At 66.0% G+C, this 50,609-nt stretch carries 43 protein-coding genes and 2 pseudogenes; 24 read left to right on the top strand and 21 right to left on the bottom strand.

All coding sequences use genetic code 11. The features are described from left to right. The first annotated feature begins 447 nt into the window (after positions 1–447). From AIIKEEIJ_RS17400 to AIIKEEIJ_RS17430, 7 genes are all read left to right on the top strand, one after another. A complete protein-coding gene (locus tag AIIKEEIJ_RS17400; RefSeq protein WP_006947253.1) occupies positions 448–639 on the top strand; it encodes a hypothetical protein in 192 nt (63 codons plus the stop codon). Between the two features lie 26 nt (positions 640–665). Further along, positions 666–881: a hypothetical protein gene (locus AIIKEEIJ_RS17405; protein ID WP_029547350.1), complete on the top strand. Its 216-nt coding sequence runs from the start codon at positions 666–668 to the stop codon at positions 879–881. A gap of 77 nt (positions 882–958) precedes the next feature. Beyond that, positions 959–1,900, top strand: a complete 942-nt coding sequence (locus AIIKEEIJ_RS17410; protein WP_043797410.1) for a DUF3560 domain-containing protein — start codon at positions 959–961, stop codon at positions 1,898–1,900. Between the two features lie 62 nt (positions 1,901–1,962). Next, on the top strand, positions 1,963–2,358 hold the full coding sequence (locus tag AIIKEEIJ_RS17415; protein WP_048774146.1) for a hypothetical protein: 396 nt from the start codon (positions 1,963–1,965) through the stop codon (positions 2,356–2,358). Between the two features lie 483 nt (positions 2,359–2,841). Next, entirely contained in the window at positions 2,842–3,642 is an 801-nt protein-coding gene (locus AIIKEEIJ_RS17420) for a ParA family protein (RefSeq protein ID WP_029547347.1), read from the top strand. Next, positions 3,639–3,980, top strand: a complete 342-nt coding sequence (locus AIIKEEIJ_RS17425) for a hypothetical protein (protein WP_043797407.1) — start codon at positions 3,639–3,641, stop codon at positions 3,978–3,980. The genes AIIKEEIJ_RS17420 and AIIKEEIJ_RS17425 overlap by 4 nt, the downstream gene beginning before the upstream one ends. A gap of 450 nt (positions 3,981–4,430) precedes the next feature. Further along, positions 4,431–5,435 (top strand): DUF4192 family protein, encoded by a 1,005-nt coding sequence (locus AIIKEEIJ_RS17430; protein ID WP_161996230.1) that lies wholly within the window; start codon positions 4,431–4,433, stop codon positions 5,433–5,435. 230 nt (positions 5,436–5,665) lie between these two features. On the opposite strand, the gene AIIKEEIJ_RS17435 is transcribed toward AIIKEEIJ_RS17430, so the two are convergent. The 3 genes from AIIKEEIJ_RS17435 to AIIKEEIJ_RS17445 form a co-directional block, all read right to left on the bottom strand. Next, positions 5,666–5,950, bottom strand: a complete 285-nt coding sequence (locus tag AIIKEEIJ_RS17435) for a hypothetical protein (RefSeq protein WP_161996231.1) — start codon at positions 5,948–5,950, stop codon at positions 5,666–5,668. Then, positions 5,951–6,259, bottom strand: a complete 309-nt coding sequence (locus tag AIIKEEIJ_RS17440) for a hypothetical protein (protein WP_301916389.1) — start codon at positions 6,257–6,259, stop codon at positions 5,951–5,953. A 225-nt stretch (positions 6,260–6,484) separates the two neighbouring features. Then, positions 6,485–6,919: a hypothetical protein gene (locus tag AIIKEEIJ_RS17445; protein ID WP_161996232.1), complete on the bottom strand. Its 435-nt coding sequence runs from the start codon at positions 6,917–6,919 to the stop codon at positions 6,485–6,487. Between the two features lie 249 nt (positions 6,920–7,168). On the opposite strand from AIIKEEIJ_RS17445, the gene mobF reads away from it, so the two are divergent. Then, the gene (gene mobF / locus AIIKEEIJ_RS17450; protein WP_161996243.1) at positions 7,169–11,599 is read left to right on the top strand and encodes a MobF family relaxase; all 4,431 of its coding nucleotides are present in this window, start codon (positions 7,169–7,171) and stop codon (positions 11,597–11,599) included. Between the two features lie 284 nt (positions 11,600–11,883). Here the strand turns inward: mobF and AIIKEEIJ_RS17455 are convergent, their stop codons facing one another. The 3 genes from AIIKEEIJ_RS17455 to AIIKEEIJ_RS17465 all read right to left on the bottom strand — a co-directional run bounded on the left by AIIKEEIJ_RS17455 (position 11,884) and on the right by AIIKEEIJ_RS17465 (position 15,177). Next, positions 11,884–12,879, bottom strand: coding sequence for an ISAs1 family transposase (locus AIIKEEIJ_RS17455; protein ID WP_161996233.1), 996 nt, complete (start codon positions 12,877–12,879; stop codon positions 11,884–11,886). A gap of 181 nt (positions 12,880–13,060) precedes the next feature. Continuing rightward, positions 13,061–14,047, bottom strand: coding sequence for a transglycosylase domain-containing protein (locus tag AIIKEEIJ_RS17460; protein WP_338020972.1), 987 nt, complete (start codon positions 14,045–14,047; stop codon positions 13,061–13,063). A 302-nt stretch (positions 14,048–14,349) separates the two neighbouring features. After that, a complete protein-coding gene (locus tag AIIKEEIJ_RS17465) occupies positions 14,350–15,177 on the bottom strand; it encodes a hypothetical protein (RefSeq protein ID WP_161996235.1) in 828 nt (275 codons plus the stop codon). 323 nt (positions 15,178–15,500) lie between these two features. Between AIIKEEIJ_RS17465 and AIIKEEIJ_RS17470 the strand changes: the two genes are divergently transcribed. The 4 genes and pseudogenes from AIIKEEIJ_RS17470 (at position 15,501) to AIIKEEIJ_RS17485 (ending at position 23,092) form a co-directional block, all read left to right on the top strand. Next, positions 15,501–16,694 carry a cutinase family protein gene (locus AIIKEEIJ_RS17470; protein WP_161996236.1) on the top strand — a complete coding sequence of 398 codons (1,194 nt, stop codon included), beginning with the start codon at positions 15,501–15,503 and terminating at the stop codon, positions 16,692–16,694. 218 nt (positions 16,695–16,912) lie between these two features. After that, positions 16,913–18,484, top strand: a complete 1,572-nt coding sequence (locus tag AIIKEEIJ_RS17475) for an IS1634 family transposase (RefSeq protein WP_029547282.1) — start codon at positions 16,913–16,915, stop codon at positions 18,482–18,484. 117 nt (positions 18,485–18,601) lie between these two features. After that, positions 18,602–19,928, top strand: a pseudogene (locus tag AIIKEEIJ_RS17480) (IS1634 family transposase); the annotation flags it as partial. A gap of 149 nt (positions 19,929–20,077) precedes the next feature. After that, positions 20,078–23,092 carry a Tn3 family transposase gene (locus AIIKEEIJ_RS17485; protein ID WP_039583599.1) on the top strand — a complete coding sequence of 1,005 codons (3,015 nt, stop codon included), beginning with the start codon at positions 20,078–20,080 and terminating at the stop codon, positions 23,090–23,092. Between the two features lie 23 nt (positions 23,093–23,115). On the opposite strand, the gene AIIKEEIJ_RS17490 is transcribed toward AIIKEEIJ_RS17485, so the two are convergent. Beyond that, on the bottom strand, positions 23,116–23,784 hold the full coding sequence (locus AIIKEEIJ_RS17490) for a TetR/AcrR family transcriptional regulator (RefSeq protein WP_006554624.1): 669 nt from the start codon (positions 23,782–23,784) through the stop codon (positions 23,116–23,118). Positions 23,785–23,913: 129 nt separating this feature from the next. Between AIIKEEIJ_RS17490 and AIIKEEIJ_RS17495 the strand changes: the two genes are divergently transcribed. The 5 genes and pseudogenes from AIIKEEIJ_RS17495 to AIIKEEIJ_RS17515 form a co-directional block, all read left to right on the top strand. Further along, positions 23,914–25,485, top strand: a complete 1,572-nt coding sequence (locus AIIKEEIJ_RS17495) for an MFS transporter (RefSeq protein ID WP_039583601.1) — start codon at positions 23,914–23,916, stop codon at positions 25,483–25,485. Between the two features lie 12 nt (positions 25,486–25,497). Further along, positions 25,498–25,947 (top strand): universal stress protein, encoded by a 450-nt coding sequence (locus AIIKEEIJ_RS17500; protein WP_006553198.1) that lies wholly within the window; start codon positions 25,498–25,500, stop codon positions 25,945–25,947. 22 nt (positions 25,948–25,969) lie between these two features. Beyond that, the gene (locus tag AIIKEEIJ_RS17505) at positions 25,970–26,506 is read left to right on the top strand and encodes a PaaI family thioesterase (protein ID WP_006553199.1); all 537 of its coding nucleotides are present in this window, start codon (positions 25,970–25,972) and stop codon (positions 26,504–26,506) included. A 128-nt stretch (positions 26,507–26,634) separates the two neighbouring features. Beyond that, a complete protein-coding gene (locus tag AIIKEEIJ_RS17510; RefSeq protein WP_006553200.1) occupies positions 26,635–27,252 on the top strand; it encodes a recombinase family protein in 618 nt (205 codons plus the stop codon). Positions 27,253–27,497: 245 nt separating this feature from the next. Then, a pseudogene (locus AIIKEEIJ_RS17515) lies at positions 27,498–27,806 on the top strand (IS1634 family transposase); the annotation flags it as partial. A gap of 174 nt (positions 27,807–27,980) precedes the next feature. Here AIIKEEIJ_RS17515 and AIIKEEIJ_RS17520 read toward each other — a convergent pair. From AIIKEEIJ_RS17520 to AIIKEEIJ_RS17585, 14 genes are all read right to left on the bottom strand, one after another. Then, entirely contained in the window at positions 27,981–28,607 is a 627-nt protein-coding gene (locus AIIKEEIJ_RS17520; protein ID WP_161996237.1) for a hypothetical protein, read from the bottom strand. Beyond that, entirely contained in the window at positions 28,604–30,115 is a 1,512-nt protein-coding gene (locus AIIKEEIJ_RS17525; RefSeq protein ID WP_338020973.1) for a type IV secretory system conjugative DNA transfer family protein, read from the bottom strand. Before AIIKEEIJ_RS17525 ends, AIIKEEIJ_RS17520 begins: the two co-directional genes overlap by 4 nt. Before the next feature lie 296 nt (positions 30,116–30,411). Next, positions 30,412–31,833, bottom strand: coding sequence for an ATP/GTP-binding protein (locus AIIKEEIJ_RS17530; protein WP_338020974.1), 1,422 nt, complete (start codon positions 31,831–31,833; stop codon positions 30,412–30,414). 77 nt (positions 31,834–31,910) lie between these two features. Continuing rightward, positions 31,911–33,503, bottom strand: a complete 1,593-nt coding sequence (locus tag AIIKEEIJ_RS17535; RefSeq protein ID WP_161996238.1) for a hypothetical protein — start codon at positions 33,501–33,503, stop codon at positions 31,911–31,913. Beyond that, a complete protein-coding gene (locus AIIKEEIJ_RS17540; protein WP_338020975.1) occupies positions 33,503–35,599 on the bottom strand; it encodes a hypothetical protein in 2,097 nt (698 codons plus the stop codon). Before AIIKEEIJ_RS17540 ends, AIIKEEIJ_RS17535 begins: the two co-directional genes overlap by 1 nt. A gap of 32 nt (positions 35,600–35,631) precedes the next feature. Then, positions 35,632–36,384: a hypothetical protein gene (locus AIIKEEIJ_RS17545; protein WP_161996239.1), complete on the bottom strand. Its 753-nt coding sequence runs from the start codon at positions 36,382–36,384 to the stop codon at positions 35,632–35,634. 33 nt (positions 36,385–36,417) lie between these two features. After that, positions 36,418–36,735, bottom strand: a complete 318-nt coding sequence (locus AIIKEEIJ_RS17550) for a hypothetical protein (protein ID WP_225623901.1) — start codon at positions 36,733–36,735, stop codon at positions 36,418–36,420. A 106-nt stretch (positions 36,736–36,841) separates the two neighbouring features. Continuing rightward, entirely contained in the window at positions 36,842–38,356 is a 1,515-nt protein-coding gene (locus AIIKEEIJ_RS17555) for a nucleotide-binding protein (protein WP_161996240.1), read from the bottom strand. 10 nt (positions 38,357–38,366) lie between these two features. Then, a complete protein-coding gene (locus AIIKEEIJ_RS17560) occupies positions 38,367–38,966 on the bottom strand; it encodes a hypothetical protein (RefSeq protein WP_161996241.1) in 600 nt (199 codons plus the stop codon). Further along, positions 38,963–39,637, bottom strand: a complete 675-nt coding sequence (locus AIIKEEIJ_RS17565) for a hypothetical protein (RefSeq protein WP_202917181.1) — start codon at positions 39,635–39,637, stop codon at positions 38,963–38,965. The genes AIIKEEIJ_RS17560 and AIIKEEIJ_RS17565 overlap by 4 nt, the downstream gene beginning before the upstream one ends. Before the next feature lie 37 nt (positions 39,638–39,674). After that, the gene (locus AIIKEEIJ_RS17570) at positions 39,675–41,279 is read right to left on the bottom strand and encodes a peptidoglycan DD-metalloendopeptidase family protein (protein ID WP_338020976.1); all 1,605 of its coding nucleotides are present in this window, start codon (positions 41,277–41,279) and stop codon (positions 39,675–39,677) included. A 158-nt stretch (positions 41,280–41,437) separates the two neighbouring features. Then, on the bottom strand, positions 41,438–43,414 hold the full coding sequence (locus AIIKEEIJ_RS17575) for a cutinase family protein (protein WP_048774200.1): 1,977 nt from the start codon (positions 43,412–43,414) through the stop codon (positions 41,438–41,440). Positions 43,415–43,420: 6 nt separating this feature from the next. Further along, the gene (locus tag AIIKEEIJ_RS17580; protein ID WP_338020977.1) at positions 43,421–44,038 is read right to left on the bottom strand and encodes a hypothetical protein; all 618 of its coding nucleotides are present in this window, start codon (positions 44,036–44,038) and stop codon (positions 43,421–43,423) included. Between the two features lie 168 nt (positions 44,039–44,206). Then, entirely contained in the window at positions 44,207–45,397 is a 1,191-nt protein-coding gene (locus AIIKEEIJ_RS17585; protein WP_238406450.1) for an insoluble domain protein, read from the bottom strand. Here AIIKEEIJ_RS17585 and AIIKEEIJ_RS17590 point away from each other — a divergent pair. The 7 genes from AIIKEEIJ_RS17590 to AIIKEEIJ_RS17620 all read left to right on the top strand — a co-directional run bounded on the left by AIIKEEIJ_RS17590 (position 45,384) and on the right by AIIKEEIJ_RS17620 (position 50,221). After that, positions 45,384–46,124: a helix-turn-helix domain-containing protein gene (locus AIIKEEIJ_RS17590; RefSeq protein ID WP_235194013.1), complete on the top strand. Its 741-nt coding sequence runs from the start codon at positions 45,384–45,386 to the stop codon at positions 46,122–46,124. The genes AIIKEEIJ_RS17585 and AIIKEEIJ_RS17590 overlap by 14 nt on opposite strands. 141 nt (positions 46,125–46,265) lie before the next feature. Continuing rightward, positions 46,266–46,451, top strand: a complete 186-nt coding sequence (locus AIIKEEIJ_RS17595) for a toxin-antitoxin system HicB family antitoxin (RefSeq protein WP_003939322.1) — start codon at positions 46,266–46,268, stop codon at positions 46,449–46,451. Positions 46,452–46,792: 341 nt separating this feature from the next. Then, the gene (locus AIIKEEIJ_RS17600; protein WP_043797414.1) at positions 46,793–47,794 is read left to right on the top strand and encodes a hypothetical protein; all 1,002 of its coding nucleotides are present in this window, start codon (positions 46,793–46,795) and stop codon (positions 47,792–47,794) included. Positions 47,795–47,878: 84 nt separating this feature from the next. Next, on the top strand, positions 47,879–48,151 hold the full coding sequence (locus AIIKEEIJ_RS17605; RefSeq protein WP_043797413.1) for a ParB family protein: 273 nt from the start codon (positions 47,879–47,881) through the stop codon (positions 48,149–48,151). Continuing rightward, on the top strand, positions 48,148–48,405 hold the full coding sequence (locus AIIKEEIJ_RS17610; RefSeq protein ID WP_043797412.1) for a ParB family protein: 258 nt from the start codon (positions 48,148–48,150) through the stop codon (positions 48,403–48,405). Before AIIKEEIJ_RS17605 ends, AIIKEEIJ_RS17610 begins: the two co-directional genes overlap by 4 nt. A gap of 378 nt (positions 48,406–48,783) precedes the next feature. Further along, positions 48,784–49,056 carry a hypothetical protein gene (locus tag AIIKEEIJ_RS17615; protein WP_043797411.1) on the top strand — a complete coding sequence of 91 codons (273 nt, stop codon included), beginning with the start codon at positions 48,784–48,786 and terminating at the stop codon, positions 49,054–49,056. Between the two features lie 388 nt (positions 49,057–49,444). Then, positions 49,445–50,221 (top strand): DUF2637 domain-containing protein, encoded by a 777-nt coding sequence (locus AIIKEEIJ_RS17620; protein WP_235194012.1) that lies wholly within the window; start codon positions 49,445–49,447, stop codon positions 50,219–50,221. The last annotated feature ends 388 nt before the right edge of the window (positions 50,222–50,609 follow it).

The raw sequence follows: 50,609 nt of genomic DNA on the forward strand, positions 1-50,609 counted from the left end.
GCCTCGTTGGTCTCGGGGCCGGCAAACGTATGCTCCCGCGGCCGGCGGACGGTGCCCCCTCGCCCTGGCTAGGAGTGTGCCCCGGCTCGTCTGCCGTGTGTCGGCTCTACCGATCCCCGGGGGCTCCGCCCCCGGACCCCTGTCCCTCCCTCCCAAGGTTCCCGCTGCTCCGCGTGTACCGCGCCCGGTCGCCACCCACGGCCCTACCGGACCCGCCGACCACCGAGCAAGGGAAAACCCGCCCTTGCCCGGCAGTCACCGCGCCCGGTTCACCAGGGCGCACCGACCGACCGAGGTACCCGCTCCACCACCGCCATCGAACCACCCGTTACACCCGAAAAACCGCAGGTCAGACCCATAAAACGTGTGACCGGCATCACCAGAAAAGCACCGGAAAAGCACCAATGAAACATCGAAAAATCATCAAAACAGATGTAAACTAGAGGCATGGACAAGGAAGAGATCACCGCGAAGCTCCACAACCTCGGCCGCGACATCGATGCCCTGCTCGAGAACATCTCGACCGGCAAGGACATCTCCGTAGTCCTGGCCGAGTCCCGCGACACCAAGGCCGCCGCCCGTGCCGCAGGCATGACCGAGGACGAAATCAGCGCCGCAATCGAATCCGGCCTCAGCTGACCGACCACCCCGGAAGGAAAGACGCGATGACCACTCCCGCCCCCGTCCAGACACTCGAGCTTCCCGACCAGTGGTGCGACTACAACGGCTGCACCACCGAAGCCACCCACACCGACGGCGAGTGGGTCATGTGCCCCCACCACGAGGAACGCGCCTACCGGACCACCACCTACTGGCGGCCGATCCTCCGCTGGACCACCCGCCCCGGTCCCCACTGGCCGGTCTTCATCGCCGAGTACTGATCCACACTCCGCGCCGGTGGGGAGTCACCGCGACTCCCCACCGGCGCGCACTACCGACCCGAACAGGAAACGCGCACATGCTCACCATCACGCACACCCCCACAGCAGGCACGATCATCGACGGCACCAGCAAAGGCGACGGCACCGCCCCGATCCTCAAAACCGCAGGTTGGAAATGGGGACGCAGCATCACCGCCTGGTACATCCCGCACAGCCGCGACCGCGCCCCCCACCTCGCCCGCATCGAACACACCGCCGCCGCCCTGCGCGCCGCCGGATACGACGTCGAAACCGACATCGACACCACCCTCCGCGACGGCACCGACGCCCACCACGACCGCAACGAGCGTCTGACCGACCGCGCCGCCGCCCTCGCAGCCAAGGCCGAACGCAAGGCCACCGCCGCCGACGCCGCCCACGCACGCCACCACCACGCCTGTGCCGCACTGCCCGAAGGCGGAGAACCCATCAAAGTGGGACATCACAGCGAACGACGCCACCGCCGCGCCCTCGACCGCGCCCACACCACCGCCCGCGCCGCGATCGAAGCCGACGACGCCGCCCGCTCAGCCGCCGAATCCGCCCGCATCGCCGCCCGCAGCACCGATCACCGCTACACCCCCGCAGTGATCCACCGCCGCATCGAACGACAGAGCGCCGAACTACGCAGCATCGAACGCCACCTCACCAAGTACCGCGCTGCCGGACACACCGCCGAGACCAGCAACCACATACACCAGCTCGAACTCAACAAAGCCGAACTCGAGCGCGACATCGAATACTGGACCGCAGTACGCGCCGAACAGGACGCCACCGACGGCCCCAAGCTCTACAGCCGCGCCGACCTACGCCCCGGATGCTTCGTCAACTGCTCCGGCACCTGGCACAAGGTGATCCGAGTCAACGCAAAGTCGGTCACCGTCGCCACCGCCTACAGCTGGACCGACCGACTGCCCTACGACAAGATCACCGACGCCCGCGCCGAGGACGCCCACACCCCCATCCGCCCAGGTCAGTAACCCACAATCCGGCGGCCGCGACCCCCTCGCGGCCGCCGGTCCCCACTCGCCGCGAGGACGCCATGACCGCCGAATCCCTGTTCGCCGAGTGCATCATCCCCGGATGCACACAGCCCGTCACCGACGAACTCACCCCCTGCCAGACCTGCCGCACGATCTTCGGACCCATGCTGCAAGAAGCCGACCGACCCCCGAGCTACACCGCCGCCGACCTCGCAGAACGAGACGCAGGCACCGCCGCCGCCTACCGCATGATGCGCGCACTACCCACCGCGGCCCAGCGCAACGACCTGGACACCGAGCGAGAACGCCGCACAGCCGAACATGAGAAAGCCGCAGCACAGGAGCGCGGCGAAGCCGAAAAAGCGAACCAGACCTGCTGGCTCTGCGAAGAACGACGAACCTGCCTTCTCCGTCCCCAAGGGTGGGAATGCCGACAGTGCCGCGAGATCCGCTGACACACGGCCCGAGCCGGACGCCCCTCACGGCCCCGGCTCGGGCCGCCGCCATATCCGCCACACCCCTACGGTCTGCCGCCACCGCGAGGCCGGCCGAAAACCGAACCCGAAGGAGCGGCTGCGCCGCACAGACCCCACCGCCGACCACGAGCCGACGCGAATCCCAGCGGCCCCCTGTGCACGAGCCCCACCGATAGTGTTGGATGTTGGCTAGCGTCACGCACCAGCCGACAGGACTGGAAACCCCGCGAACGCAACCAGATTCAACCCACCACCCCCACCCCCAGTGGCAGCGGTGGCCGACGGCCAGGGCATCGAGCCCTGGCCGTCGCCGTTCCATCCACCACTGACATGAAAACCGCACCTGAACAGATGCAACACCACCCAGTCCGCAACAGTCACGAAACCGCCATCCGATAAGAACCAGAAAAGCACGCTTTATGAATCAGAAGTGATGTATTATTGCATCAGGAAAGGGAGGCCATGAGTTCGAAAGTCATTCTGATCGGCAACGAGAAGGGCGGGGTGGGCAAGACCACCACCGTACTCAACGTCGGTGAAGCCCTCGCCCGTGCCGGCGAAAAGGTGCTCCTGGTCGACCTCGATCCCTCCGGCAACCTCACCCACACCCTCACCAAGTTGCAGCCCGACCTCCGCGCCGCAGCGAAAGTGACCGCCGATCACATCGTCGATATAGACCCCGAGACCCGAAAGCCTGCCGCCGAGGCAATCCTCGATGCAGTACGCCCCGGCGTCGATCTCATCGCCGCCCCCACGAACGCGGCCCACCTCATCGGCGCCGAGAAGAACATCACCAACGATCCCATCGAAGGCCCCCACGTCCTGCGGGAATCACTCGAGCCGATCCGTGACCGCTACGACTACATCCTCATCGACTGCTCCCCCACGCGAAATGCCCTCGAGATGTGCGCGCTCGTAGCCGCTGACCAGCTCATCGTCCTCAACGAAGCGCACGACTTCAGCATCGCGGCCATGCAGGGCGTGACCTCGTACGCCCAGAGCATCAAGAAGCGGCACAACAGCACTCTGTGGGTCCGCGGCACCATCCTCAACAAGGTGCAGTCCGGAACAGTCCTCGCTCGCGCCTGGACCACTCAGTTCACCGAGGCCGGCATCCCCGTTCTCGGCAGCGTCCAATCCGCCGAGGCGATCAAGAGGGCCGTCAACGACGGGGTATCCCTCGCGGACACGAAGGACGGTTGGCGTCACGTCTGGGTCTATGACGACCTGGCCGCCACCATTACTCAAAGGAAGAAGTCATGAGCGACATCCGCAGCATGTTCGACGCCGAAGCTCCCGACGAGAAGGTCCCGGCACGGGCCGCAGCACCGAAGAAGATCGTGCAGCAGCCCACCTTGACCCGGCGCACGTTCACCCTCGCCGAATCCGTCATCGACGCTGCGACCAACGCTCAAAAGGGTCTGCGCGGTGTCTACCCCGGCGCGCACGGCAGTCTCAACAGCTTCATCGAGGCCGCCATCGCCGAGTACACCCACAAGCTCGAAGAGGAATACAACGGCGGCGAGCCCTTCCCCGAGGTGGAGAAGGTGCGCCGGCGCAAAGCCCGAGGCAGCAAGAACGACAGCACCGACGAGGACTGACCGCACCACAGTCCAACCGTTGAAGGCCCCGACCTCCTGGTCGGAGCCTTCGGTCTATGCAGGGTCCCGCCTACGGGCACAGAAACTCCCGGCCCGACCCACATCGCTCTACCGATCCCCGGGGGCTCCGCCCCCGGACCCCTGTCCCTCCCTCCCAAGGTTCCCGCTGCTCCGCGTGCACCGCGCCCGGTCGCCACCCACGGCCCTACCGGACCCGCCGACCACCGAGCAAGGGAAAACCCGCCCTTGCCCGGCAGTCACCGCGCCCGGTTCACCAGGGCGCACCGACCGACCGAGGTACCCGCTCCACCACCGCCACCGAACCACCCCGATACACCCGCAAAACCGCAGGTCAGACCCCAAAAACGTGTGACCAGCATCACCAGAAAAGCACCGGAAAAGCACCAATGAAACATCGAAAAAGCATCAACACAGATGTAAACTAGAGGCATGAACAACAACGAGAACGGCCCCGTTACCCGCCTCAACACCGCCCAGTTCATCGAAGGCATCCCCGCCTTCCTCGGCATGGTCCCGAACGAATCCCTCGTCATCGCCCTGTTCGATCCCCAGGGAACGACCGGCCCCTTCGCCCGCCTCGACCACGACAACGCCACCGCCATTGTCGCTCTCGACAAGCTCATGGCCGCCGCCGAATCCGCCGACTTCAACGCCACCATCGCCGCGCTCGTCAGCATCCACCCCAACGGCGACACCGCAGAGGAAACCCTTCTCGCCGCCACCCGCCACGCCTACACGCTCGGTCTGGCCGTGCCCATCGCCGCCGTCCTGCCCGAGTACACCGCCGGTGAGACCTTCTTCAACTTCCCCAGCGCCGAATCCGGCGAACTCGGCGACATCCTCGCGAGCACCGTTGCTGTCCTCGGAGTCATCGACGGCCGCGCACCCATTGCCCCCAGCCGCGACGCGCTCGCCGCCGAACTCGCACCCGCCGAAGACCTCGGAGTGTTGTTCGAGCGCCAGTGGGACGCGCGCCAGGCCCGCGCCCAGGCTCCCGAAATCACCGACGCCGCGAACCTCGAGACGCTGCGCGACGCGATCGAAGCACCCCGCGAGCTGACCTATCCCGAAGCCGTCGCCGTCGCGATCACCCTCACCGACAACCCCCGCGCCCGCGACGTGGCCCTGTACTTCTCCCGCAACGTCGCCGCCGTCGCCATCCTGACCGACGCCGCCCGCAAGACCTCCGGCTACGCCCGCTTTACGATCCTGTCCGTCCTCGCCGCCGTCGCCTACGCACACGGCTACGGAGTCCGCGCCGCCGTCGCCCTCGACGCCATCGAGAACGGAGTAGCCCACGAGACCCAGATCCCCAAGCTCGCGCTTCTCATCCGCCAAGTCGTCGACCACGGCCTGCACGCCAAAGGAGTGCAAGAAGTCCTCGAGGCCGGTCGAAACGTCCTCCCCGAGTTCGGATTCACCCCCGAGGACTGACAAACACCCCACGAGGCCCCGCACCGACCGGTGCGGGGCCTCGCCCTATCTCCAACTCACCAACGAACCCGCCCGCACCTTCCGCAGCGCGCAGGGCCGAGCTCAGGGCATCGAGCCCCTTCGCCCGACTTCTCCCGCAGCTCGCGCACGGATCCGCGCCACCGCGCCGGGACGACACCCAACCGCAGTGCGACGACCGTGCATCGTCACGGTGCGATTCAGGCGAGCCGTCAGAGAATGTCCGGCTTATCCGAGAAGCAGATGTCGATGCCGCGAGTGCGGGGTACGTCCAACACCGGTATGCCGGCGACCGCCGCATCGAGGGCCAGGTCCGAAATCGGCATCACCTCGAGCACGGCACCGAGCAAGGCCGCTTCCGCTTCACTGCGCTGCATAAGAACCCCTAACGTCTCCGAAACCGCCCCGACTTGCGTGCAACGGCCAACTCTCATCATCGAATATCCACCATGGCCGAACCAACCGCCTCGACACATCAGAAGACGATCGCCTGCCAACTACCACAGCGTTCCTTGCGCCCCGTCGTACAGGGCTGTCTCGATCGCGTGCTGATCCCAGCCATATCGCAAGACCGCCTCGCGCACCGCTCGTGAGCGTCGAGCACGTTCGGCACGGTCGGCGCCGAACCACAACCGCCGGCCCCCGCCGCGACCCTTACGCCCCATGTCCGCCATGTTCTCAGCGGCCGACGCGAGCACCACATGGGCAGCGAAGGCATCACCGTCGCCCGTGTTGACGCACAGCGGGTTGTCACAACGCCGGTGCATCGCCACTTCGTTGTCGTCGAGGCCACGTTCCAGCTCCACAGCGAGCGCGTAACGGTGCGGTCGCACCACGATCTGATGACCGTCTCGAGCTATCCAGAACCGTCCGTAGCCGTCGTCACCGAGTGCACCCACCCAGAGGTGACAGGAATCCAAGTCCGGTCCGTACACCACGCGTTGGAAGAAGCGAGTCCGTTCGATCTCGTCTCCTGGCTCCCACCGCACAGTGGCTCCGTCTCTGACCTCGCGCCGGTGCTTGCAGCCCGATCAGGAGCCGGAAGCAGCTACAGGCACGTCGGGCGTCGGTTCCTTCGCCTCACTGCCGCCCTCGCTCGATCCTTGTACGGGAGGCGTCGAGTCGTTGTTCTCTTCGGCCAGCTTCACCAACCGGCGCACCATCGCCACGTCCAGATCGACGAGTTCGGAGATCGAGGTCGCGGTCTCGCCCCGTCCAGCAACCTGCGCCAGCGACCTGCCCGCCGCGAGTTCGGCCGCAGCCTTCTTCTTCTCGAACTCCTCGTTCGCCTTGGCGATCGCCGCATCACGACGAACAGCGGCCTTGTCCACCTTCTCCAGCGACGCCAACGCGCGCTCGAGGTCGCGCTGGTTGTCACTGATCCGCTTGAGCAATTCAGCGCGCCGTTCCGACAGCTTCGACCGTGCCTGACTGCGTGCCGAGATCACCTTGGTCTCGTTGTGCACCGCATCCCCCGAACCACTCACTGCGACACCCTTCCCTTCTACAACAACTCACGCCGAGTCTAAACCAGCAACCCGACCAACCCCGTCGCTTCGCCGGAGCGGTCTGCGACCGCCAGCTACACCGATCTACATCGCACCGTATTCGGGCACCAGCAACAGAAGAAGGGGGACACACCTCTTGCAGTTTTACTGACATTCGGGATTCCCTCTCTCAACCTGCGCGTTCATACCGCTAAGATCGAGCCCGTGATGACCCTCCACGTCCTGCACGCAGCGGACGGCTACGAGTACCTGACACGTCAGGTCGCCACAGCCGACCGCGAGCGTGAACGTGGAGCAGAACTGACCGACTACTACACCGCGCACGGCACACCGCCCGGCGAATGGTTCGGCTCGGGAGTCGACGGTTTGAACGACCTTCTCGACGACATCCACGTCGAGAACGCCGACCGGACCTCCGTCGGCGATGTCGTCACCGAGGCGCAGATGAAGGCCCTGTTCGGCGAAGGACTTCACCCGAATGCCGACGCCCTGATCGCCGAACTCATCGACCGGGGCGTCCCCTCCGAGGACGCAATCCGGCTCGCCCGACTCGGACGGAAGTTCCCGACCTTCAAAAACAACGTCGAGCTGTTCGACCGACATGCGGCCGAAATTGCCGAGTACACCGACACCCACGGACACGCCCCGAGCCCGGACGAATCCGCTGCGATCCTCGACCGCATCGCCGGAGGAATGTTCCAGGACAAGCACGGCCGGCCGGTGGCGAACGAGGCCGAATTGCGGAACTGGATCGCTCACGAGAAGGGTAAAGTCCGCCACCCGGTAGCCGGCCACGACCTGGTGTTCACACCGCCCAAGAGCGTGTCGAGCCTGTGGGCACTGGCACCGAACGAGACGCGCATCGAGATCGAGCGCATCGTCGATGCCACGGTGAAAGACACCCTCCGGTGGCTCGAAGAGAACGCCTGCTTCACCCGCGTCGGCCGCAACGGCGAGGAGCAGATCGACACCAACGGCTTCGTCGCCACCCTCTACAAGCACTTCGATTCCCGCTGCGGGGACCCCAACCTGCACACCCACGCGGTCGTGTCGATCAAGACCCAAGGTGCCGAAGACGGCAAGTGGCGAGCCGTCGACGGATCGACAATGTTCCGCTTCGCCGTCGCCGCCTCGCAGCGATTCAACGCCGAAGTGATGCAACGCCTGAGCACCGAACTCGGCCTCGAGCTGACCCACCGCGAGATCGAGCAGGGCAAGCAACCCGTCGTCGAACTGGCCGCTATTCCCCGCAACATGCTCGAGATGTTCAGCTCCCGCCGCAGCGCCATCGAGGCCCGCCGCGACGAACTCGTGGCCGAGTACCGCGCCAAGTACCAGCGGATGCCCGCCGCCAAGACGATGTATCAGCTCTATCAGCAGGCCACTCTCGACACCCGAGAAGGCAAGGCCGACGCGAAATCACTCGCGGAGATGCGCGCAGAATGGCGCGAGAAAGCCGCCGAAATCCTCGGCGGAAACGAGGCCGTCGATCAGCTCGTCCGCGACGCCTTGGCTGCCGGTCACGCCCCGATGCCCCAGCGCCGCGGCCTCGACGACGACGCACACGACGTGATTACCAAGCTCGAATCCAAGCGCTCGCGGTGGCAACTGCCGCATATCGCCTCCGCTGTCCAGGCCCACCTCGGCGGCGAGACGTTCCCCGACCTGGATACCTACCGGACGGCAGTCGATCGACTCACCAGCCGGGTCATGGAGTTGTCGGTGACCACCCCACGGGTCGAACTGCCCGCGATCCCGAGGCGTCTGCGCCGACGTAATGGCGACTTCGTTCTGTCCCACCACGGCAGCCACAAGCACAGCTCCCAGCGCATCCTCGACGCCGAAACGATGCTCGTATCGGCCACCAGCGAACCCACCGTCTTCACCGCCCGCACCGCCTCGATCCACGAGGTGTACGAGACGATGCGCGCCGAGACCGGACGCAACCTCAACGCCGGCCAGCGCACCTTGACCGAGCACTTCCTGCAATCCGGGGCACTGCTGGCCGTCGGTGTCGGACCCGCAGGAACCGGCAAGACCACCAGCATGAAAGCCGTCGTGCAGGCATGGCAGAGCGAAGGCCGGGGCGTCATAGCCCTCGCACCCTCCGCGGTCGCCGCCGAAACACTCGGCGAAGAAGTCGGCGTCACCGGCCTGACCCTGGCCTCCCTGACCTACCCCTGGCGCGGTCTCGTCGGCAGTCGCCCCGGCACACTTCCGGCCGGCATCGACATCGCACCGGGCACGATGCTGCTCGTCGACGAAGCATCCCTTGCCTCCACCCTCGACCTCGCCGCCGTCGTCGAGATCGCCAAGGAACGTGGCGCAGTCGTCCGCCTGCTCGGTGACCCGGCCCAACTCGACGCTGTAGAGACCGGCGGAATTCTGCGCTATCTGGCGCAGAACACCGACGCTCCCGAACTCGACACCGTGGTCCGATTCGGCAACGACACCGCCCAAGCCGAAAACTCGATGCTGCTGCGATCCGGTGACTCCACCGGCCTGGACCTGATCTACGAACGCGATCTCGTGCGCGAAGGAACGCGCGAAGAAATGATCGGCCAGGCCGTCGAGAACTACCTCCACGACCTCGCCGACGGCAAAGAATCCATCGTCATGCTGCCCACCCGCGAGGACGTCACGGCAGCCAACATCCAAGTCCAGGCCGTGCGCCGCCACGACGGAACCAGCGACGAATCCACCACCGTCGCCCTCGCCGACGAACTCACCGCCGGCCGCGGCGACATCGTGCTCACCCGCAGCAACCGCCGCGATCTGAACCCCTCCGGCGGAAAGAAAGCCGGAGCGTTCGTGCGAAACGGTGATCTGTGGGAAGTGCTCGATGTCGTGTCCGACCGCGGCGCTCTGACCGTCCGGCACCTCGAACACGGCGGCGTCATCACCCTGCCGGCCGACTACATCAGCAGCCACGTGCAACTCGGCTACGCCTCCACCGTGCACCGCGCCCAGGGCGTCACGGTCGACACCGCCCACGCCATCATCACCCCCGACATGGACCGCTCCGGGCTGTATGTGGCCGTCACCCGCGCCCGGACCGACAACCGGATCTACGTCCCGGTCGACGTGCCCGTGGGTCTCGACACCGAGCGTCCGCACCTGGAAGACAAGAACGTCTCCACCGGCCGGATGATCCTCGAGACCGTCGTCGCCACCGACAACGGCCACCGCACCGCCACCGAAGAACTCGCGGAACAAGCCGCCCACGCCACCGACCCGGAGCGGCTGCGCGAGGCATATCTGGCCGCCCAACGCCGCCTCCGCGACGGCGCACTCGAGATCGAGATGCGCCGCACCCTGCCCGAACACATCGCGGCCACCATCGAAGGCACCGAGGGATGGGCACAGCTTCGCCAGGTCCTCGCCGACGCCCATGACCACGGCCACAGCACCCGCACACTACTCGGACACGCACTCGCCGAAGGCCCCCTCGCCGGAGCGAAGGACATCGGATCGGTCCTCGCCCACCGCACCCGCGCAATTGTCGGCCAGTTCACCGAACACCCGACATTGCCGCCGCTACCGATTCGCGACCCGCTCCACACCGACGCGGAAATGCACGACTTCGCGGTCGAATGCGCCCGCCGCTACACCGAGACCACCGACCGCGCCGCGACCGCAGACACCGGCATCGGCGAAGTCATCCGCCGCTACCGCGACACCTCCGCACTCCTCGAGACGCAGAGAGTTCGCACCCTCGCCACCGCTGCACTCGGAGAAGAACTCGGTGCCCGCATCGCCGAAGAATCCTCCGCACGACTGCTCGCCCGCCAGCTCCACCGCGCCGCCCAAGCCGGCGTCGACCCGATCAACCTGCTCACCTGGCACCACGAACGCCTGGCCGAAAACGGCGTCGACACCACCGCGGCCGCGCTGCGATCCGACATGGCCAAACCCCTGACCGAGCTGATCGCCCGCCGCAACACCGCATGGCTCACCGAACACGAAGAGACCATCGCCGAACACCTGCCCACGCTCGCATTGCAGACCGACGACGAACGCGCCCAGACCATCGCCGGACGCATCGAACATCTCCACCACCTCAGCGGAACGAGCATCGAAGAAGTCGTGGCCGACCTGGCAGAGCGGGCCGGAGCCACCGCCCTAGCGACCACGCTGCTCGCCGAACTCGACCGCATCGCCGCCGACGGCCGAGACCTCACGAACCCCGACGCACCCAAATGGGTCGTCGCACCCGTGTCCGACGCCGACCAAATCGCCCCCGAACTCGCCGCCACGATCCGCGAGGACTACCAGGCCATCGCCGAACTCCACCGCGACTACCGCGACCAGCTCACCGACGACACCGCACCGATCTGGGCGCACTCGAGCCTCGGTGCCTGCCCCAACGATCCCGAGCACGCTGTCCTGTGGCGGGCCACCATCGCGGACGCGGCTGCCTACCGCAGTGCCCACCACGTCACCGACGAGGACACCCTCGCCGGGGGTCGACCGAAGGATCGCCGCGCCGCACTCGACTGGGTCCACGTCGAGCGTGAGCACACGCAGCTGCGTGAACAGCAAGAACGTTCGCAGAACACGCGGTACGTAGGGCGCCGTCGGCAACCCGAACCGCAGGTCGACCTCGGGCACGTCGAACAACGTCCGCGACGGGTGTAGTTGCCAGGTCTGCCAGCGGTTGTGCACCGCTCGCTCTACCGGGATGGTTGTACGGGGCCCAGGGTGCCGTAGTTGTTGACTTCCGCAGCCGTGACCAGCATCTTCAAGCTCTCAAGACCAGGTCGACCGCGCGATGAGGGTTGGCCGCCAGCCGCCGGCAGGCCCGGGCGATGTTCGTATGCCCGGCCCGACGATGCAGACTGACCACCACGTTCCGCAACGTCGCCATCACCTGCGGACCATGACCGGTGCGGACGGTGGACCGGTCCTCATCGAACGTCACATCACGCACGTAATGGAGTTTGTTCTCTATGTGCCAATGCCCGCGGATCCACGATGCCAGCAGCTTCGGAGGTGCCTGCTCGCACGGCAGTGAACAGATCGCGTACACCAACCTCGACCTTCCACACGCCGCCACCGAGTACGCGCCGTCGCCGAGTGATCTGAATTGCCTGCTGCGCGTACGGAAACCGCAAACCCCGGGTCACGGTGACGATCTTGTAGCTGCGGTGCTCCTCCCGGCCGTGACCGCGCTCGACCGGATCCGACCACACCACCGGCACCTGCTCCCACGGCTGGTCCCGAACCCGGGCGAGCAGGCCCGGCTGGTTCGCCTTGACGACCATGACGTACTCGGCCCGGCACTGCTCACGCAGGCACCGGGCGGTCGCCCTCTGCGTGTGCATCGCATCCATGGTCACCACCGCTCCGGCGACATCGAGTCCGCGCACCAGCTGTCGGACCGTGGGGATCTCGTTGCTCTTGTCGGCGGTGCGGCACTGTCCGAGCACGACGGTGTCGCCGTGGGTGACCGCCGACACCAGATGCGGAGCCACCCGGTCCGCGGTGCGGGCGCCGCGGACCGTCTTGCCGTCCACCGCCACGACCACTCTTCCGCCCTCGGTGCCAGCGGTTGCGGCCAGGTGCCGGCCGAGCACTCGGTCCAAAGCGTCACCGTCGATCCGGCCGAACACCTGACGGATCGTGGCCTCACTCGGAACACGGAATCGAATACCGCACCGCTGCAAAACCTTCTGGGGTGCAGCGGCCGCCCAGTCGGCGATGGCGTAGAACGAGCGGGCACCGGCGGCGACCGCGCACAATGCCACGGCGATCAGGGACGGCAACCGGTAGCGGCGACCGCGCCGAGCACGCGGATCGGGCACCTCCTCGAGCGCGACGAGCAATTCCGACATCCGCATGTCGTCGGCGACGACCCGGCTCGACCGGGCCAGCTGGTCAAGACAGGGGTCGATCGGGGACACTGTCCCGGCGGGCATGGGTGACTCCTCGTGGACGATCTGGATGCGTAAGACACACCCATGATCAATCCCTGTCCCCATGCCCGCTCAACCGGCCCGGACAGCACGTCCCATAGACCGAAGCCCCCAGGTCACGGGGCCGGTAGTCAACAACTACGGCGCCCTGGGTTAGGTAATCAGGTCAATTATCAGTTATCGGCTACTCGTACTCGGTGCTCCAACGCGCGCCTTCTGCGGCAAGACGGCGTGCGACACTTTCAGGCATAGTCGAACAACTGTCTTCATGGATGGACGGGTAATTGTCGGACGCCGAATCGGTAATTCCTACTGTGGCGGTCATGTTTTCCCATCCTCCCATATACTCAAAGGAGTATGGAATAACAGCATGGGCCCGCCATATAGTTTCGAGTAAGTCTATATCGACAAAGTTAATATTAGTGTCGATTCCCCCGCCTTGCGCGCGAATTGCGTCTTCACCGGCCGGGAGTAGGCCGGCAATCCACGCCGCAGTTTTAACACTGCCGTCCCATGGAGGTCTATTGAAATAGTACCAGGAAGCCGCGCAGATGCCGTACAAATTAGGACCAAACTGTGCGTAGTTAAGATACAATTCCAGTTGTCGTTTATCGCCAAGGATCAGGTTGAAGGGGTAAGAAAGTACGGCTTCAACGCCTTTCCTTGAAGCTTGGACAAATGTCGAATCGCCGCGGATCATGAAAATATTCTTCACAAGCTGCTGCGGAATGCTCGAGCCATGCGGGTCATTGTCGGGGATATCGTCCAGGAACGCCTCAATCCGTTCTATGAAGTCACCCACGTGAAACGGTCCTACTCGATGCCCTAATTCGGTATCTTCGTGGAATAGAACGCCTGCCACATAGTACCTGCTAATGTATTCCAAAGGGACATATTCATACACCGTTTCTCCGGGTGCCTCGTCAGAGAGCATAAATGTGGTGCGCGGCGGCGCCACATAACGGTAGAAGCCGGCAATAATACTAATTACGATAAAGAATATTAATAGTGCCTTTAGGGCGTAAGTAGCAGCTTTTCTGACTGCTCGCCAAAACTTTCCCTGCCTTGGCAGAGGTAGGCGACTCCGCTGTCCCGTTGGCGGGTATGGGATATCTGGGGTTGACGGGCTCAGTGGTTCACGAGGGGGGTCCTGAACCACTGGTTGAGACATTGGGAGAGGATTCGTTTCTCTGGGAGGAACGACAGCGAACGGGTCGAATTCTCCTCGCTGCGAAGGGGGGATCTCGTTAGATTCTGGAAAATGATTCACAATAGTTCCAATGAGGTCCGGGACCGGTAGCGAACTTGATGGTCAAAAGTTAAAATTTAACGCCCGCTCAACCAGGTGATTAGGTGTGAGCGGAACAATTGTATTCATATATTGCGTGAACGAGAAGAGAGCGAGCCGGCCTCGCTGAGGATGCATCGACCCGCAGCAGCGCAGGTAGTGTCGATTTGAAAGTTTGAAAAAAACTATTCGATTCCGACCGCTTCGGATTTTTTCAATTGGCGCGCACGATTTTCCAATTCATCGATCATATCGTCGATATGATTAGTTTTGTATCTAAATTCTTCATCAGATACGGCCTCGGTCATGGTCATAAATATAGAGGTAAATGCCACTGCGGCAGAGTTCCACTCCTTCTTGCGTCCTGTATGGAATGGATCGGTCATCCGTGCGGGTATATCCAGGTCAGGCGATCGCCCGGCATCTGCATTCTTCGGAAAGTTCGCCCCTCTGATTACTAGCCCCTCCATTGCGGCGGCTCCGGTTGCCGAAAGATATGCATATGGGTGGCGTCCAGATTCGGGGTCGCTTTGGAATTCAGGCAGGATGCGCCTGCCAAGGACTTTCCCTATGGATTCATAGAATGTCGCCAGTGCTGTTAAGTAATCACCCTCAGACTGGGCAATGGCTGATTGTAGATTGGTTTTAACAGGTTCAGGGTACGAAATTGCTGTCGCGGCGAGGGCGAGATAGGTTCTCCAGCGATTATTTTCCTTTAGGTTCTTATAGTTTACTGTGGCCCCCCGGCGGCATACTTCCACCATAACTGCGTACCGCCCTGGCATAGTTTCCAAGATATTAGGGTTTTCGCGCAACTCGTTTTTCAGTGTGTCCAGAGCAACGTCGAGCGTATCTCCATCGAACACGGCAGGGTTTGATGACTGAGACCCTCCAAGCTCATATAGCAACTCATTAAAAAAATCCTCACGATTTGGCCATACCCGATAAACAGCACTCCTTGGTATTCCCGCGCTGAAGGCGATCGAGTCGAGCGAAATGTGTTGAAGGCTCACTGTGAGCCCGTGGGTTCGAACCATCTCGGTTGCAGTGCTCAGCATCTCGTGTCGGACTTGTGCAGAGCTACGCCGCTTGGTGCCACGCGAACTGGGATCCATAGGATTGTTCATCGATACCCCTCGTTGAGACACCGTGTCCGGTGTCCGGTGTTGACCTACTTGGAGACGTCATTTAGTATCTGTAGCCTACGGCAGTAGCCCTTCGCAATAGAACGACCGGCGCAGACGAGTCCTTACTCCTCGGCACCGCAGTTGGCGAACTTCCCTATAGGGACAGTTCATCTAGCCCAGTGATGGCCCTACATAGAGGGGGACTTGAAATGACTGCTGCTCCACAGGCCACGCGGACTGTCGCCTTTGTCCTGATCTCAAGCCTACTGGCGACACTCTTCGTCCTGTTCGGCGTAGGCCCTGCCCAGGCCGAACCAGCCAATCGGTTTCCGATCGATTGGACAGACATCGGCATCCACCCCCGCCAGGCACCGGCGATGTCCGCGGAGCATGCCGGTCCCGCGCTCATGGACGGAACCCTTGTCAGCCACATTTGTGAGGTGGCCGGCGAACCCGTATACAACGGGCAGGAAACGATCGACGTCTGGGCTCTTACCGAATACGGTTGGCTCCCGACCGCGTGGATCAACACCGGTTACGACGGATGGACGCCAAACGTACCCGACTGCGGCGAGATGACGTCAAACGAGGAATCGACCCAACCGGGATGCGTGCCGTACATCGTTGTGGGCGTACCCGGATCCCATCAAGGAGCACTGCAGGAGGAGAACTTGGGCTCTAGCGACGAGCAGTCGCGGCTAGGTCCTGAAGTTCACGCTGTGGTCGAAGCTATGCGGGCCGAGGGCCTGGAGCTCGGTGTTGCGGCCGTCGCCTATCCCGCACTACTCAATACAGTTACCGCCAAGGCTATGTACAACCTCTCGTCCTACAAGGAATCAAAGGACAAGGGATACAGCGCTACCTACGACCTACTGAAGGTTCTCGCTCGGGAATGCCCCAACTCGAAGTTCTTTCTCATCGGATATTCGCAGGGCGCGCACATCGTAGGGGACGTGGCACAGACGATTTACCACGAGGGCGGACCCGTTGACCGTAACCGGATCGCTGGTGTCGTGCTACTCGCTGATCCCGCGTTTAACTCTTCGTCCCCTGGAGCGGAAGAATTTGTCGCTAATGGCTCAGCGCTGTCGTACTCACCGGTGGATTCGCAGGATATAACTGGAAGCCTGGGAACTCGAGCCGCATTTCCGTCGGACGCGCGTGTATTCTCGGTATGCATCCAATCAGATCCTGTGTGCAACCTGAGTGCTCTCAACCTTCCAGCGGAGGGCACGCACGTGTTCATACATGCTCCATTGGATGCGATGCTGGGCGCACAAGGCGAGGGTCCGCCTTCGAATGTCCACGGAATCTACGACGACGCACCGATCCTGGAATGGGGCGTTGAGAGTCTGGCGCAGTTCGCGGGCAGCATGATCGCAAGTACGTACACCGGAAGTTAACGAGCCGGGAACCGCAGGCTCAGATTAGGGCATATCAGATCAAATGTATCCGATATGCCCTAAACTTCTGACTGCGTACCGCTTGCCGATGTCTACCCTGAGTTAGGCCTGAGTTGCACCAGGTTGGCCGATTCTCGGGACGGATCCGGCGTTTGTGCTGGTGACAGCGGTGCGGGTTCGGGAAATGGCACACTAACGGCTCGGTAGACTCCCGCTCTGTGGCTGCCTACATCCGCAAAGTCCGCACCGCGTCGGGCGCGACCGCGGTGCAGATCGCAGCTAAGCAAGGCCGCCGAGACAAGGTGCTCGAGCACCTCGGCTCGGCGCATACCGACAGTGAACTCGCCGCTCTGCTCGAGACCGCCCGCGAGAAACTTCTTGCCGGCCAGCAGCAACTCGATCTCGACCTGGGGGCGGGTACCGGCGGGGCATCGGTGATCACCGGCAAGCGTTCCCGCTGGCTGATCGAGGTCATCGACACCGCGTGGCAGCACCTCGGGTTCGATGTGATCGACAACGAGGCGTTCTTCCAGCTGGTGGCAGCCCGCATCGTCGAAGCGACCTCGGTCAGCGACACGGGTCGCGTGCTCGGCGAGATCGGCATCGTCCCCGCACACCGCAACACGTTCGTGCGGACCCTGCAGCGCTGCACCGAGCATGGCTACCGTGACCGGATCGCGCAGCGCTGCTTCGAACACGCCGCCGCCGCGGGCGACCTGAACCTATTGCTCTACGACGTTACGACCTTGTACTTCGAGGCAGAGAAGGAAGACGAACTGCGCAAGGTCGGGTACTCGAAGGAACGTCGGGTGGACCCGCAGATCGTCGTCGGGCTGCTGGTCGACCGCACCGGATTCCCTTTGGAAATCGGTTGTTTCGAAGGAAACCACGCCGAGACCCGCACGATCGTGCCGATCGTGCGCCAGTTCCAGGCTCGTCACAATATCGAGGGCGTGGAGATGGTCATCGCTGCCGACGCCGGCATGCTGTCCGCCTCGAATCTGAAAGACCTCGATGCTGCCGGACTGAAGTTCATCGTCGGTTCCCGGGTGATGAAAGCACCCTCGGATCTGGCCAGTCATTTCCACTGGAACGGCGACGTGTTCACCGACGGCCAGGTCATCGACACGGTCACCCCGCGACACGCAAAGAGCGTGGTCAACGATGTCAACCGTCGTGCCGAGCCGGTGTGGGACCCCGCCGACACGTCAGCGTGGCGAGCGATCTGGGCGTACTCGGCCAAACGCGCCGTGCGGGACAACCAGACGTTGAACGCTCAGGAAGCTCGGGCGAAGGCCGTCATCGACGGCACCCGAGCTGCACGATCGCCGCGGTTCGTCAAGACCACCGCGAAGGGCAAGACCCTCGATACGGCGGGCATCGCCCGGGCCCGTTCCCTTGTCGGGCTCAAAGGCTACGCCACGAACCTTCCTGCGCACGTGATGAACCCGCATGAGGTGATGGCGAAGTATCACGACCTGTGGCAGGTCGAGCAGTCGTTTCGGATGTCGAAGACCGACCTGCGGGCCCGGCCGATCTTCAGTCACACCCGGGATGCGATCGAGGCGCACCTGACCATCGTGTTCGCTGCGTTGGCGATCTCACGCTATCTGCAGGACGAGACCGGGATGTCCATCCGGAAGATCGTGCGGACCCTGCGTCCACTGCAGGAAATCACAATCTCGATCGCCGGCCACGAGCACACCGCCCTCGATCCACTCACCGCCGACGCCGCGAGCATCCTCGATTCCCTCGAAATCTCGAATCGTCGATCAGGGTTGGCACACTAAACTGGTGCAACTCAGGTTAGGACATTACTGGCGAGTAGAAAGCTCGGCAGGCTCGTCACCTGCGCCTTCGTGATCCCGCGAAAGCCGATCGGGACACTAAGCGGGTAGGTTCGGGCGGTGGCATTCGTGCGGAAAGTGCGCACCGCATCCGGCGCGGTCGCGGTGCAGGTCGTGCGCAAACATCGGGGCCGGCACGAGATCATCGCGCACGTCGGATCCGCGCACACCGACGTCGAGCTGGGCATCCTCCTCGAAAGATCCCGCAACCTCCTGCACGGTGACCAAGGCATGCTCGAGCTCGACGTACCGTCACCGGTCGAGCAGATCACCGACGTCGCCGACTGGCGCACCGGACAGCTATCCGTGTCGCCGCCCACGGCGGGTCGGGAGGTCGCCGGTCCGGGCCGGACCGTGCGCACCACCGCCCGGCTGCTCTACGACGTACTCGCCTCGGTCTACGACCGGCTCGGCTTCGACGTCCTCGACGATGCGGTGTTCAAGGATCTGGTGATCGCACGCATCGTCGAACCGACCTCGAAGATCGACGCCCTGCGTGTCCTCGACGACCTCGGCGCGGACACCGTGTCGTACAAAACGATTCAACGCCATCTCGCGCAGATCCTCACCGGTGACTACCGGGATCGGATCGCCCACCGATGCTTCGAGTACGCCGCCGCCACCGGCGGGTTGGGGTTGTTGCTGTTCGATGTGACGACCTTGTACTTCGAGGCCGAGAAGGAAGACGACCTCCGCAAAGTCGGCTACAGCAAGGAGCGGCGGGTCGATCCACAGATCGTGGTGGGACTGCTCGTCGACCGCACCGGCTTCCCCTTGGAGATCGGTTGTTTCGAGGGCAACAAGGCCGAAACCCACACCCTGATCCCGATCGTGCGCCAGTTCCAGACCCGCCACGGCATCGACGGTGTGGAGATGGTTATCGCCGCCGACGCCGGCATGCTCTCCGCCTCGAACCTGACCGCGCTCGACGAGGCGGGTCTGAAGTTCATCGTCGGATCCCGCGTCACGAAAGCCCCGGGCGATCTGACATCTCATTTCCATTGGCACGGCGGATGTGTTCACCGATGGGCAGATCATCGACACCGTCACACCCCGGCACGCACGCAGTGTCGTCAACACCGTGAAGAGACGAGCCGAACCGGTCTGGGATCCGGTGCGGCACCCCACCTCGTGGCGGGCGATCTGGCAGTACACCCGCAAACGCGCCGTGCGCGACAACCAAACCCTCAATGCGCAGGAAGCGCGGGCGAAGGCGGTCGTCGACGGCACGAAGAAGGCCAAGGCCACTCGGTTCGTCAAGACCACCACGGCCGGTCAGCAACTCGATGATGCCGCCCTGGGCAGGGCCCGGTCCCTCGTCGGCCTGAAGGGATACGTGACCAACATTCCGGTCACGCTGATGGAACCGGGTGAGGTGATCGGCAAGTAGGGGTAGCCGTAGCATCCGCCGGAAATCGGGCGGATTTGGCGTATCCGACTGGTGGGCACGGGGTTTCGAGTTCGGCATGCGCTGTCGACTGGTTGGTGCTTGACTGCCGATGATGATGTTGGTCGGTGCTGGTGGAGGCTGGGGTCGTGGCGACGCGGATGTTCGCGGACGAGGAGTTGGAACGACTGCGGGGATTCCCGGAGATCAGCCGCGAGGAGCTGTTCCGGTACTTCACGCTGACGCCTGCGGATCTGGCGTTCGTGGATCCGGGCCGGGGCCGGGGCCCAGCCGAGCGGCTGGGCTTGGCGATCGCGTTGTGTACGCTGCCGTGGCTGGGATTCGTGCCGGATCGGCTGGTCACGGCTCCGCCGGTGGCGGTGGCTCGTGTCGCCGAGCAGTTGCGGTTGGATCCGGTGGTGATCGGTGCCTACGGCAGGCGAGCCAAGACCCGCACCGAGCATGTGCGCCTGGCCGCGCGGTACCTGGGATGGCGTGCGGTCGGTGCGCTCGAGTTCAAGGAGCTCGATGAGTTCCTGCTCGCGCGGGCGATGGAGCACGATTCCCCGACTCTGCTGTTCCGGCTGGCGTGTGAGTATCTGATCTCGGCGAAGGTGATCCGGCCAGGCCCGGTCACCGTGGTCGAGCGGGTCGCCCACGCCCGCCACCAGGCCCAGACCGAAACCTATGACCGGCTCGCTCACGAGTTCACTGCGGCGCGGTGCGCGGAGTTGGACGGCTTGCTTGTCACCGACGCTTCGCTGGGGATCTCGCGGTTGCGGTGGCTGTCGACCGGGCCGGTGGAGGCCTCGGCGGCCGCGGTCCGCGCCGAGGTCGACAAGCTGGGTTTCCTGCGCGGGTTGGGCGCTGATCGGCTGGATATGTCGGTGCTGCCCGCCGAGCGGCGCCGGTTTTTGGCCACGATGGGCCGGCGCCTGAGTCCGCAAGCGCTGCAACGTCGGGATCCGCAACGCCGGTATCCGATCCTGCTCACGGTGCTGGCCCAGTCCGGCACCGATGTCCTCGATGAGGTCGTGGCGTTGTTCGATCAGGCGATCTCGGTGAAATTCGGTGCTGCCGAACGGAAGATGCAGCAGCGGCTGGCCGAACGAGGGAAGACTGGAGAGGACCGTCAGGCGCTGCTGGACGATCTGTTGGAAATCGTCACCGACCCCGGCGTTCCGGATGAGGAGATCGGTGCGCTGATCCGCGGCGAGAAGATCGGGTGGGAGCGCCTGCGCGCGGCGATCGCCCAGGCCAAGCCCAGGTTGCCGCGTGATCACGGGCATCTGGCGGCGTTGGATTCCTCCTACAACTACCTGCGTCAGTTCACCCCCGCGGTGCTCGAAGCGGTGCGCTTCTGCGGCGGTACCGCCGCGACCGAGTTGCTGATCGCGGTGAACATGCTGCGCGAGTTGAACGCGACCGGGCGGCGCAAGGTCTTCGATGACGCCCCGACCGGGTTCGTGCCGATGAAGTGGCGCGGCTACCTCGACGAGGCCCGCAAATCCGGCAGCGCGACCGCGTATCGGCACTACTGGGAGTTGTGTGTGCTGCTCGGATTGCGTGACGGGTTGCGCAGCGGGGATGTGTTCGTGCCGGGCTCGCGCCGTTACGCCGACCCGGCCGCCTACCTGCTCACCACCGGGCAGTGGGAACCGCAACGCGTTGAGTTCTGCGGCCTGGTCGGGCGATCCGCCGATCCTGGCGTCGCGCTGGCCACCGTGGTCGCCGAACTGCACGACGCTCTCGGTGAGCTGGAGGAGGTGCTGGCCGGCGGGGACGGCCCGGTCCGGCTGGACGAGGGCGGGGATCTGGTGATCTCGCCGCTGAGCGCGGAAGATGTTCCCGCCGAGGCGATCACGCTCAAGGCCGAGCTGACCGAAATGCTGCCGTTCGCGCCGATCGTGTCGCTGCTGATCGAGCTGGACAAACGCACCGGCTACCTGGACTGCTTCACCCACGCCGGCGGTCAGGCCACCCGGACGCCGGAGCTCAAACGCAACCTGATCGCGGTACTGCTGGCGCACTCGACGAACCTGGGGTTGACCCGGATGGCCGAGGCGTGCGGAATCACCTACGACATCCTGGCCTGGACCGACGAGTGGTATGTGCGCGAGGAGACCCTGCGCGCGGCCAACCTGGTACTGGTCGGCTACCACCAGCGGCTGCCGCTGACCGCGGTGTTCGGCGCCGGAACACTGTCGTCGAGCGACGGGCAGCGTTTCCCGACGCGCGGTAAGTCGACCACGGCGCGGCCGTTGAGCCGCTATTTCGCCAGCGAGGGCCTGTCGACCTACACCCATGTCAGCGACACCCACGCCACCTACGGCACCAAGGTCATCGTGGCGACCAAACGCGAAGCCCACTACGTGCTCGATGAGATCCTGGGCAACGCCACCGATCTGCCGATCACCGAGCACGCCACCGACACCCACGGGGTCACCCTGGTCAACTTCGGGTTGTTCGACCTGCTCGGGATGCAGCTCTCGCCACGGATCCGGGATCTGGGGCGGATCACCCTGTACCGGCCGGGCCCGCGCGCCGAGGCCGAGGCCCGGTTCCCGCACGCGGGCCCGCTGATGACCCGCAAGGCCAACCTGGGTTTGATCGCCGAGCACTGGGACGATCTGCTGCGGTTGGCCGGATCGCTGAAGTTCGGGCACGCCACCGCGTCGCTGTTGGTCGGCAAGCTGTCGGCGTCGGGGCGGCAGAACACCCTGGCCGCGGCGCTCAAGGAGTACGGGGCGCTGCGGCGCACCATTTACGCCGCGAGATACCTCTCCGATCCGGACTACCGGCGCAAGATCTCGCGGCAGCTCAACAAGGGCGAGTCGCTGCACGCGCTGCGCCGCGACCTGCTCTATGCCCATGAGGGGATGATCCGGGCGCGCCACCTCGAGGACCAGACCGAGCAGGCCTGGTGCCTGACCTTGACGACCAACGCTGTGATCGCCTGGACCACAGAGTATTACGGGTTCGCTGTCGAGCAGATGCGCCGGACCGGGCAGCGTATCGATGACGAGGTCCTGGCCCACATCAGCCCGGCCCACAGTGCCAACATCAACTTCTTCGGCGCGATCGAGGTCGACATCGACGCCGAGCTGGCCCAGCTGGGCCCGACCGGGTACCGGCCGCTGCGGGTGCGCGACACCTTGTTCTGACCGCGCGGAACCGGGGCCCGTGGTTACGGCGTGGCGATGTCGATAGCGGTGTCTGCTGGCGTGGGTGTTCGGTGGGCGGTGAGGAAGTTGTCGACGAGCCGGGTGCAGTCGTCGTGGTCGATGCTGCGTAATCCGGTGAGACGGGCGAACACGATCGGGCCGAGGAGTTCGATGATGGCGAAGGTGGTGTCGAGCTCGCCGAGCATCGCGCGGGCCTCGGGACTGGTGAGGATCTGGTCGAACGGGTGGCGGTACTGCTCGATGACGCGCGCGCGCAGCGAGGTGACCGCGGCCGGGTCGGGGTGGTCCTCGCCGATGGAACCCATCGCCAGCCAGGCCAGGGTGGTCATCTGCACCGGAGCCTGTTCGATGAGGTCGGCCTGGCTGGCGAGCAGCGCCAGGAGCCGCTCACGCACGGGCCCGGTGCCGGTCGGTGTGTCGACCTGGGGAAGTAGTCGTTCGAAAGTCGCCGCGAGCAGCTGGGTGGTGCTGCCGAAGTGCCGGTAGAGGGTGGCGCGGGCGACCTTCGACACGCGGGTGACCGCCTCGACGGTGACCGCCTCGACACCGCCGGTGGACAGCAGATGGGTGGCCGCGTCGAGCAACCGGTTGCGTGAGCGCGCCAGTCGCGGATCGGCCTGCTCGTCGTCCGCTGCGAGCGGGTCGGTCGCCGCCGGGCCTGGGTCGGTCATGGACGCGCCTTCCTCCGAATTCGTGTCGTTGAACTCTTGATATGGGTGAACTCTATCCCACCCCCCAACCACTATGATACGAATGGTCTCGTACAGATACCGTTGGTCTTCAAAGTCGGGGAGGTGCCGGTGGCCACACCCGGAACGGACACTGTCGAGATCGCCCGCTGGACCAGGGCCCAGTGGTGGATGCTGGCGGTGTCGTGCCTGGCGGTGGCGCTGGTGGTCGCGGCGATGGCGGCGTTGTATTCGGCGTTGCCGCAGATCGCGCTTGCGACCGGGGCCACCCAAGCCCAGCTGACCTGGATCGTCGACGGCTACACGCTGGTGCTGGCGTGTCTGGTGCTGCCCGCCGGCGCCGTCGGTGACCGTTACGGGCGCCGCGTGGTGCTGGTGGTGGGGTTGGTGGTGTTCGCCGCCGCCTCGGCGCTGCCGCTGCTGCTGTCCGACCCGGCCTGGTTGATCGCGACGCGCGCGCTGGCCGGGGCAGGCGCCGCGCTGGTGATGCCCTCGACGCTGTCGATCCTCACTGCAGGGTTCGCCCCCGCTCATCGCGGCCGGGCGGTGGGGATATGGGCCGGGGTCGCCGGATCCGGGGCGATACTGGGGATTCTCGGTGCCGGGGTGCTGCTCGAACGATGGTCGTGGCTATCGGTGTTCGTAGGGTTGACCGTGGCCGGGGCGGTGCTGGCGGGGTTGGCGTGCACCATCGCCGAGTCCCGCCAGCGCGAGCATCCGCAGGTGGACTGGGTGGGCGCGGTGGCGGTGGCGGTCGCTGTCGCGGCGATCGTGTTCGCCGTGATCGAGTTCCCCGCGCGCGGCTGGGCCGACCCGCTCGTCGCCGCCGCCGCCGGGGTCGGCGTGGCCGCGACGGCGGCCTTCGTGGTCGTCGAGCTGCGCTCGGCGGCGCCGCTGCTGGATGTGCGGTTGTTCGCCCGCCGTGGTTTCGGTGCCGGGTCGCTGTCGGTGACCATCCAGTTCCTGGTCACCTTCGGGGTATTCCTGCTGCTTGTGCAGTACCTGCAGCTGGTCTTCGGTTACGGGCCGCTGGCCTCGGCGCTGGCGTTGGCGCCGATGGTGGTGCCGCTGGTCGTGATCTCGGTGATCGCGCCGTGGCTGTCGAGCCTGGTCGGGTTACGGGTGATGACCGTGGCCGGCCTGCTCACCATCGCCGCCGGGCTGGTGCTGGTGAGCCGGCTGACACTCGCCGCGCACTACCTCGACCTGCTGTGGCCGCTGCTGATCATGAGCGCGGGCCTGGGATTGTGCACCGCGCCGGCGACCTATGCCATCGTCGCCGACACCCCCGAGGCCAAACACGGGGTCGCCGCCGCGGTCAACGACGCCGCCCGCGAGATCGGCGCCGCGATCGGGATCGCCGTGGCCGGCAGCGTGCTGGCCGCCGGCTACACCCACCGCATCCAGCCCGCCCTGCCCCAGTTGCCCGAGCCCGCCCGCGGCCCGGTCGCCGATTCCCTGGCCGCGGCGCTGCAGGTCGCCGACCAGGCCGGACCGGTGGCCGCACCGCTGGCCGAGTTCGCCAAGGCCGCGTTCGTGCACGGCAGCGGCCAGGCCGCGCTCGCCCTGGCCGCCCTCACCACCGTCGGGGCGATCGTGCTGGCAGTACTGGCCCCCGGCCGCGCACCACGCCGCCGATACATCTCGACCATTTCCCCCGCAAAACACGCTCCCTTCTCGTGAAAGACGCCCGTCATGACGGCCTATCGCACGATCATCGTCGACACCGACGGATCCGACCGCTCCTACCGTGTGGTCGACCACGCCGCCGAACTCGCCCACGCCACCCACGCCCGGCTCCTGATCATCTGCGCCCGCCACCACATCGACGCACGTGAGCTCGGGGCGGACCTCGACCGGCTCGGACCCGACGCCTACCAGCTACGCGGCACCACTCCCACCGAGGCCATCCTGCGGACCGCCCACCAGCACGCCCTCGCCCACGGCGCCACCGACATCGAAACCCACATCCTGTCCGAACCCGCCCCGCACGCGCTGCTGCACCTGGCCGCCGCCACCGGCGCCGACCTCATTGTCACCGCCGATCCCCACCGGCCACCGCTGCTGGCCCGGCTGCTGACTACCCCACCGATCGAGCTCGCCCGCAAAGCCCACTGCGACATCCTCTTCACCACCGCACGGTAGACACACCCCACAGAAAGCGCCCATGACCGAGAACACACCCAGCACCCATACACCCGAGCCCCGACAGGTCCCGGACTGGATTCCCGCCTTCCCTGTGCTCGCACCCGACTCCGCCGACCTGCCACCCCACCACGACCACTGCCTCGGCTGCGGACCGGCCAACCCCCACGGCCACCAGCTACGCGCCCGCCGCGACGCACACGGCGTCCACGCCCACCACCGCTTCGACTCTCGCCACGTCGGCGCCCCCGCGATCGCCCACGGCGGCGCGGTCGCCACCGTCCTCGACGAACTGTTCGGACTCTTGCTCTACACCGTCGGGGAACCCGCGGTCACCCGCCACCTTGCCATCGACTACCTCGCCCCGATCCTGCTCGACACCCCTTACACCCTCCGCGCCCACATCCACGCCCGCGACGGCCGCAAACTCCACCTGCAAGCCACCATCGAAAACGACCACGCCCACGTGATCACCACCGCCACCGCCCTGTTCCTCACCGTCGACGTCAACCACTTCCTCACCCACAACACACCCCCACACACCGATAACACCCCCTGACCTGTTCCGTAACCGGATCGGCCACCGGAACACCACGCAGAGCCAACGTCGGCCCAGCTCACCGGTGTTCCGTAGAGGTGTTCCGCTGACTGTGCCGGTCAACCCCCGCTATCTGGAACACTTTCGGCATGGGTGAGCCGTTCCGCGTCGGATACTGCCGCTGCTCCACCGACGAACAAGACGTCGAGATCCAAACCGAGCAGCTATTGGCGCTCGGAGTGCCGCGTGAGCGGATCTTCATCGACAAAGGGTTCTCCGGGACCACCCGCAAGAACCGGGCCGGGCTCGACAACGCACTCGCCGCCGTCACCTCCGCCGCGGCGGCCATCGACGGGCGACAGGTAGTGCTGACCACGCCGAAGTTCGACCGATTCGCACGCAACATGGCCGAAGCAGGCCAGACCCTGACCGAACTGCGCGAGCGCGAGGTGCTGTTCGGACTCGGGAGCTCGATCTACGACTGGAACGACCCGTTCGGCAAGCTCTTCCTGCAAACCTTGGCCATGGTCGCCGAATTCGAGGCCAACCTCAACCACCTACGCACCCGCGAGGGCATGGCCAAGGCCCGCGCGAAAGGCAGGCTCAAGGGCAAGCAGCCGAAACTTCCTCTCACGGCACGGAAAACAATCCACCGCCGCTACCACGACCCCGCCGACGACGCGAGCCTGGCGGACCTGGCCGAGGAATACAGCGTCGGCCGCTCCACCATCCACCGCATCGTCAGCAGTGCTGCACCACGAGCCTGAGAATTCACCAGCCTGTCGTCAGGATCCCGCTACTTTGCACTTCCTGACAACCTTGGGTTGCGGGCCCTTACGTCCCACACGAGTTCTGGCCCGAATCGGATCGTCGGCGAGCTGGGCGGATACGCCGCGCCCGCCAGGAGCCGGTGGCGAGACAGACGATCGTTTCGACCCAACAGGCCGAGCGGATCACCGACCGGGCACTACGCCATATCCGCCCGATTTTCGGCAAATGCTACGGCTACCCCAAGTACCACGATCTCTGGCATGTCGAGCAGTCGTTCCGCATGTCGAAGACCGATCTGCGGGCACGGCCGATCTTCCACCGCACCCGCGACGCGATCGAAGCACACCTGACCATCGTGTTCGCGGCATTGGCAGTCGCGCGCTGTGTTCAGGACCGGACCGGTGTCGCGATCGCACGAGTGGTCAAGCAACTGCGGCCGCTGCGGACCTCGACGATCGCGGTCAACGCCGCCGTCCAGGACTTCCCGCCGCAGATCCCGGCCGCCGACCAGGAAATTCTGTCTCGCCTCGGGTTCGAAGCGGGGTACTAAGCCAAATGTCCTAACTCAGGTCTACCGGACGCCGGGAGCTTGCATGGCGGGACGCGGCGACGCGAACATTGCGACGACACCTGCCCGGTCCGCCGTCCTGCTCTCGGCGTGGATCGTGAGTTTGATTGGTGGGACGGCCGGTGTCGATACCGTCTTCGCATTCGTCGGCAGCCTCTAGGTTCGTACGTACCCCTCTCTATCGTCATCGTCGGGCCACTCCCACACGTGACTGTCATACAAGACCGGCCCGAACTCATCGTCGGGATCGACCGGTTCGGCGTCGCCTGAATCGATCAGCTCGACCATCCGCGCAGCATCGATCACCGCAGGCCCCGCCCCGTTGCCCGAGTCCGGGAGCGATCCGGTCGCGGCGACCGCCGCCGCGACCGGGGTCGGCCGCGCCGCGATGTCGGCCGCGATCCACTCCCGCGCCCCCTCGAGCAGCGTGACCTGCACGGACGGCGGCTCACAACGCCCGTCGATACAGTCGCCGAACTCGTCGGAGTTGCCCGCCAGCCGTTGCAGAAGCGGTTGATAGACCTGGTAGTGCCAGCTTCCCGGCGACCACGAATGCACCTGACCGTCGCCGAGCTGTTCGTAGGCGACCTTGTGCGCCGACATCGCCGCCGTCAGTTCCTCAACCATCTTCGGGTGCCGATACCAGCAGCCCTTGATCCGATCGGTGAGCCGGTAGCAGCCGCGAAACCACTCCACCCAGTCGATCAACTCGTCCCACAACTGTTGTGCCTGTTCCTGGTCGAGATGCCGCCACGACAGCCGGCCCGGTGTGTACCCGCTCATCCGAGCACCACTTCCCCGCCCGTGCGGGACCAAGCCCAATCGGGCAGCTCCCCCGTCTCGCAGACCCAGTTGTAGACCTCTCGAGAGTCGAGCACCCGCTTTTTCCAGTGCGGAATGTCCCACACCAGCGGGAGATGGACCCGCGCCGGAGCCGCACCCCGGTAGATCATCAATGCCTGGTCAGCCGGCATTCCGCGAATCTCCGGGGCGGTCATCACCTTCGTCTGCCGAGGAGCCTGCGTCGGAGACCACCACTGTTCGCGCTCACCGGTCAATCGGGAGATCTGCTCGAGCTCGTTCACATCACCGAGGCCGGGCAGGATGATCCGCACCGGCGAGTTCGTCGTGAACATCTTCCCCGCGCTCGGACCCCACCGCCGGATGTTCTGCTCCTGACCGTGGCAGAACGCCCAGATCGAGATCCCTCGCCCGGCGCTGTCGGATACCTTGTCGGGCAGATCCGGAATGGGCGCGACGTTGTTGACCTCATCGAGAACGAACCGCACCGGAGGGTCGATTCTCTCCTCGGGGTACTCCCGCGAAATCTCTTTGGCCAGGTAATACGCCTCCGCTGCTAACGCCGTGACGATCGGTGCGCTCGAGCCGTAGGAGCCTTCGGAGATCAGATACAGTGTCCCTCCGTCGCGGATGAGCTGCGCGAGGTTCACCGACTCATCGGCGGTGACGTTGACTGCCGCCATCAGCTTCGGTGAGGCGAGGGGATCGAGCAGCGTCGAGACCGTCGACATCACATCGTCGACCGAATCCGATCCCGAGCCACCAAGCTGCGAATACTCCACGCTCCACGTCGGCAGATCCCGGTCCAGAATCTCCTTGACCTTCGGCACCTGCCGCTGCATCGCCCAGCGATAGAAGGTGGTCACATCCCCACCGGACACCGCCGCCGCATACAGACAGCACCGCAGGTACTTCGCTGCGTTCGTCGAGAAGTACCCACTGTTCTTGGTATCGCCGAGGGGAACAGCCTGCACCAGCGCATCGGCACGCCGGATCGCCGTGTCCGGGTCGGCGCAGCCGGCCAGCAGGGACCACCGCATCGGCGTCGGCCACCGCGTGATGCCCTCGGGGTCGAACACCTCGACCGGGCCGGACGCCAACCGCTGCCCGACCGTCGACCACAGCAGATCAGGTTTGGTGGTCGTGGCCAGCACGAACCCGACCGACTCGACGATCCGCTGCCAGGCCAACCGCCAGCTCTTGCCCGATCCGGTCGGACCCTCGACCAGCGTGCCGTCCCGGTACTGGACGAACACCTCGGCATCTTTGCCATGCTCGCCGTAGAGCGTGCCGATCCGGGTCGCCACCTGGTGCGCGTCGATCTTGCGGGCCGGAGTATCACCCAAGCTCGCCCGGTTCGTCTTCGCGGCTTTCACTGCGCTCTTGCGATCGAGGCCGCGCTGCCGCAGCTCCGCCCGGTCCGCAAACCCTTCTTGGCGCGTCCGCTGAGCGCGCTGACGTGCCGAAACCTTCCCGTCGATCACGAGCACGACGGTGACATAGACCAGCATCGCCACGATCAGGCACACCCACACCGCGACCGCCGAGCCCGGCCGCGAATCCTCGGGCCAGCCCACCGTCGGGTCGCCCGGCGTGAGCACCAATGCCCGCAGCACCGACAACGTGCCGTACAGCCCTTCCGGGAACACCGGACCCGCCCCGGTCACCAGGCCGGCAACCGCGCCCCCGACGTACACCGTCCACAGGACCCCGCCGATCACCACGACCACCAGGCCAGTACCGACCGGAATCACCGGCTGTGTCGGCCGCTGCTGCCCGCGCTCGTTCACTGCACCGCCCCCACCAGCTCAGCCATCGCCTCGGCATCGAGAGTGTCCGGGAGCCGGGTCTGCCCGACCAGCGTGCTCGCCTGGCCCCGAATGACCTCGTCGGTGTCGGTGAGGGTGATCTCGAGCGGGGACCGCTCGTGCTTCATCAGCACCGGATCGGACTTGCCCATCACCACGAGGCACTGCCCCTTGTGCATCGACATCAGCAGATCGACGCAGTAGTCGGGCAGGTGATACATCCGGACCGTCTGCTCGGCGTCGTCCACCCGATCCTGTCCGTACAGGAACACGATCCCGGCTTCCTGCATCAGCGCCCGCGCCGGGGAATCGGCCGGTAGGTCGGCGATGTGGTGGAACGCCGAGACCGTGGACAGGCCCAGGCCGCGAGAGAGTTTCATGTTGTCGCGGAAAACTCGCCCGGTGGAGCCTTCCGCGATGTGCCAGCCTTCCTCGACGATGAGAATGGTCTGCTTGTGCTCGGATGCTCGAGCTGCGAGAACGTTCGACAGCCACGTGTTGATGACCGTCATCACCACCCGCAGCGCCGGTCCTTTATTGGGCAGCTCGGACACGTCGAAGTGCACGAGCGGATGGTCGAGTGCATGACGGACATCGGCCGAGGTCGGCTGATCGACCAACCCGCGTAGATCTCCTTCGCAGAGCTGTCGCAGCGCCAGGCCCGGATCACGACCCCACCGGCACGCTTCCTTCTCCCACACCTGACCGAACGTCGCCGTTGCTTCCTCCGGCGTCGACAGCAGCAGATCGGCGACATCACGCAGGATCGGTTCGGTGCCCGCGTTGCGGGCGCGTTCGTTGACCAGCCGCAGCGCCAGGTTCAGTGCCGCGATCTCCGTCTGCACCAGCGACCGCCCCATGGTGTCCTCGAGCACTGCGGCGATCAGCACCTCTTGACCGGCCGGCACGATGCCGCCCGAGGTGGTCACCGACGACGAAATCGCCGGGTCCATGATGTTCAGCCGCGCTCCGTCACCGCCGGTCTTGAACCTGATCGACGGCACCCCCAGCGCCTTGGCGAGCTCGGTGTACTCGCCGCCGCGATCACCCTGACGCTTCTTGTCGATCACCACGACCTGACGGCCAGCCGCGATCTGCCGCAGCCCCAGGGTGGTCTTGATGAGTGAGGACTTCGCCTTGCCGATATCACCGACCACCGCGACGTTGATGTTTTCGATCTCACTGCCGTACAGCGCGAACGGATCGGTGATGACCAGCGCGTTCGACATCAGGTTGCGGCCCGAGACGAGCCCTTCGTGCCGCACGTTCTTGCGGGTGGTCGCCAGATTCAGCGCTTCGGCCTGCCGAGTCGTCGACCACACCCCTTCCGGGCGAGGCTCGTACCAGCCCCACCGGTCGAGCCACTTGTTGCGCTTGGGTGGCCGTCGACGAGGAACCACCGGTGTGTCCACCTGATCCCTTTCCGGAGCGGTCGGCGCAGGTGCAGCGCCCTTTGTGCGGTTGCGTAGTGACGGCATCAGACCCCCTTGGCCCGGGTGTACTTGGTGGCCGCGAGTCCGCGACCGAGCGGCAGAGTGAGGAATTGGGCGACATCGTGGCTGTCGTCGAACCAGGTGAACTCTTTGATGGCGGCTTGGTCGGCGGCCTGCTCGAGCCGCGCACACGCTCGCATCACGGCATCCTCATCCGGTGCGGTGACGGACACTGCCATCGACCAGATCACCCCGTGGTGTCCCGATCCCGGCTTGAGGTCTTCGCGGCGACGCAGTGATGCCGACGCCATGACTTCCGAGGCACCGTCGGTGACCTGGCCCTTCTTTCGCTCCTTGTACTGGCGTGCTGCGTCCTCGGTCGCGTCCTTGCGTGCCACCTGGCGCGCTTTGACCGCATCGACGAAATCCATCCGCACCTTCACCGTGCGGATCGTCGGCTGGGCCGGAATCCTCTCGACAGGATCGCCGGGGTCCGGGTCGACGCCGGTCAACAGCGGCGAGAGCCATTCGGCGTGCAGCGGGATCGGTTCGATCGAGCCGGGCCGGATCAACCCGACTCGGGTATCCCATCGGTCGGACACCCGCACCGACAGGTCCCCACCGACATACGACGGCCAGCAGTTGCCCCAGTTCGCGCCACGGTGAGCATCGAGCGCATACGACGGATCGAGCATCGAGCGCAGCACCGCACAGGCACGCTGTTGGCCGAGCACCTGCACCTGCCCGAGACGAGCCGAGGTCAGCGCGCCGACCGCCCGCATCGTCTCCTCGACGATGACCTGGCCGATACCGGCCCTCACCTCTACGCCCTTACGCTTGGCGACCGCTCCGGCCGCCGACAGCAACTCGACCGACTTCGGGAAGATCAGCGTGGCGTAGCAACGATGCTCTTCCGACTCCGGGGCCAGACCGTCGATGAGCTGTCCGTAGGACTCGACCGCAGGCATCACCCGGTGTGCATGAGGATTCGCACGCACCACCGATTCCATCCACGCCACGTGCGGAGTCAGATCGGCCGGCACCGAGCGGTGCACCATCTCCAGCCCCCTCAGCAGCGAGGATCGGCGCGCGAACGAGGCCAGCGTGCGCGAGAACGCCTGCGAGGTCACCGCCCATTCCTCCGCGCCGCGCAGTCCTTCGGCGAGCCCTTGAATCGACAGCACCACCGAGTAGTAGTTGTTGTCACCAGGCGTCCGGTGCTCGAGAATGAACATGTCATCGAGACCTGTATCGGTCAGATCCAGCGGAGCGACATCCCCGAGCGGCACCGGGAACTCCCAGCCCGGATCGGCCCCGAGCACCCCATACAACTCATCACCGGGCGCCCGATAGACATGCTCACCGTGCTTTCGCCGCCGCCGATCCCGGATCCGGTGCAGCTTCTCCCCCGCCCAAGACCGGCGACCGCCCAAGTCGGTGGTCGCCCACAGCGTGCCGCCCACCACCGCGAGGACACCGGCCAGCGTCCATATCGTCGATCCGAAGAAGACGAACAGGAACATCGAGACCATCAGCGCCGCTGCATAGGCGAACAGCACCGGTTCGGGAACAGGGATCAGTCCCCGGCGAGCAATTTCCGACCCGAGGATCGAGGTGCGCTGCTCACTGTCACTCATCACTGATCTCCCATGCCCTCGGCCCGCTCGGGAGCGCTCTGCGCTGCCTGCGCCGCCTTGTTCAGTGCCGCACCGCCGACCGTCCCGGCGACCATGACCGCCCCGACCCCGGCCGAGGCGACCGTGCCGGAGATGCCCTTGGCCGCCCCCATGAGCTTGCGGGTGCTCGCCCCACCGTGCCCACTACCGCTATGACCTGCGGTAACACCCGAATGCTGGTGGGAGGTCGACCCGGCCGAACCATGAGACGTCGACCCGTTCGAGGTGGAGGCCACTCCCCCACCAACGCCCCCGCCGCCGACAGGATGGGCGTGTGCCGCCCCGGCGGAGCGGGCCGCAGCGACCTCACCCCCACCACCGCCGCGGGCCATCATCGCCATCTGCGCGGTCTGCAACGTGCCGCCCAGCCCTTGTCCGGTCGCCGAGCCGGTATCGCCGAAGCCTTCCGAATCTTCACTTGACGGCATGAACGGGGCGTACTTGAGCAGCGACCACGGTGCGAGCCCGACCAGTCCGATGCACACCGCCGACATCGCCAAGGCACCGAGCGATGCGAGGTCACCGTCGACGTAAGCCCCGGCGCTGCTGTCGATCAGCACCGTGGTCAAGAACCCCAGACCGAGGAAGATCACCGGCTTGGAAAACACGATCGAGATGAATACGAAGATCGGGCGCATCGCCTTCTTCCGCAGGGTCGGATGCACCCACAATCCGAACGCGACACCGGTCAGGCCGGCGAGGATCGGCAAGGCAGCGGCGTGCATCAACATGCCGAAGAACAACGCCAACGACCCGAGAAACAACAACCCGAAGAACACGATGCCGGTCAGAGAGCCACCGACGACGGTGTCGCTCGTGATGCCTCCGAGCATCGCCGACACCGACACCACCGCCTGCTCCAAGTCCTGCTTGAGCAGGCCGGACAGGGAGGTAGTCAGCGCGTGCGAGAGCTGGACCAGCATTTCGGCGGCGGCCGGGGCGAACATCATCGACAGCACACCCAACGGGGCATATCCGATCAGACTGTGCGCCAGTTCCATTCGTGTCGATTTCTGTGCCGAGGTTCGGTAGATCGTGAACAGTGCGGTGATCGACATGACGAACACCCCGATTCCGCAACTGACCGCGTACCACCGCAGGAAACCCTCATCCCGCGGGTTGAACTCGTGGATGTTCGCCAAGCCCTCGAGGACCGAGGTGGTCAGCGACACCGCGCTTTCCTTGGTGCTGTTGGCCCAGTCGTCGATCACGCTGCCCGGATCCGCGATGAACGCGACCACATCACTGGCCTTGTCGACGGCCGCCATGCCGAGGCCGACGCCGAGCTGGATCTGAAGGGGTGTGACGGCCTTGAGGACCACACCACCGACTCTGGCGAGATCGAGGAACCGGTCGGCGAAGTCCGTGTTCTGCTCTTTCCAGTTCCAGATTCCGCCGAACATCGCCCCCACTCGCGTGTTCCAGGCGCGGCACTGAACGAGTTCATCCGGCCCTGAAGTCTTGTCGCAGTCGAGGAAATAGGCCCTGTTGCACAGCATCTCGTGGTCACTGCACGGATTCTCGAAAATGTCGTCCGGCAGGTTGTCGACCCACTTCTGTTGCTTCATCACTGCGATCGAACCGGCGTCGGGTGCTGCCGCCCAGGTAAATCCCCAGTGGTTCCCGCCCGGCTCCGACCACTTCGCCAGATCCGCAGCACACACCTTGGCCGAGGGCGAGAACTCCGGATCGCCACCAGGGAAGGATGCCGGCCAGGTGGTCGGAGCCTTGCCATCGAGCACCGCTTGCTTCGCTTCGTCCTCCGAGACACCCATCAGCTCGGCGTACTGCGCGATGCGCTGCGTCACCGGGGACGCCCAGTAGAGAATTTGCTGGTCGAAGCGGAGGTACTGCGCGAGATACTGCCCGAAGTCGCCACCCTTGTCCGCACACGCCGGATCGGTCGACCACCCGGCCGCCTCGAACTCCGGGTGACCGGGAAAGAACTCCTTGAGCTCGTCTGGCATCCCGGCAGGCCACCCCTCGGCAGCGCCACTGAGCGGCTGCGCCCACGCGGCCGTCGCACTCGAGGCCAACGCCAGCACCGCCAGCAACACCGCAAGAACAGTACGGACAAGGGATCGCACGATTACTCCACGAAGAAGGTGTAGAGGCCGTTCGCGCCGAACTCGGCGAGAGTGGAATCCCCTTCGGGGAACGAGACCTCTTCGGGCTCGGGTCCGGAACGGAACGCCCAATCGACGGCCTTCCAATCCCCGTTCTCCCACTCCAAGGTCACCGTGGTCGTGGACCAGACAGTAAGGACGCTGACCTTGCCCGTGCCGCTCAGATCGCTCTGGCTCGCCGAGACCGCCCACACCGACACCACCGCACGGTCATCCGAGTAGTCCGTGACGTTGACCAGGACCGGGATGTTGTTCATCACCGTGTCTTCGGAGTGCGAGACATTGTCCTCGACAATTGCAACCAGAGCATCGCTGGCGCCGTCGCCGACCAGGTTGTTTTTCAAGTCGGCGGCGGTCACCCGGCCGAGGGCGATCTGGCTCACCGCCTGCACGAAGTTGGCGGCCGCGGTCTGCGCACCGGCCTCGGTGTGGTCGTAGCCATGCGGCACACCGTTGGTGATCGAGTTGGGGCCGTGCCCGGTCCGCACCGTGTCGGACTCCGAGCTACCGCCGCCCAGCCCCGCGAGAATGCTCCCGAGGATCGTCACCACGAGCAGGATCACCAGGCCGTACTTGAACCACGTGGGCAGTCTGCCGAACGCCGCCTTCAATCCTTTGGTCTCTGCCGTCCTCGCCGAGGATGCCGGCGCCGGTGATGCTGTTGCCGGGGGCGACTGCTGCGAGCCCGGCTTGATCGAGCTGAAATCGGGTGCCATCTGATTCTCCTGACAGTGCTGGTAGATCGGCTATCAACCGTTGACGACGAACAAGATGGCGCCGACGATGATCCCGGCTCCTGCCACGCAACCGAACGCCACACCAGCGGTCTTGGCCGAATCCATCGAATCGCTCAATTCGCTCTGGTACCCCCCGGCACGAGCCTTACGGATCTTGTAGAGCGAAATGATCAGGTTGACTGCGGATACCGCCAGGACCGCACCCCAGATACCGCCCGCAATCCGCGACCAGGTGCTCTGGAACGTAGGACCGAACACCCCCAGATCAGGGGAGATTCCGTCGAGTGGATTGTCGGTCTGCGCCGAGGCGGTACCGGCGGTGAGCAACACCGTGCCGATCGTGGCCGACAATAGGGACGCAGCACGGGCCACGCTACGAGGTAGCGACCGCATCGAGGTATTGCGAGACATCACAGGGTTCCTCTCACATAGAAGGTCAGGCGTAGGGATCGAAGCTCGACGGCTTCGGTGGTTGCGGCCGTCGCGCCGGGGCCGGCGGTTGGTGCACCTCAGCGGCTGATTCGCTCGAGGCCTCCGCCTCGGGGTCCGATTCCGCCGCCTCGGCGGCGGGCCGGTAATCCAGGGGCAGGTCCCGAGCCGGGTCCGTCTCAGGCACCCGGACAGCAGGAGCGGCAGCGGATTCGGTTACCGGGGCCGGGGACGGCTCGGCTGCGGGAACCGACTCGGGAGCCGGGGCGGGCTGGGGCGCTACGAAGCTCGGAACGTCCGCCGCGAACGTCGGCGGAGCCGGTTCCGGGGCGACAGTCGGAGCCGGTACCCCCTGCTGCCGGAGTCCGGCCTGCCGCTCGACGATGGCCTCGGCCAGCGCATCGGTCACCATCGCCGCGACATTCGTCCACGCGATGATCGAACTCTGCGACAACGCCTCGAGCGTGATCCGCTCACCGGTGGCGAAGACCGGCTCGAACGGGACCCGAACGTAGGTCTGCACACCGAGACAGTCGAACTCGTCGACAATCGCAGTCTCGAGGTTCGGATCGGACCCCGGCGTCGCGCACAGCAGCACGATCGCCGAACGCACCAGATGCTCGAAGCCTCGCTTACGGAGGCCGTCGAGCATCGCGTAGGCGTGCTGCGCCATGTCCCGGCGCATCGGAAGCGGCACCACCAGCACATCGGCGTGCCGTACCGCCCACTGCCACGCCCCGGCCTGCGGAGTGGTGGCTGTGTCGACAATCAGCAGGTCACGGTGGCGACGCAGCACCGCTCCCAACGCCGCGCACTCGTCCTCGCCGAGCATGTCGTCGTAGGAAGAATCGGTGTCCCCGGCCAGGATCTCGTCGTAGGTGGGCTGGAGCCGCAGATACGCCGCCAGCTCCCCCGCCTCGACGTCGGCCGACATCAGCCGCGATGCGTTGTCGAGGACATCCCACACCGTGCGTTCGATGGGTGCGGTGCGCGCTGCGCGAATGCCGAGGGTGCCGCCGGCCTCGCTCATATCCACCGCCACGACCCCGCGGCCGCGATGCTTACCGAGCATCGCTGCCAGCGCAATCGTCGTCGGAGTCTTGCCAGCTCCGCCCTTGGTGTTGACCACAGCGACCGTGCCCGAACCCGGCAGCGTTCGCTGGATCGCTTCGACCGCCGCCCGGTGGCCGGTCTCTGCCGAGGCCGCCTTCGGGGCCAGTTTCGTGCCCAGAGCTGCATTGATCCGACCCCGCCAACTCCACTGGGCAGGCTGGGAAAGCGCCGGTGAGGCGGCCTCGTCGAACAACGCGCCGTGCCCGGTGGGCGGCACTGCTGTCGGCGCGATCGGCTCGTCGACGGCCGCGAGAGCATCGACTCCGACCCCGTACGGATCGGCGATGTCCTCGGCTACAGGCTCGGGAGCCGGGGCCGGTTCGGGTTCGACAGCGGGACGGTTCGGGCGTAGCCGCAGCCGACGCGGGTCGATGGTCGGTTCGTGGTTGTAGTCAGCGATGTCAGCCATCACGCTCACCTCACAGGGTGGTGACGGACGACACGCGCCATCCGTCGCCGTTGTCGGTCAGCACCACGGCGACGTACTGCACGTCTGTGCCGATCTCGGTGCCGCTGGAATCGGTGACCGTGCTGGTCACCTCGTACATGCCGTGATACTTCGTCGCGGTGTTGGCCTGGCCCTGGTTGGGGACCTCGACCGCCACGGCGGTGACCGTCGCGCCCTGCGACGCCCACTGTGCCCACCCTCCGGTGGCCTTGACCGGGATCTGCACATCGGCGCGGACCTGCGCGTCGAGTTCGCCGGTCAGCACGCCCAGATCGGCGGCCCGCACCGGCGCGTCGTTGCGATTGGTGTCGGTGCGGGTGTCGTAGGTGAACCAGGTCTCGACGATCGTGCGGCCGAGCTCGCCTGGGTCGGAGGTGTCCACCGTCGGTGCTGCCGGAGCGGGGGTGGACTGCTCGGTGGGCGCAGCCGGTTCGGTGGGAGGCCATGCCTCCGTCGAGGACGGCTGTGCCGACGAGTTCGTAGTGGTCTGATCCTGGTTGGTCTCGGAGCTGCATCCGGCCACCGTCAGGGCCCCGGCGAGGACGCCGATCAGTGCCAGTCGGCGGATCATTCGGCCACCACCAGATCCGACAGGCGGATCGCCCGCCATTCGCCGTAGCCCGGTTCGAGGCACCACTGCTCGGCCGGATTTCCGGTGGGCGTCACCTCGAGGTCGAGGATGACCTGCTTTTTCGCCGCGAGATCGGCCAGTTTCACCCCGTCGATGCGTTCACTGCTCACCCGCAGACGCAACCGAACCGCCTCGACCTCGAGGTGGTCGCGGACTTTCGCAGCGAGGAACACGGCTTTACCGGCGCTGGCCTCATCGGCCGAGTCCTGATCGCCGGGCCGGAAGATCCGATCGTCCTTGTGGAACGAGCCGTACCAGGCGACCTCGCTGGTGCCCGCGTCGCCGACGACGGCGAACGAGCCACGGTCGTCGCCGGCCGACCACAAGCCGACCACCGGCGCGGCCGCCGCGGCCGCCGCCAGTGCCTGCGCCCGTTCGCGCTGCTCACGCTCGCGCAGTGCGTCGTAGTCCACGTCGAACTGCTTGTAGAGCTCGCGCTTGACCTTCGGCCACTGGGTGCGCGTCATGAGCGTGTTCTCCGACGCCCATGCCCGCAGATCCGACGCCGTCAACTCCTCGACCTTCCGGGTCGATCCGAGGCTGCGGACCGCTGCCTCCGCCTTGTCCCATTCGTCGCTCACAGCCGTGGCGCCCTCTCTCTGGTGTCTCATCGTTCCCGATGTCCTGGTGTATGAAAACTGTTGTGTATCAGATAAATCGAATGGCTCTGACATTCTCCGGTGGTGTCCAGCCGGTGATCCGGACCTTCCCGCCCGACTGGGGCGCTTCCACAACCTTGTTGTCCCCCAGCCAGATCCACACATGGCCGGGATACGGCTGCACGATGTCTCCGGGCTTCAAGTCCGAGGACGTGGTGATCGGTGTCCCACGAGGATCGCTCACCTGAGCCGAATCCTGGTGCGGCAGAACGATTCGTCCGTCCGTCGCCTGGGCGACTGCGTAGAGCACCAGGCCCGAGCAGTCGAACCCGATCTTGTTGTGGTCGCCGTGCGCGTCGGCCACACCGCCGTCACGGATGCCGCGCGTCGGGCCGCTGGTATCACCGCCGCCCCAGGCGTACTCGGTGCCCAGCCACCCGAGTGCCGCATCGACGACCGGTGACCTGGTCACCGGCGGCCGCGGAGCCTGGTCGACCCCGGCGAAGTCGGGGCGGCGAGCGATGATGTCGCGGACGTATCCGGTGGTCTCGGCGTTGCCGCACACCCCGCCGGAGGCGAGCGTGCCGCCGGGGCCGCAGTTGTAGGCCGAGAGCATCAGCTCCGTGCCGTCACCGTGGACTTTCCCTTCACGAAGCCACTGCTGCGTCAGCTCCCACATCTGGCAGTCGTAGTCGGCCATCGCCATCACCGCATCGCCGATCGAGTTCACATCTGCCACGCCGTCGCCGTCGTAGTCCTGACCGATTCCGCTCCACGTGGCGGGCATGAACTGGCCCGGTCCGCGTGCCCCGGAGGGAGAGACCGGCGAGCTCGGGCCGTGGCGGAAGTTGTTCTCCTGGTAGAGCTGGGAGGCGAGCAGGGGTGCGTCGATCGCGTCGCAGGTCTGTGCCGCCTCGAGGATCCACTCGCGGAACTCTTCGGGCACCGAGCCGGCCTCGAGGGTGCTCCCACCTGGGCGAGCCAATCCGGCGCAGCCCGCACCGAGGGAGGTTTCGGCCGCTACCAGCCGCACGTTCGGCGTGGCCTGGCCCTGCTCGGGCGCATCGAGCTCGCCTGCATCGGCCAGCCAACCCATCGGGTCGATCGGGGATCCGCCGTCGAGCCGGCCACCGGGCCAGACCTCGAAGTGCAGGTGGGGGCCGGTCGAGCCACCGGCGTTGCCGACCGCGCCGATCAGATCGCCGGCCCGCACCTCATCGCCGACGTCGACGAGCACACCGTCGGGGTACATGTGCCCGTACACGGTCGAGATGGTCTGCCCGTTCGAGGTGAGCGAGTCGACGATGATCCAGTTGTCGAAACCGCCCTCATCACCGGGGCCGGAATCCCCGGCCGCGACGACGATGCCGTCGATCGGTGCGTAGAAGGGCGTGCCGATCGGGGCCGCAAGGTCGATGCCGTTGTGCTGCCCGCCCCACCGCGGGCCGAAACCGGAGGTGAACGTATACGTGCCGGTCACCATCGGCTGCACCTTCTTACCGGAGGCGCCGCGCAGGCTGTTCGGCGTCCGGGACGCTCCCTGCGTCGGCAGGCAGTTGTCCGGATCGGGATTGTCGCTGCCGCACATCACCAGCGACCCCATCACCGCGACGACACCAGCGGCCAGCGCGAATCTCGACGTCGAAGAAGCCACATCTCTCACCCCCTTTGCATGAGTGCTTGTCGACAGCCCGCCCAGGCCATGCACCGTGAGTGACTTCGCATCCGCCCGCCCGAGGTCGGATGCCGCGTTATTTCCGGGAAGGTGTCGGTTCTGGCGGCGGCACCACCCGCCGCCAGAACCGCCCGGTGTTACCCGATCGCCTTGGCGAAGAGGTTCACCATCGTGTCGATCGCGGTGCCGGTTCCATCCGGCGACCAGCTCGGATAGGCGATGTGCGAATTCGAGGCGTAGAAACTCGCCGCAGTGAATCCTTCCGTCACGAGCTGCCCGAGCTCGGCCGCGTCGTCACTGCTCGCCAGCGCCATCACCGACTGGCTCAGGCCGGCCAGATCACTGTCCTGTGCCTGCACCGCCATCAGCGATCCGATCGGATCGCCCGGATCGTGCAGCTGCTCCGGGCTCATCTTCTGCCCCGGCGTGAGCACGCCGAGAGCCACCTGCGCCAGCTCCACCGCGACCGGCATCAGCCGCGACAGCTCGAGCACGTTCCCGGTTTCGGCGACCGACCAGGCGATTTCCTGAATCTCACCGACATTGCGCGCCAACCGGATCACATCGACGTTGCCGAGCAGCTCGAGCACCAGCGCGGCGATTGCGGCCGTGCCGGACGGGTCCGGAACCATCGCCACCAGCCGTGAGAGTGTCTTGAAGTCCACCCCGGCCGCCATCTTCACCAGCGGGGAGAGCTGATTGTTCAGATCCCCCGCGATGGCGTGCGCGCCGCGCACATCGCCGGTGGCAATCTTGCCCGGGAGTTGCTGCAACCCGGCCGCCACCGCCGGATAGTCGACCGCGGTCACCCCCGAGACGACGCCCAGCAGCTGATTGATGATCGTCGTCGGCTTGGCCACCGAGAGCACGCGGGTGGCCGTCCGCAACTCCGGCGGACCCGAGGCCGCCAACGGCGACAGACCCGCCACCAGCGCGTCCGCCGACCCCGCCAGCGTCGAGACATCGACCGGCTCACCCGAGGTCCGCGCCTCGAGCAGAGCCGTGCTCGTGTCGGTCACCGCTTCGGCGGCCGAGAGCACCGCCGGAACGTCGACCTGCTCGAGCATGTCGAGCACACCCGCGGTCGTCGCCTCCGGCGACCCCGCGGGAGCCGAGGTGAACGTCTCGCGCGCACCCGGATTGCTGTCGATCCACGCACGCGCCTGCTCGACCGGCGTCAACGTCTCCGACACCAACCGAGCCTGCTGCGTCATCCGGGCGATGTTCGCTGCCGAGGTGGTCGACGTCGGTCCACCGCTGTCGAGCGAGGACACCGACTCGGCCAGCCGCGTTGCCGCCCCGAACACCGCCGACAGATCCGCGTTGCGCCAGGTCCCCGGCGAGGACAGCTCATCGACCAGCGACGATTGCGCCACTGTCGACTCCCCGGTGATCGTCGGAGTCTGCGGCGTCGCGGTCGAGGTGAGCTCGGCAGAGACATCCACCGTGCCGGGAGGGTTGGCGATGATCCGGCCCAGCGACGCCAAAAACGGTGTCGCCTGCCCGTCGGTGTTGCAGTACGCATCGTCCGGGTGGCAGATATCGAACACCTTGCCCGCGAGCGTGCCGAACCCCTCCGGCGCCGGCCCCGCGATCCCCTGACCGGCGAGGGGCGGGCCGATCAACGTCGCACCCTCGGTGCCCCGCTTCGGATTGGCGAGCAGAATCACCGCCTCGACCTGCTGCGCAGGCACCGGGCCGAGGCCGTGGCCGATATTGACGGCCAGATCGTTGCCGATCTGCGCGCCCTGGCTGTACCCGGCGACGACGAACTTCGACGTCGCACAGCGCTGCATCAACTCCGCCGCCGCCTCATCGCCTCGCGACTTCGATTCGGCATACGAGGTGCCGTTGAAGAACGCCTCCCCCGGGTACGGCACATACAGCGCGTCGAGGTTCTTCCCGTATCGCTGCTCGAGCGCATTACCGACGTCCGCGAGCATCCCCGTCGGGGTGTTCGGATCGGCATTGGCCGAGGTCTCCGTCGTGCCGGGAATCATCAACGCGATCGTGCGCGCACAGCCGTTCGCCTCGGCAGCATGGGCCGCCGCCGGCGCCGTCATTGCGGCCGCGGCCGCCGCCGCGACCGTCAGGGCAATTCCTGCTTTCCTCATCCCGGACTATCCCCCGACTGCTTCGATGGAGCGGATCAGCACCCGGCCGTCCTCGGCCGTGGTCGTCGTGATGCGCTGCTTGAACTCGTAAGGGCGATCCGGGCGGACCTCGGTGATCTGCGCGCTGTAGGTGTTCGGGCCGATCGTCGTCACCTCGAGGCAATGCGTCGTGCCCAGCGGAACGGTGTCGATCCCCTGCTGAATCGTCGCCGCGTCGGGCAACGGCGCATCCGGTGCCATCAGCTCCCGCACCGCCGGACCCGACCGCAGCAGGTAGTAGCGGTGCTCGAGCGCCGCGATCACGCCCTCACCGGAGACCTGATCACCTTCGCCGGGTGAACACCGATCCTCCGCCGCAGCCGCCGTGGTCGGTGCCGCAGTTGCCGTCGCCGGAACCAGGCCACCGAAGTCCGCGTCGTCGTCCCCGCTCAGCGCGCCGACCAGCGCCGACACGCCCCAGCCGGCCATGCCCACCACCGCGACAGCCGCCAGGCCGACGCCGCCGTAGAACAGCCCACGGCCGACCGGTGAACCGGTCGCGGAGGTGGTCGATCCCGCCACCGCCGACGCAGCAGGCCGAGCGGGGCGGCGACCGGCCTCGGCCGCCGCCACCACTCGAGACACCGACTCACCGCCGCCAGCTCTCCCAGCGGAGGAGAAACGCTCCTCCGGCACCGGTGCCGACACGCCCGTTGGCACCATGCGGGTTCGGGGTGCCGTCGCGTCCAGGACGCGCGGTGAACCCGGTAGGTTGCTCCGTTTCATCGCCTCGTCTCCCCCCTCGACCGCGACTCAGGCGCCGAGCGTCGGTTCCGCGGCGCCGTCCTCAGCGGGAACCCCGCCGACGACACCGCCTCCGACCGCTTCACTGATCAGACGCGCGGCCAAGCCCGGCGTCGCGTCTTCGAAGAAGGACCCGAGAGTGTCATCGACCTGCTCGATCACCTGCTCGCCGCCCGGCTGCGCTGCGACGAACTCGCGGGCCTGTGCATCGAGAGCCGGGGCGTCGGCCGTGACGAACTGCGTCACCGCGTCGGCCACCGGAGCGGTGGCCGGATCGACCTGCCACTCGGTGACGGTGGAGGCGACCTGGTCGGTGATCGACTCCTGGTCGAGGTCCGGAACCTCGATGTCGATGGGCGAACCATCCTCACCCGCGCCGTAGACGGTCCCGGCCGCAACACCGAGAGCGCCGCCGCCGACCGCGCCGACCACGGCAGCAGGGACACCCGCCACCGCCGCGCCGATACCGGCCCCGGCTGCCGTACCGGCCACACCCCCGGGCACCCAGCCGATGCCGGGCACCAGGACGCTGCCTGCTCCCATGCCGAGGTTGCCGCCGATCGTGCCGCCGATCAGACCGCCGGTGACCGCGGCCGGGACACCCACTGCTGCCGCGCCGCCGATCGCGCCGACCGCGCCACCAGCGACCTGCGCGGCCGCCAGACGCTCGGCCTCGGTCGTCTCGATGCCCACCGAACGGTAGCCATCGGTGACCATCGCCTCGATTGCGGCGGTGTTGCGGTTCACGTCGTCCGCATCGGGATCGGACACCCAGTTCGGCTGCTCGAACAGCAGTCGACCGGCCCGAATCATCTTCGGCGGTGCCTGGATCGGCGCGGTCGGCTGGACTGCGACCGGCAGATGGAGCCGGCCCGGATCGATCGGGGCCGGCGCGCTGTAGTAGTCGGCATCGTAGATGCCGGTCTCGTAGTCGTACCCCGGCAGCGGGCGGGTCTCCCCCCGGTACTGCACCGGCACCGGAACCCAGTAATCGGCCTCGTTGTTCTCTGCCGGAGCTGGTTCGGGCGCAGGAGCCGGAGGCGTCGAGGTGATGCCCGCTTGGCCTCCGCCGCCGGGCTCGGGTGTCGAAGTGATCCCGGCCTGCCCCCCGCCGGAATTATCGGTCGGAGCCGCTGCCGCGGTCGGCGCCAGTGCGATGACCAATCCGGCAGCGGCCGGAGCCAGCGTGGCGGTGCTCAAGACCGCACTGGTTGCCCTGCGGCGGCGATGTCTGCTCACGAATAACCCTCCCGTTTCATGTGGCGCGCCGGGGGAGATAACCGCATGGCCCCCCGGCCGTTCGGTGCCCCTTGCGAGCGAGCTGAGCGTACTGATCGACCGCTTTCCCGCCCACTGCGGCTCTTTGTATCATAATACCACCGCAACTTACTACCGGAAATGCAAATCCGCACGTCAGGAAGGGTGCAAGATGGATGAGTTCCTAGCCCAGAATCTGTCCCAGCAGGGAGGGAGATTGTCGAGAAGCACGGTTCGCGGCTTCAGTGGAGCCCGGCTTCGCCGCCTACGGGAAGCGCGCGGACTGACCGGAGACGACCTGGCCGATGCCGCAGGCATCTCCGAAGCCACGCTGCGCTCCTGGGAGATCGGGCGTGCCAATCCCACGCCCAGCCTTCTTGCCGACGTCGCGAAGAAGCTGCGCGTGACAATCGGTGACCTGCTCGTCCTTCGCTCCGACGAACTCACCCTCGCCGATCTTCGCACCCTCGCCGGCCTCAACCAGGCCGATGTCGCGCAAAAGCTCGGCGTCGGCACCACCACACTCACCCGCATAGAGAAGGGCCGGCGCGACTACGACCCTGAGGTCGCCCGCGAACTCGCACGCATCTACAAGGTCAAAGTCCGCGAGCTCCGCACCGTATGGGAGCGCACCCGGCAGATCCGCCTCGACATGCTCGAGAAGCTCTAGGCCGACCTCGTTCGGCGAAGTTAGAACCGTACAATAAAACCACGCGCCACGCCGAGGTGCGCGGAAACTGACAAAGGCCACTCGGCCCGCTAACCTGAAGCAGATTCATCGGCCGATCTTGAAGAACGGGGGGTTCGCACAATGGCACAGCCACACAAAGGCGACCGCGCCGCGATAACTCTACGTATCCCCGCGGAGCTGCATCAACAGCTCCGTCGGGACGCCGAAGACGCCAGGATCGCGCTGTCTCAGTACGTCGCCGACCTACTCGCACTCCAAGCCGGTAGGCCGGACCTTGCCCGCGAGATCAAGGCGGTGCCCGTGTAAACCCCAGCCCAGAGGGACGGTAGCCGCCAACTAGACGCCCCTCAGAAGCGGAAAACCCCCCACCGGCCAAGGTGGAGGGTTCTCCAAACCAAATATCTGCCCGATCGGTCGCCAAACGTTTCGGGCATTCGAACTTTCTCTCCCAGAAAGTCTTCGCTATGCATCTTAGCGAGCGCACCGCGCTTGATTCAACTTTTGTCCACACGAGGCGTGCCAACCGTCGAGGCCCCGGCCGCGCCGCTCCCAAGACCCGCCGCGGCCGCCGTCGCGGTAGCTACCACCTCCACGTCGCCGATGGCGCCTACTCCCCCATCCCCGTCTGGGACTCCCGCGCCGGATGGATGCGCCAGATCATCACCTGGGCGCGCAGCGACACCGGCATCCAAACCTGCCGTCAGCACCGCCTCGCCCCGGACAAGTTCATCGCCGCCGCGAACGCGCACGCCGCCTACGCCGACGAATCCACCGGCCGCAGCCTCACCGCAGCTCGGGAAACCCTCGCCGAGTACGCCGGCATCAGCACCGACGTCCTCGACCGAGCCCGCCGGATCCTTCGCCGCATCGGAGCCGCAGTCGAAATCGTATGCGGTCGCTACCTGACCATCGCCGAACGCATCGAGGCCAGTCTCGCTCACGGAGGCCGCCAACTCCGCGCCGCTTCCGTATGGGCATTGACCAGCAAGTTTGCGCTGGATCCTTCGGTTTATCCCCAGTTTCCGAATCATGCGGATCTACCGAAGAACCCCTTGGGTTCTTCGGATATCTCCCGTTCCCGAGTAATCACCAACGCGCGCGCTCCGCGCCGCGCCAAGGCCGAGACCACCGCCTACCCTCGACCACTGCGCACCCAGATCGCCGCAGCACGCCTCGCAGACCGCCTCGCACCCACGATGCCCGACTACCGAGGCATCGACCGGGACGGCCACTACGTGCCAGGCACCAGCCACCAGCACATCGGAGCCATCGCCGACGCCCTGACCGACGCCGGAATCGACACCCACCGCTGGACCGGCGACGCCATAGCCGACCGGATCACCGAGTTCCGCCACGACCGCACCCTGCCGCGCCTAACGTCCCCGGCAGCCTTCCTGCGCTGGCAGCTCCGAGCCCTCGCCGACGTGTGGGCCGGACCCACCCCCGCCGAACGCCGCGCCCACATCCAGGCCGAACGCGCTGCCGCCCGCGAGGCCGAACTCGCCCGCCGCGCCGCCAACCCCCCAGCCAGCGAGCAGACACGCGCCGCCGCCCGCGCCGACCTCCGCCAGCTCCTCGCCACCCGCTCCACCCACTCCGGCCCGCGGACCCAGGTCCGTAGGGACCGCTTCGGCCGCCGTGTCCGCTGAGCACGTCCCCACTCCGTCCGGCCCCGGCGCGCACAATCGGCGAGGCCGCAGGCCCGAACCCACCCCGAAGTTACGATGAGAACCATGACCGGGAAGAAGCGCATGGCCTTCGACATCACCGAAGCCGACGCCGACCGGATCCGCGCCGCCTACGTCGGCACCCGCGTCATCCTGCCCCCGGCCACCCTCAGCGAGTTCATCACCGACCTACTGGTCGAGGCCACCGAACGCCTGGAAGCCGAACACAACGAAGGCCGGCCCTGGCGCACACCCAGCCGCAGCGAACTCAAATCCCTCTCCCAGACCGGCGTCGGACGCAACGCCCCCGGCCGCCCAGGAGAGCAGGACCAGCAATGACCAAGGCGTCACGCACACCGCGACCCAAACTCGGGTTCCACACCGACCAGGCCGAACGCATTCGCGCTGCCTACCTCGGTACCCGCGCAGTCCTCCCGCCGAGCACCTTCAGCGAATTCCTCGAAGCCGCCGTCCTCGAGACGATCGAGCGACTCGAAGCCGAACACAACAACGGCCACAGCTGGGACGCCCCGGCCGCCGGGGAAGTCAAGTCCACCGCCCAGACCGGCGTCGGCCGCTGGAATCGCACCTGACGGGTCCTCTGTCGCACGTCCTCAACTGCGTTGAGGACACGATGAGAACCACCCACTCTCACCGGCGGCGGGACTCTCACGCCTCATGGATTCCATTATCACTATGGAATCCATGATATCAGGCAGCAGCGCCGAATAACCCTCGAGCACCCATGCGAGCGTGCGCGAGAATCCGCGACAATAACGCTGCCACCAGCGCAAACAACGCCCACCACGTAGCCGGCCGAATGACAGTTGCCGCCGTCCTTCTCGTCGTGGCGGTAACCATTCTCACCTTCGAGCCGATAGCGGGCCGCACCACGACGCAAGATCGGTCGGTGCCGCGTGACACAGTGCCGACCACCGACTGACCGAGCCTGAGAAAAGACCGCCACCGACGTGAACGAGCTCCACCTCTACGCCCGAACCATCTACCTCGGCTTCGACGGCCCGCCCGAGCCTGCCCGCGACCTCGTCGGAAGTCTCACGGGTCTGTGGTGGCTACTGATCGTCGCGGCGCTCATCTGCTTCGGAGCGTGCGAGTACATGCGGCGAAAAAGCGTGACCAGGAGGGAACGGCAAGAGAAGAACAGACTCGGCGCTGCCCTCTTCCTCTACTGCGGCCTCATGGGATTCGTCGTCGGCGTCTTCGGTCTGATCGCCGCGAACTAACCTTCCCGAGCTTGATACCCGGGAGGCTCGATACTCGATCTCTTCTTTCCGCGAGCGTGCTGTCGTGGCCGATCGTCGTCGGCGTGGACGGATTCGCACTCCGGAGCCACGGTCCTGCCGACATCGCGAGACGCCGACCCGAACGATAAGAACCATCACGCGGCCCGGACCGGCTCCCCCGAGAACCGGCCGGGGCGCAGCCGTCTCATCTCACGTACCCGACTCGATCCGGTCGTGACCTGCGACTCTCATCTGAGAAACCCCTTCTCATGCCATGGTTCTCATTGTTACTATGGGAACTATGATGTGGACGAAGCGACGCCAGAACAAGAACACCTCAATGCCCGAGAACGTGACAGCCGTCAGCGGATCCATGTGGTTCGCAGGCGTGACCATCACCGTAGGAATCGGGGCGGCCGCGTTCATTCTCAGCTTCCTCGCACTGCGAGACCTGTGCATCCAGGCCGGCCAACCGGAAGAGATCGCCTTCCTGTTCCCCGTCATCGTCGACGGAACGATCCTGCAAGCCACGATGGGAGTCGTCTCCCGACGTCACGACCACCGGGCGCGACGATTTTTCTGGAAGATTCTCATCGGAGCCGCCACCGTCTCGATCGCAGGAAACGCGATCCACGCCGTTCTCACCACGACCCCCGGCTTCAACTCCGTTCTCGCCGCCGTGATCGCCACACTCCCGCCGATCTCACTGCTCGCCTCCACCCACGCGCTGACCGTTCTCGGCCGTCGCACCGCCGCACCCACCGAGAACCCCGCCGAGACCCACATCGAATCCGCGCCCGCGACACAGCCGCGCCGTGAGACCGCGAACGAGAACGCGACCGCACCCAAGACTCACGTCACGACCACCACCGAGAACTGTGCCGCCGCCGAGACCGCGAACGAGACCCCGGTCGCGCAACCGACTCGCACCGCGACCGCTGACGCTCTCACTCGACAGCTCGAGGTGCCACTGCCCCACCTGCCCGGCACACACCTCGACACCAACCCCATCCCGACCTTCCACTCCCACGAGGAACGTCGCGAATGGGCACTCACCCGACGCCAGGCCGGAGTGGACGTGCCCGTCATCGCCCAAGAAGTCGACCGCTCCGTCGCCACCGTCTACCGCTGGCTCTCCGAGGCAGACACCCCGATCACCATCTGAGCATCACAACAACATCGGAAAAGCAACTTTCCAGCGTCAAATCTGAATCAACAAACAATCAGACCGACATCAAAAAACGTCCACGTCTGATGCCTGCCAGTCTCACCTCGGCGCATCGAACTCGGGAATCGCCCCCGGTTCGGTGCGCCGAGTCGCATTTGCAGCGTTGACCAGGGGCGATCCCGCCCCCGGACCCCCTTCGGGGTGACCGAGGTGTCGACGAGCAGTGTGCTCGGTGGTCGGTGTGGCAGTCGGATCTTCGCCTCGTTGGTCTCGGGGCCGGCAAACGTATGCTCCCGCGGCCGGCGGACGGTGCCCCCTCGCCCTGGCTAGGAGTGTGCCCCGGCTCGTCTGCCGTGTGTCGGCTCTACCGATCCCCGGGGGCTCC

The organism is Rhodococcus sp. YH1 (genome assembly GCF_009939605.1).
GTDB classification, from domain to species: domain Bacteria; phylum Actinomycetota; class Actinomycetes; order Mycobacteriales; family Mycobacteriaceae; genus Rhodococcus; species Rhodococcus aetherivorans.

Coding starts and splice junctions, on each gene's coding strand:
- AIIKEEIJ_RS17400 (WP_006947253.1), top strand. CDS start 448: ATGGACAAGGAAGAGATCACCGCGAAGCTCCACAACCTCGGCCGCGAC.
- AIIKEEIJ_RS17405 (WP_029547350.1), top strand. CDS start 666: ATGACCACTCCCGCCCCCGTCCAGACACTCGAGCTTCCCGACCAGTGG.
- AIIKEEIJ_RS17410 (WP_043797410.1), top strand. CDS start 959: ATGCTCACCATCACGCACACCCCCACAGCAGGCACGATCATCGACGGC.
- AIIKEEIJ_RS17415 (WP_048774146.1), top strand. CDS start 1,963: ATGACCGCCGAATCCCTGTTCGCCGAGTGCATCATCCCCGGATGCACA.
- AIIKEEIJ_RS17420 (WP_029547347.1), top strand. CDS start 2,842: ATGAGTTCGAAAGTCATTCTGATCGGCAACGAGAAGGGCGGGGTGGGC.
- AIIKEEIJ_RS17425 (WP_043797407.1), top strand. CDS start 3,639: ATGAGCGACATCCGCAGCATGTTCGACGCCGAAGCTCCCGACGAGAAG.
- AIIKEEIJ_RS17430 (WP_161996230.1), top strand. CDS start 4,431: ATGAACAACAACGAGAACGGCCCCGTTACCCGCCTCAACACCGCCCAG.
- mobF (WP_161996243.1), top strand. CDS start 7,169: ATGACCCTCCACGTCCTGCACGCAGCGGACGGCTACGAGTACCTGACA.
- AIIKEEIJ_RS17455 (WP_161996233.1), bottom strand. CDS start 12,879: ATGCCCGCCGGGACAGTGTCCCCGATCGACCCCTGTCTTGACCAGCTG.
- AIIKEEIJ_RS17460 (WP_338020972.1), bottom strand. CDS start 14,047: ATGTCTCAACCAGTGGTTCAGGACCCCCCTCGTGAACCACTGAGCCCG.
- AIIKEEIJ_RS17470 (WP_161996236.1), top strand. CDS start 15,501: ATGACTGCTGCTCCACAGGCCACGCGGACTGTCGCCTTTGTCCTGATC.
- AIIKEEIJ_RS17490 (WP_006554624.1), bottom strand. CDS start 23,784: ATGACCGACCCAGGCCCGGCGGCGACCGACCCGCTCGCAGCGGACGAC.
- AIIKEEIJ_RS17500 (WP_006553198.1), top strand. CDS start 25,498: ATGACGGCCTATCGCACGATCATCGTCGACACCGACGGATCCGACCGC.
- AIIKEEIJ_RS17505 (WP_006553199.1), top strand. CDS start 25,970: ATGACCGAGAACACACCCAGCACCCATACACCCGAGCCCCGACAGGTC.
- AIIKEEIJ_RS17510 (WP_006553200.1), top strand. CDS start 26,635: ATGGGTGAGCCGTTCCGCGTCGGATACTGCCGCTGCTCCACCGACGAA.
- AIIKEEIJ_RS17520 (WP_161996237.1), bottom strand. CDS start 28,607: ATGAGCGGGTACACACCGGGCCGGCTGTCGTGGCGGCATCTCGACCAG.
- AIIKEEIJ_RS17535 (WP_161996238.1), bottom strand. CDS start 33,503: ATGAGTGACAGTGAGCAGCGCACCTCGATCCTCGGGTCGGAAATTGCT.
- AIIKEEIJ_RS17545 (WP_161996239.1), bottom strand. CDS start 36,384: ATGGCACCCGATTTCAGCTCGATCAAGCCGGGCTCGCAGCAGTCGCCC.
- AIIKEEIJ_RS17555 (WP_161996240.1), bottom strand. CDS start 38,356: ATGGCTGACATCGCTGACTACAACCACGAACCGACCATCGACCCGCGT.
- AIIKEEIJ_RS17560 (WP_161996241.1), bottom strand. CDS start 38,966: ATGATCCGCCGACTGGCACTGATCGGCGTCCTCGCCGGGGCCCTGACG.
- AIIKEEIJ_RS17565 (WP_202917181.1), bottom strand. CDS start 39,637: ATGAGACACCAGAGAGAGGGCGCCACGGCTGTGAGCGACGAATGGGAC.
- AIIKEEIJ_RS17575 (WP_048774200.1), bottom strand. CDS start 43,414: ATGAGGAAAGCAGGAATTGCCCTGACGGTCGCGGCGGCGGCCGCGGCC.
- AIIKEEIJ_RS17595 (WP_003939322.1), top strand. CDS start 46,266: ATGGCACAGCCACACAAAGGCGACCGCGCCGCGATAACTCTACGTATC.
- AIIKEEIJ_RS17600 (WP_043797414.1), top strand. CDS start 46,793: ATGCGCCAGATCATCACCTGGGCGCGCAGCGACACCGGCATCCAAACC.
- AIIKEEIJ_RS17605 (WP_043797413.1), top strand. CDS start 47,879: ATGACCGGGAAGAAGCGCATGGCCTTCGACATCACCGAAGCCGACGCC.
- AIIKEEIJ_RS17610 (WP_043797412.1), top strand. CDS start 48,148: ATGACCAAGGCGTCACGCACACCGCGACCCAAACTCGGGTTCCACACC.